Source organism: Sulfobacillus thermotolerans (assembly GCF_039623705.1).
Lineage (GTDB): Bacteria > Bacillota > Sulfobacillia > Sulfobacillales > Sulfobacillaceae > Sulfobacillus > Sulfobacillus thermotolerans.
The window spans coordinates 747,596-805,266 of the sequence record NZ_CP133983.1 but is presented as its reverse complement, the minus strand read 5'-3'; the positions used below and the strand labels follow the sequence as shown (position 1 = coordinate 805,266).

The window sequence follows — 57,671 nt, the reverse complement described above, 5'->3', positions numbered from 1 at the left end:
TGCGCACGGTCTACGTCGCGCCCAGCGAAAATCCGGTCCACATCATAGACATGACTTCCCATCGATACCCGGTATCCCCGCTGCTGCAACCAAGCTGCCGTGCGGTCCACGGCGGCTTGGTTGCAGATAGAAGCTGGCGCTACAACGCGGATATGAGCCCCATCGCGCAACCGCTTAGGTTTTTGCATAGTCTGCTATCACGCCTTTAAGAATCGCATTGACCATGTCTGGTTTGGCTTGACCTTTGGTTTGCTTCATGACTTGTCCAACCAAAAATCCTAGCGCCTTTTCCTTGCCATTGAGATAATCTTGAACAACATGAGGGTTGTCCGCCACTACTTGCTGCACAACCGCTTGGATGGCGCCATGGTCCGTAATTTGACTCACACCCATGGCTTCAACGGTCTGTGCAGCCGTTGCACCACTTTCATACATCCGGTCCAAAACCTCTTTAGCCATACGTCCCGATAAGGTGCCGTTCGCAATCAACCGTAACAAATCCGCCAATGCCGCCGGCGTGACGCGAGGCGTCAACCAGGTATCACCATGGGCGTTGAGAAGGCGAGACAAATCGGACAAAATCCAGTTCGTAACTTGGCGTTTGTCCTCATAATGCGTAGTAGCTTCCCGCCAATATTCCCAAAGGGCGCGGTCCCCCACAATGATTTCTGCCTCTTTGGCCGTCACCCCGGCTCGCTGTAACTCCTCGCGCAACACAGTCGGTGCCGGCGGCAAGCTGCGGGCCACCCGCTCAATCGCCTCTTGGGTCAGCACTAAAGGCGGCAGATCGGGCTCGGGAAAGTACCGGTAGTCGTTCGCTTCCTCTTTACTGCGCTGACTGTAGGTGCGACCATTTTGATCGTCAAATCCCCGGGTTTCTTTCACAATCCGTTCGCCTCGCGCGAGCAATTCGGCTTGCCTGGCCACCTCATATTCAATGCCTCTTTGCACATTGCGAATCGAATTGACGTTTTTAATTTCTACCCGCGGCAAGTCTTCCAGCGAACCGACGTAATCATGTGGGCGCAGTGAGACATTCGCATCACAGCGCATGGAGCCCTCCTCCATCCGCAAATCGGAGATGTCGAGATAACTTAGCACGTTGCGCAGCTCCGTTAAGTATAACCGCGCTTCATCAGCCGAGCGCATATCCGGTTCCGACACAATTTCAATTAAGGGCACGCCCGCACGATTAAGGTCCACCAACGACCCCTTGGAATCCCCCAGACGTATTCCCAAATGGTTGAGCTTCCCCGCGTCTTCTTCCATGTGAATACGGCGTACCGTCACCTCTTTCACCACATGCCCATCCACAATAATAGGCACAGCACCATACTCCGCTAAAGGTTGATCATATTGCGAAATTTGGTAGGCTTTAGGAAGGTCAGGATAGAAGTACTGCTTGCGGTCAAATTTTGAAAAGGGATGCACCGTACACCGTAAAGCCAGAGCGGCCTTAACAGCGTAGGCTACCGCCTCTTCGTTGAGCACCGGCAAGACCCCAGGCATCCCTAAGCATACCGGACAGGTATGGGTATTGGGTTCGGCCCCAAAAGACGCCGAACAAGAACAAAATAGCTTAGACTGGGTTTTCAGCTCGACATGTACTTCCAGTCCAATAATCACATCATACCCGCTATTCATGCCTCGCCTCCTAAACCTGGCCACGTTGAAGATGGCCACAACTCTTCAAAGCCGCGCGCAACCTGCAACAGGCGGTCCTCTCCCATCACCGGCCCCAACCACTGAATCCCCACCGGCAGTCCATCAGCCAACCCCGCTGGAGTAGATATGGCCGGAATTCCCGCCAAGTTGGCGGTTACGGTGTAGACGTCTGATAAATACATTTGCAAAGGATCGCTGCTCTTTTCGCCAAAGCGAAAGGCAACGTCTGGCGTTGTAGGCGTGAGAATAACGTCCACCAAGGCAAAAGCTTGCTCGAAGTCTTTCCGAATCAACGTCCGGACTTTCTGCGCTTTAAGATAATAGGCATCATAATATCCCGCAGACAGCGCGTGCGTACCTAAAAGAATGCGGCGTTTAACTTCCGGTCCAAAGCCCTGGGCTCGAGTGTTTTCATACATCTCTAGTAAATCGGCCCCTGATGCCCGGTAGCCATAGCGTACCCCATCAAAGCGCGAGAGATTGCTCGACGCCTCAGCGGGCGCGATCAAATAATAGGTGGCAATCGCATACGCTGTATGCGGCAACGATACTTCGACCACAGAAGCCCCTTGGGCCTCCAATTGCGTGATGACGTCTTGCAGGCGTTGGGCCACCACGCCGCCAAGGTCAGCCGAGAGATATTCTTTGGGAACTCCCACACGAAGCCCCTTCCAATCCACCGGACCCTCTGATACCCGCGCTGTTTCAGCACGCATGGAGGTGGCGTCCAACGGATCATATCCCGCAATAATATCGTAGAGCAATGCGACATCGTCCACACTCCGGGCCAAAGGACCGATCTGGTCGAGGCTCGATGCATAGGCGATCAGTCCATATCGCGACACCCGCCCATAACTCGGTTTCAGCCCCGTCACGCCACAGTAACTCGCCGGCTGGCGAATCGAGCCCCCCGTATCCGAACCCAAGGCGATAGGCACCATCCGTGCCGCAACAGCCGCGGCCGAACCACCACTCGAACCGCCGGGCACGCGACTTAAATCCCATGGATTATGGGTCAGTTGATACGCGGAATGCTCTGTGGAAGACCCCATGGCAAACTCATCCATATTGGTCTTGCCCACAATAATGGCGCCTGCCGCCTTCAAACGGTTAACCACAGTGGCATTATAAGGTGCCATAAATCCTTCTAAAATCTTCGAAGCTGCCGTGGTGGGCATGTCCATTGTGGTCATATTGTCTTTCACCGCTACCGGCACTCCCGCCAGCGGCATCTGTTGCCGTTCGTCGTCGGAGAGCGCATCAATTGCTCGCGCTTGGTTCAGGGCTCCTTGCACGTCAAGATGCAAAAAAGCTCCTACTAGGGGTTCCAATGCCGTAATGCGGTCGGCAACTTCCCTGACACATTCAGTGGCCGACATTTCTTTGCGATGGACCCTTTGGGAAATTTCCGTAGCCGTCATGTCATAAGCCCGCATTAGGCGTCGCCTCCATCCATAATCCGCGGTACACCAAACATATGATCGCGGGGATCGGGCGCATTCTTTAACGCAGCATCTACTGGCAAAGATGGCTTGACCTCATCGGCCCTCAAAGGCATAGCCAATCCCATAACGTGCATCGTCGGCTCAACAGTGTCCGTATCCAATTGGCTCAACTGTGCCACATACTCCAACACCCGGTCTAAATCTTGGGTTATTTGGGCAATCTCGTCCGATTCTACGCGCAAGCGCGCAAGGCGTGCAACATGTTTGACTTGTATTTCCGACAAAGCCACAGCATATCCCTCCATAACCTCCAAAGTATACCATGCTTGGAATGAGAGTAAAAAGCTTGACGAGATAAGGGCCCCGTTGCGATTTTCCACGCCCAACCCCCGCGTTATAATGAAGACCATGAGGTACCCCGCAGGAATAACTTGAGCACCTTATAAAGAAAAAAAGGAGCCGATCTTGATGCGCCAAAGGGCGTTGCCCTTCGTTATCGCCGGATTGTGCGTGGCCGTCTTCTTTTACTTTTTTCCACGCCGAACAGAATCTTTAACCCTAACTCGGACCGGCCCCGTCACCCACTTAGGCGAGAGTTTCGATGCAGGCTTTATTGAAATTACCGTGGACTCCGTCACCTTTGAAGATCCTCAAACGTCTTCAAGCGTCGTGCCTTCTGTGGCGCTTCCCGCGGCATTACGCGTAGGAGACACGGTAACCGCAATGGGCCAATGGACGGCCAATATGCCGTGGTGGCAAACGCACCCTGCACCGCCGGAAGTTGTCACGCTAATCGCCATTCGCCGCGCAACATCCCGCTAGCTCTTGACTCGCGATAAAGAAACCCGGACCTCTTCCTTTCAGAAGACGTCCGGGCTTGTAACGCTTTTCCTTAACGAAAATGACAAGCGACCCAATGATCGGGTTCCGATTCTTTAAGGACCGGCCGCTCCACGCGACACTTTTCTTGCGCGATGGGGCACCGTGTATGAAACCGGCATCCAGACGGTGGATTCACAGGGCTTGGCACATCCCCTTGTAAAATGATGCGCTCCCGTTTGATATCGGGATTGGGAATGGGAATGGCAGAAAACAACGCCTCGGTATAGGGATGAAGCGGTTTACGGTAGATATCTTCAGAACTAGCAATTTCCGCCATAGCTCCTAAATACATTACACCGACCCGGTCGGAAATATGCCGAATAACGTTCAAACCATGGGCGATAAACAGGTACGTTAGCCCAAATTCCGCCTGCAAGTCTTCCAACAAGTTGAGAATCTGAGACTGAATGGACACATCCAACGCCGATACAGGTTCGTCCGCCACAATCAGCTTAGGATTTAGTGCCAATGCCCGGGCGATCCCAATACGCTGACGCTGGCCCCCAGAAAACTCATGCGGATACCGACGCATATGATAAGACGCCAATCCGACCACATCCAGCAATTCCCGCACCCGCGCTTCGCGTTCTTTGCGGTTGCCCATGTGGTGAATCACCAACGGTTCTTCAATGATTTGTTCCACCGACATGCGCGGGTTTAAGGAGCCAAAGGGATCTTGAAAGATAATTTGCATCTGCCGACGCAAAGCCCGCATTTGCTGCTTGTTGTAATGCGTAATGTCTTGCCCTTCAAACTTTATTGTGCCCGATGTGGGTTCAATAAGACGCAATACCGCCCGGCCAGTGGTCGTTTTTCCACAACCGGATTCTCCCACTAACCCCAATGTCTCACCGCGACGCAAATCAAAACTAACGCCATCCACCGCTTTGACATGGCCCACCACCCGCGAAAACAATCCTCCCGTAATGGGAAAATATTTCGTCAGATCACGAACTTCCATTAAGACTTCATGCGGCTGGTTTTCCATCACAGCACTCATGAGGCTACCTCCTTACCCGAGCCATCCGTCGGGGGATCGACATGTTGGGGATCCACATGCATCCAGCAGCTCACCTTACGTCCCTCCGACACCGCCGTGAGTGTTGGCGCCTTCTCGCGGCATACATCCATGGCTTTGGGACACCGCGGCGCAAATGTACACCCTTTCGGCAAGTGCAACGGATTTGGCACGGTCCCATCGATGACGTGAAGTTTCTCACTTGTGGGCTGATCCAAACGCGGGATCGATTCTAACAGACCTTGCGTATAAGGATGCAAAGGCTCTCGAAAGAGATCCACCGTAGGACTTTCTTCTACAATCTTCCCGGCATACATCACGACGACACGGTCAGCCATTTCCGCAACCACACCCAGATCGTGCGTAATCAGCATAATCGCCGTGTGAAATTCACGTTTCAACTTGCGCATGAGGTCCAAAATCTGCGCCTGAATGGTCACATCCAATGCCGTGGTAGGCTCGTCCGCGATAAGCAAGGAGGGATTACAAGACATAGCCATCGCAATCATCACCCGCTGCCGCATTCCCCCTGACATCTGGTGCGGATATTCATGCGCCCTTTTTTCCGGTGAAGGAATACCCACTTCCCGCAACATCTCGACAGCTCGTTCCCATGCTTTCCGCTTGTCAAGCTTTTGATGCAATATCACGGCTTCTGCAATCTGATCGCCTATGGTGTAAACGGGATTGAGCGACGTCATGGGCTCTTGAAAGATCATGGCAATCTGGTTGCCACGAATTTTGCGCATTTCATCCGGACTCTTCTTTAAAAGATCCTCGCCTTGAAAAAGAATTTCGCCGCCCACGATCTTACCGGGAGGTGAGGGAATTAATTGCATAATAGATAGCGATGTCACGCTTTTGCCGCAACCTGACTCTCCGACCACAGCGAGCGTTTCTTCTGAATCGATATAAAAGCTCACCTGATCCACGGACTTAACCGGACCGTCTTCCGTGAAAAAGTAGGTGCTTAAATTCTTTACGTCCAGTACCCTATGCGGCACACCGCTCTCTCCTTCCCACTGGCCCCTGCTATAAAAACCCTGACAGAATCCGACAACTTAACGACCCTATTATACGGGCTGCTTTTATCACCTGCAATGGTCTTGCCTTCCTGCCTTAACCGTTAACGGCCGTCGTCTGATCCGGTCAACGGACTGCCTGATTTCGCCATCCACTCCAAAAATTCCTGCTCACTCATAATCGGCACAGATAATTCCAATGCCTTCGCCACTTTCGATCCGGGTTTGTCGCCCGCAATCACTAGGGCCGTGCGCCTCGATACCGATGATGCCACTTTGCCACCAGCTTGGGTAATCCACGCTTCTAATTGTTTTCTGGGCATTTGCCCAAATGTTCCCGTCACGACAATGGTTTTCCCGGTCACTGGGGTTTCTTTCATCACGGCCTGCTGCTCAGTCATGTTCACCCCTAGCTGCCGGAGATTCGCAATGACCTCCCGGTTAAGGGGTTGGGCAAAGAAATGCACAACGCTATTGGCAATCGTCTCCCCAATTTCAGATACGGCTATCAGGTCTTCAGCGGATGCAGACGCTAACTTGTCCATAGTGTGAAAATGGCTTGCCAAGAGGGTCGCTACACGCTGTCCCACAAAGCGCATCCCCAAAGCAAAAATTAAACGGTGAAGCGGCTGGCTCTTGCTGTCTTCGATGCTGCGCAATAAATTCGTAGCAGACATCTCGCCAAATCGCGGCAACGCCGTAAGATCTGCCCGTGACAAACGATAGAGATCGTCCACGCGGCGCACCAGGCCCGCGGATAGGAGCAAGTCTACCGTTTTGTCGCCTAACCCCTCAATATCCATCGCATCACGGGAACCAAAATGAATCAGGCTTTCGCGCAATTGAGCAGGACACGCCATTCCTCCAGTGCATCGGTAGGCCGATTCGCCAGGAAGCCGTACCACTTCCGACCCGCACACGGGACATACCTGCGGAAACACAAACGGTACCGCATCTTTAGGCCGCAGTGTCTTTTCAACGCGAACAACCTCCGGGATAATTTCCCCCGCTTTACGGACGTAAACCGAGTCTCCTACCCGAATATCCCGCTCCCGGATGATATCTTCGTTGTGCAATGAGGCCCGACTGACTGTGGTCTGGGCCACCGTAACCGGCTGCAAAATAGCCGTCGGTGTGAGCACCCCCGTGCGACCGACGGATATTTCAATGTCTTTGACTACCGTCAGGACTTCTTCCGGCGGAAACTTGTAAGCGACGGCCCACCGTGGCGCCTTTTGCGTTTCTCCTAATTGATCTTGCAGCGCTAAATCATCGAGTTTGATAACCAAACCATCTGTGTCATAATTCAGCGGCTGTCTGGCCGTCGACCAGTGCTGGACATACGAAATAATCTGATCCACGCTGTCACAGCGCTGAAAATGCGGTTCAACCGGAAGTCCGGCCTCCCGTAAAAATTCCAAGGCTGCATGTTGTGTAGCAATCACGGGATGTGGGGCATCGGCTACCCACTGCCGAATTTGATAAAAAAACGCGGCAAGTTCACGTTCCGCTGTAACTTGGGGATCAAGCTGACGCAACGAGCCCGCCGCCGCATTGCGGGGATTGGCAAAAAGCGGCTGTCCTTCTTCTTCGCGCCGATTGTTCAGTGCTTCAAACGCTGTCCGCGGCATATAGACCTCTCCGCGGATTTCCATACTGACCGGGGTAGCAAGGGTCTGTGGAATGGCATGGATCATGCGCACGTTGGCGGTAACATCTTCCCCCGTGCTCCCATCTCCGCGGGTCGCCGCCTGAATCAAATGACCGTCTTGATACGTCACGACGACGCTTAATCCATCAATTTTTAATTCAGCGGTAAAAGCTGGATCCGCCAGGCCTAAAGAGGACGCAACTCGGAGATAAAAATCTCGGAGTTCTTCTTCGCTATGCACATTGTTAAGGCTAAGCACACGGGGGGAAAAATGAACCACACCCAGCTGAGGGTTCGCTGAGCCGCCCACTTGCCTAGTTACCGAGGTTTGTGAACGCCATTGGGGGTAATCGCGTTCCAACGCGGACAATTCCTGAACAAGACTGTCATATTCCGCATCCGTAATTTCCGGGGCATCCAGATCATAATAGCGATGATTGTGATAGGCAATCGCTTCTTGAAGTTGCCGGATGCGGTGCTCAATTGCGCTTGCGTCCGAAGCCATTAAACGCTTTCCGCTCCTTCACGGCTGAGTTGGGCGAACCGGGCAAGAAATGAGCGAACGCCTCCACCGGGAAATGCTATCGTCAATTCAAGGTTGTCCCCTTCACCCCGCATTGCCACAATGGTCCCCCAGCCAAAACGGGGATGCCGCACCTTTTCTCCAATCACTAATCCTGTCAATTGATGGTCTTTCTGCGTCATGGCCCGATCCGCAGGGGCAACGCGTTTGGGCATATCCACCAAGGATGAAGGAATTTCCGCAATGAACCGTGAGACTGGATTTTGTTGAGTCCGCCCAAGCATTGTTCGGGTTTTCGCGTACGACAAGTACAATTCGTCTTGAGCGCGGGTAATGCCTACATACATGAGTCGCCGTTCCTCTTCCAAATTGCCTTCGTCAATCGATCGCATGTGGGGGCATATACCTTCCTCCAATCCCCCAATAATCACAACAGGAAACTCCAACCCTTTTGCACTGTGCAACGTCATCAACCACACGCCGCCACTATCTTCTTGCGTTTGATCCCAGTCTGAGACCAACGCGACTTGGGCTAGAAATTCGCCGAGGTCATGGGTTCCTTGATCATCTTCAAACCGCTTAGCTTCGGATAGCAACTCCCCGATATTTTCCATGCGGTCTTGCGCTTCGCGGCTATGATCCATACGAAATAGAGCCATAATGCCACTTTCTTCTGCCACGCGCTGGGTCAAGTCTGCCAACGACCCCTCTAATCCTGATTGCCAGCTCTCGAAGAGCCGATGTAACTCGCGACAGGCTTTCTGCGCCTGTGATGACAACCCCGTCACCGAGGACGCTTCCCCCAATGCTTCATACAGAGACAGACCGTTGGCTTGCTGATAGGCTCGAATCTTTTCAATCGCAACGTCGCCAATTCCGCGACGAGGAAAATTGATAATGCGCGCTAACGAAAAGTCATCTTGGCGATTAAAAAGCACCTTTAGGTACGCCAATAAGTCTTTAACTTCTTTTCGTTCGTAAAACCGCTTCCCTCCCACTAACCGGTACGCAATGCCCGCCCGGGCCAACGCCATTTCATAGGCTCGAGACTGCGCGTTAGTTCGGTACAATACTGCACATTCGGACAAACTATGTCCACGGCGCACCGCTTCGTGAATCATTTCGGCGGCAAACCACGCCTCAGACTCCTCATCTGGGGCTTCGTAAAGCCGGATTTTGCGCCCCTCACCTTTTGTTGTCCATAATTTTTTCCCCAAACGCTCGGCATTATGTGCCACCACCGCATTGGCCGCATCTAAAATAGTTTGGGTCGAGCGGTAATTTTGTTCTAGGCGAATAATATGTGCCCCCGGAAAATCCCGTTGGAATTCCAAAATATTGCGCATATCGGCGCCACGCCACCCATAAATGGCTTGATCATCATCACCAACCGCACATAAATTCTGCCGGGCACGCGCTAAATGCTGAATCAATCGGTACTGGGCAAGGTTCGTATCTTGATATTCGTCGACAAAAACATAATGAAAACGCTTGTGATAGTGCTCTAACACATCCGGAAATTGGTCGAAGAGCTTCACCGTGAGATAGATAAGGTCATCGAAGTCTAATGCATTGAGCATCTTCAAACGCGTCTGATACTGCTTGTACACTTGTTGCACTTTCTCGTCCACAAATGTCGCCGACGGGTAGTTGTCCGGCGCGATAAAGCCATTTTTCGCACGACTGATGGCATGGACAAATTGCGCAGCGGGCCACTGCTTGTCATCCCAGCCCCATTCTTTAATAATGTCCTTAATCAAGCCTTTGGTATCATCCGTGTCATAAACCAAAAACTGCGGTCCGTATCCCAACCGTTGAATGTCTTGACGCAGAATACGAATCGCAATCGCATGGAAGGTCCCGACCCACATCGAACGGGCTTCTTCACCAACCAACTTGTCAATCCGTTCTTTCATTTCACGAGCGGCTTTATTCGTAAACGTAAAGGCTAATATCTGGCTTGGGTATACGTGGTGATTTTGTAAAAGGTGGGCAATACGATAAGTCAAGGTGCGTGTTTTTCCGCTGCCAGCTCCCGCAAGTAGCAGCAATGGTCCTTCAGTGATTTCACATGCTTCACGTTGTTGCTCATTCAATTCTTGCAGTAAATCCATGGCAGCCTCCCGTAACTTCCTCAACTGCCATTATAGCACGGATACTACGCGTCTAATGGAATGACGCATAATTGCTGCAGGCATAGGACAGACTGGAATCTTCGGGCGCAATCAACACTCGCCGCCTGGCGCAGTGGGCTTTGCTGGGGTTCCCTCCATTCAGAGGCGAGTTTAGCAACGTCCCTTGTATAGACGCGACCAACGCTGTCAGTTCATCCTCAGCCACTTTTGTATTCGGCAAGCAATACCAAATGTCTAAGGATTGTGTATCGTGCCAGGCATAGCCCTTAACCCGTCCATGCTCACTAAACCCGGCTTCTGCCAACAACACTTCCACCCGCATGACTACACCGCCTTACCACAGTAGTGTGTTAAAGTTTTAAGACAAAAAATTATCGGGCTTTCGCCAATCGGTCCAATACGAGACGATAGCCATCCGCGCCAAATGCCAGGGCTCTCTTGACTCGAGAAATCGTAGCCGACGAGGCACCTGTCAAACGAGCAATGTCTTCGTACGTCTGCCCCTGATCCAACAACTGCGCCACCGCAAGGCGCTGGGCAATGGACTGCAGTTCTTGAACGGTTAGCAAATCTTCAAAGAACGCCAAGCATTCCTCCTCGGCCTCCAGGGCCAAGAACGCTTGACACAACATGGCCGTTTCCTTGGTACGAAGCTTTGCATTCATAAAGGACACTCCTATCACCATTATCATGGTCCGTTGTCTTTTCACTATAGCCTATTTTTAGCCAGAGTCAACGACCTCGCATAAAGGAGCGTCACTTGGTGGTAGGCACAATCCGTACAAGCAATGTGCCAACCACATTTTACGCTATTGCACATGGTCACTCCCTCGCCTTCCTGCAGCAAGAGACATGGCAATTTCACGCAGCTTGCGCCTGATGCGTGGCGTCGTGATCGACGATTACCCACGCACACTGGTCGTAAGGTTTACTCATTTACCCGGTCCCCGCGAGCTGATACCTTTCTGACGCAACAAACGCCCCCAAACCACCTATCTAGAGTAAGGAGGTTTAAGCTGCTTGCTGTCAATCTATGAGGATCTCTGATAATATGTTATTAGGTGATTGTATTATGGATGAGCAGTTTGTCAGCATCGGCAAGGCGGCCAAGATGCTCGGTATGAGCATCGACGGACTCCGGAAGTGGGAACGCGAAGGGCGCCTGATTCCGGTGCGTACCGTGACGAATCATCGGCGCTATCGGGTCGCGGACTTACGCGCCCTGATGCACGAGGATGCGCCTGATGTTGCTAAGGATACTCGTTGTCTCCTCTATGCCCGCGGCTCGACCACAAAACAACAAGACGCGGGGAACTTGGATGGTCAACTCGGGCGGTTAACCGCGTTCGCTACGGAGCAGCGATGGACTGTGGTGGCGGCTCTTACCGATGTCGCGAGCGGCTTGAATGAAAAACGGCGGGGTCTCCATCGGTTGCTGGATCTTGCTCAGCAACACCAAGCGGGCATCGTGGCTGTGGAGTCCCAGGATCGATTGGCGCGCTTCGGGTTTACTTATCTGGAAAGTTACCTGCACGCCTTTGGCGTGCGTGTTGTCGTCATGGAACACACGGTGAAAGACGATCAGCAGGAACTCGTGGAGGACTTGATTGCCATTACCACGTCGTTCTCGGCCCGCATTTATGGCAAACGCGGAGGGAAAAAGATGGGGTCGACCGTGCGTCAAGCGATGGCGACCTTAGCTCAGGAAGGAGTCCCCGAATGAAGACGACCATTTTGGGTGTCTTGCTCGATGTCACGCCCGATCAGGACACGGCGTTACGCCGTTTGATGCGCAAATATGGGTTCATGCTACGGTTTGCCTTTCAACGCTTGGTTGGAGGACTACAAAACATCGGCGGTTTGGAACGTCACTGTGCCAGTGAAACGGAGTTGCCGCTGCGTTACGCCAAAGATGCGGTGCAAGAAGCGCAAGACCTCATTCGGGCCCGCCATCAAGCCATGAAAGACGGGGCGACTTTATGGACGCAACGCGTGAAAAAAACCCGAGAACGGTTGACCGCACTCCGGGCCTCCCCGCATCCGAATGCCCGCCGCATTGCGGGACAAGAACGTAAGCTCACGCATCAAGAAGCCCAGCAAGCGTTTTATCAACAGCATGTCGAGGCAGGCACCTTTCCTCCCGTGGTGTTTGGCACAAAAAAACGGTGGTTGGATCGGTTCAAGACTCTCGATGACCCCCTCGCCGAACAGGAACGCCAGCAGGCGTGGCGGGAAGAATGGGACGAGAGCCGGAATGGTCGGCTGTCAGCGCGTGGGGATCGAACCAAAAGAGGCAATCCCCTCCTGCGCGTCCGCGCAGGAACCGACCATTGGATCTTAGAAATCTCTCTCGATTGCCTCAAACCGGGCAACCCCGACGCCAAAGTCCCTCGGTATGAGAAACTGGAGATCCCTCTCTATATTGCGCGGAAGGTGTCCAAGAAAACCGGCCAAGTCCATGGCCGGGATTATGAGGGGCTGCTGCGTCGGGTGCTCGCCGCCGGCGACCCCTATCAAGTCGAAATTCTCCGACGTCAAGGACGGTATCAGGTCCGCGTGACCGTCGAAGAAGTCCCCGCGCCCATACAGACCGATCCGCGTCATGGCTGGGTGGGAGTGGATACCAACAGCACCTTTTTGGCGCTCTGTCACGTGTTGCCGAACGGCAACGCCTGCGCCTTCGCGACGATCGGGGACCCCCGTCTCTTCGATGTCCGATCGACCCAACGCGACGCGTTGGTGGGAGGTCTCGCGGTCGAGACCGTTCAGTGGGCTAAGGCTCGTGGAGCGGAACTGGTCGTGGAAGACTTGCAGTTCATCCATGATCGGGATGTGAGCGCCAAGTTTAACCGCGTGACGCACCAGTTTAATTACCGGGCCTTGCTGACAGCGGTCGAACGACAGGCCGCGCGGGAAGGCGTCGCCTTGCGGAAAGTCAAACCAGCTTATACCTCGATTATCGGGCGGTTCAAGTATCAGCCGCAATACGGGATAAGCGTGCATCACGCCGCGGCCCTCGTGATCGGACGACGAGGCGGACTGAAAGTCCGCCGAGAAAACGTCCCGAAAGCCTTGCGGCTCTGGATGCAAGACCGCGATCAATGGAACGACCCCACTTATCGGAAAAATGATTGGAGTGCATGGGCTCGGATTAAACGGATCATGACGAAGACGTTGGCATCGCACCATCAGTATTTGAGTGCCTGGTTAGGGTATCGCAAGACGTTATTCTCCGAATGACCCATATCGCATTCCCCCGTCGCCACCACGTGGCGAAAGGAGCGACGGGGCATCTTGATGAGGGCCCAGTAACACTGGGGCTCAGGGCACCACCGACGGGACACCGATGGGAGTTTCCTGCCATCCTTCTCCTGCCGGGATCTTGAGCGGTGCGTGGGGGGAAAACATCCCCACGCGATGGGGCGGAAGCCACCCCCGAGCAGACGAATCCTGTGAGGACTGCGGGTCCCGTTAGGGGCCGAGAAAAGCCCAAAAGAGATTATCGTAGGTTTTTTTAACCAGGACTGAGGACGTTCATGAATTTGGGATTCCATCCCTGTGGTACTAAAGAAAATTTTTATTTCCTTTTCCGTATGGAAACACCAGCCTGCCGTATCCTGGTTGCTGACGGGGTTCTGCCCGAACATGGGCTCGCGATATCGACCCCAGCCTTATTCGCTTCCCGACCCACTTTTTGTCGCAGAGGACCCCTGCCCCCCACTCATCGAAGAGGACGCCCCGCTGGACGTGGAGGAAGAACTCGTGCCGCCTGATGCATTACCTCCTGACGCACTGCTGGATGAACTCGTCGCCATCTTCATAAGACTCGCCTTTACTGCGGTATCAATAATCTGTGTCACCTTAGATGTACTCATGGCCTTTGTGACATCCATTTCCAAGGTCTTTTGAAACGTAGGACTATTGACCACCATGAGTAAGGCTTTCTCCATGGTGGACTGGCCAGCCGGCGTCATCAACGCTTGTTGCAACTGCGACGTGGAAACCGTTTCCGCTATCATTTTTTGCATTTTCGGTGTTTCCATCTCATCGCGAACAGCTTTTTGAATTTGCATAGAGGGTTCCGTCCCGCCTGAAGCCCCAGATGCTCCCCCCGAGCTCCCTGATGACGCACCGCTCGCAGACGAGGAACTGCCCGAGCTAGCAGTGCCCTCCGTTTGATTCGTTGAGGCTGTACTGCCATGTTCTGGGGCGGGAGCTCCCATGGTAAAGCTGCAGCCCGCAGCAGTCCACAGCAGCAATCCCGTAGCCGTTACCATGAAGGTCTTACGAAGCCCATTGTGCACTAGTGGCACCTCCGAACAGTTTCATGTGTTCAGAATGCCCCATTAACCTAAAATTTACTCTAACGCCTCAAGCGCAATATCGTGCCGCATGCAGCTGAAAGGAAAATCAATGGCGGTCACTTGCTGGTAACTGTGGCGCCGCGCCTCGGAAATGCTGGCTCCAAGTCCTACAACCGTCAATACCCGCCCACCATTCGCTTGAAGTTGTCCCTTCGGATCACGGCGAGTCGCCGCTTGGAAGACAATCGCCTCTTCTGTCGGCGTTATCGCGAGCGGCTGCCCACGCCGAGGGGTTTTCGGGTAGCCGTCAGAGGCTAGCACGACCGCGACGGCCGCACGGGCGGGTTCGGGCAATGTTTGAGCATGTAAGTGCCCTTGGCCCAATTCCCACCACCACTGAATCCAGTCCACATCCAAAATCGGAATAATAACCTCCGTTTCGGGATCGCCCATCCTCACATTAAACTCGAGCACCATGGGACCTTGCGCCGTCATCATAATACCGACGTACAACACACCGCGGTAAAGTAAATGGTCTTTTTGGATTGCTTGCATCAAGGGGTCGAGCACGGCGGTTTGAATCGCCTTTCGGTCTGCATCCGTCAGCCACGTGACGGGCGCATACGCCCCCATGCCGCCGGTATTGGGACTCTGCGGATCTTCGCTTAAGCGCTTATAATCTTGGGCTAATGGCATCCATACATAGTCTTGGCCATTCGTCAAAATATGCACCGAGACCTCACGTCCGACAAGACAAGCTTCGGCAATCACCCCATCGTCATAAACCGTCGGATCCTCCGACCACTCCGCAATAGCTTTTTTGGCCACTGTCTCGTCAGCCGCTACCACGACCCCCTTGCCTTGCGCCAAGCGGCTTTGCTTAAGTACCAAGGGCCACTCAGCATATTGCGCAGTGTAGGCGGCCAACGCGCTAGGTTCATGAAATAATGTCCAACGAGCAGTTGGAATGTGATGACGGTCCATAAACTCTTTAGCAAACGCCTTGCTGCTCTCCAGTCTGGCTGCTTCTTTGGAAGGCCCCACCACAACATGGCCTTGAGCTCGCAAGTGGTCCGACAAGCCTTCGGCTAAAGGGCCTTCCGGTCCAATGATGACCAACAACGGCCCGGACTGCTGACTTGCCCACTGCACAATATCGGCTACGGTGTCCAATCCGAGGCATGAAGCCCACTGTTCCATACCCGGGTTCCCGGGAGCTGCATACAACGGCACCTGGGGCGCTTGTTGCGCTAACCCCCACAAAATCGCATGCTCGCGAGCGCCTGATCCGATCACCACAATCCCTTGCATATCGCGTAAAGCTAGCATGACCATCGCCTCCTGTTCCTTGCGCACTTTTTAATGCCGAAAATGGCGCTCTCCCGTAAAGAACAGGGGAATTCCATGGGCGTTAGCGGCGTCAATGGACTCGTTATCCCGCACCGAGCCACCTGGCTGAATTACAAGCCCAATGCGGTGCTTCGCGGCTTCTTCCATCACATCCCCAAACGGGAAAAAGGCATCGGATGCCAAAACGGCGCCATGGGCCTTATCACCCGCTTGAGCCAGTGCTTGCCTGGCCGCATCAATGCGGTTCGTTTGCCCTCCACCTATTCCCACGGTCATGCCCTCGTTCACAACAACAATCGCATTCGACTTCACAAATCCCACAGTTGCCCAAGCTAGCGTAATATCCTGTTCGTATTCTGCCAGTGATACCGCCGGTCCCGCCACTTGCTTTAGCGACTGCCACGGAACGGTAATACGGTCGCGCTCCTGGACCAAAAATCCACCGGTTACCGTGCGAATTTCCTCTGACTGCTCGGGCAACACAAAGGGCATCTCCAGTACTCGCACATTCTTTTTGGCGCTCAACACCTTTAAAGCCTCATCCGTAAATCCTTCCGCAATGATAACTTCCAAAAAAATCTCCGTGAGGCGGTTGGCCAATGGCGCATCCACGATGCCATTTAAGGCCACAATGCCTCCAAAGATCGATACCGGATCGGCCTGATACGCTTTCTCATATGCCTCAGCGAGGCTTTGCCCCACCCCCGCGCCGCAGGGCGTCTGATGCTTCACCGCCACCGCAGCCGGTGCCGTCAACGTCGCGGCTAGACGCCAAGCGGTGTCAGCATCCGCTAAATTGTTATAAGACAAGGCTTTCCCTTGATGAAGCTTTGCACTCTGAAATCCGACGTCCCGTGTCTGGGCATAAAACCCCGCGCGTTGATGAGGATTTTCTCCATAACGCAACATGCCCGATTTGCGGCCTGCCACGACGTATAGTTCCGGTAGCTCCGCTTGGTGGCCTTCCCAATCCCCAAAACTCTGCGCAATTAAAGCATCATAGTACGCAACATGGTTAAAGGCCTGATAGGCCCACCGCCGCCTCTCTTCCACTGTCACGGCATGAAGCGGCTTGGCCAGAACGGTGGCATATTGACTAGGATCAACCACCACGGCCACGTGCTGGAAGTTCTTGGCCGCAGCCCGAATCAAAGCGACGCCACCAATATCAATTTTTTCAATTAGGGTGGCTTGATCCGCCCCTTGGTTGAGAAATGCCTCAAAGGGATACAAGTTCACAACGACCGCCACCACATGGGGTGCGTCAACTTTTTGACGGTCGGTAACATCGTCAGGGGTTTCCCGTGATAAAATTCCCGCATAAATGCGCGGGTGCAGTGTTTTCACGCGGCCGCCTAATATCTCTGTAAAACCCGTCAGGTCTTCCAACGACTTGACGGTTAAGCCGTGATCTCGTAAGTATTGATAAGTTCCGCCACTCGCTAACAACCCAATGCCTTGATCCACAAACCCCTGGGCTAATTCCACGATACCCGTCTTATCACTAACGCTTAATAATGCCCATTGATCCACGATTTAGACTCCTCCCAGATTACATGTTCTCCTTCAAGATGAACGATCCCCTTGTCGACCGCCTCCACAATTCGAGGATACAGACGGTGCTCATGATGCTGAATACGTTCCCGCAAGTCGTCCAACGTATCTTCGCGGTACCGTGGTACCGCCGCCTGTGCGATGATTGGGCCCGTGTCATGGCCATCATCCACAAAATGGACTGTAACCCCGGTCCAAAACACGCCATGAGCAAAAGCTTGCTCGATGGCATTAAGACCCGGAAACGAAGGCAGCAAGGCGGGATGCAAGTTGACGGCCCGCCCCCTGTAGTGGGCGATGACTTCAGGGCCCAACCAACGCAAGTACCCTGCCAACGCCAATGCCTCAATGTTTTCTTTTTGCAAAACCGCTAACAAAGCTGCATCAAAAGCTTGTCGACTTTCATACGCTTTCGGAAGTAAAACAACCTGAGGCACGTGATATTTTTCGGCTACCTCGAGCGCCCGGACGTTGGCCTTATGCGAAATGACCAAATGCACCGCATTGCCATATTCCAACATGGCTTCTAAGTTGCTTCCATATCCCCCCACAAGTGCCGCCCATTTCATTCCCATACCACCCCTTGACCTTGACCTTGGGTAATCCGCCCAATGGGATAGGACGCCACTTGGTGCTGCGCGAGGATGGTCTGGGCTTGACCGACTCGGTCTGGCGCCACAACAACCGTAAAGCCGATACCCGCATTGAAGGTCCGATAAAACTCCTGATCCTCCAGGCAGCCCATTTCGGCCACGCGACTCATCAAGGGTAAAATCGGCCATGACTGTTTGCGAATAACGGCCGCGACCCCTTCGGGCAAGGTCCTAGGAAGATTGTCTACTAAACCGCCCCCCGTAATATGCGCCATAGCCTTGACGATGGCATGATCCCATAAGGCCCGAACGGCCTTCACATAGATGCGAGTTGGGGTTAAGAGCGCACTGCCCCATGAGACGCCGTTGTCCTCAAACAGAGGGGCGTTCAAATCGACGCCGTTGTCCGCAATGATGCGCCGGACCAATTGGTAACCGTTAGAATGAAAACCGCTGGAAGCTAAGCCCAAAACGACATCTCCCGGCTCAGGGAGAGCAGGCGGTACATAGCGCTGATGACCCACAGCAAAGCCCGCTAAATCAAAATGCCCTGGGGCATATAAATCCGGCAATTCAGCGGTTTCGCCTCCCAAAAGCGCACAGCCCGCTTCCAAACACCCCTGAGCGATGCCCGCCACCACCGTTTCAATTTCCTCGGGAATGACCCGGTGCGTAGCAATATAGTCGAGAAAGAATAACGGCTCACCCCCTTGGGCGAGAATATCGTTGACATTCATGGCCACCAAGTCTATGCCTATCGTATCTAGCTTGTTGAGCTGCTGGGCCAATAATAATTTCGAGCCCACCCCATCAGCCCCGGCTAACAGGACTCCAGCCTGATTCCACGCAAAGGCGCCCGCAAATCCTCCAACACCCGCTAACACTTCGGGACGCTGGGTTTTTTCCGCCCAGGGCCGGATTTTCTTTACCGCTTCGTTACCCTGGTCAATATCCACACCCGCGTCACGGTAATTCATGGGCCGCTTTGGCTCCGGCATCACTAATCTCCCTTCACCCCGATAGGTCGTTGCATCAGCGGCAAAACTGGCTGTTCCTCTAAAGGAACGGGATAGCCTGCCCCGAAACACGCCATGCACCAGCCCTGTTGCCCAAGACCGGTTTTTAGTCCCTGAAGCGACAAATAGGCCAAAGAATCGGCCCCTACCATCGTACGAATCTCTTCAATGTTCATATTGCGAGCGGCGAGTTCTGTAGCCCGGGACGTATCAATCCCATAGTGGCACGGATCGGTATAAGGCGGCGACGCAATCCGCATATGGACTTCCGTAGCTCCCGCTTGCCTCAGGAGTTGCACTAAGTGGCGAGATGTGGTACCTCGTACCAAACTGTCGTCCACCAAAATCACCCGTTTGCCAAATACCACATCACGAACCGCCGACAACTTCATTTGCACAGCCGATTCACGCAAGGCTTGACTGGGTGCAATAAACGTCCTTGCCACGTACCGGTTTTTGACCAACCCAAAATCAAAGGGTAACCCCGACGCTTGGGCATATCCCATGGCGGCAGGAATGCTAGAGTCCGGCACCCCTACGACGACATCGGCCCGGGCTGGGGCTTCTTGCGCCAAGATCTGTCCTAGGCGTCGCCTCACAACGTGCGTGCTTTGTCCTTCCATACGGGAATCCGGTCTGGCAAAATAAATCATTTCAAACGCACATAAGGCCCGTTCCGACTTTTTTTCGACGAAACGGTCCGTCTCTATCCCATCGTCATTAATACGCACCAGTTCCCCGGGTTCGATATCGCGCACGTAACGAGCCCCAACCACATCAAAAGCACACGACTCCGACGCCAAAATATAGGCCCCTTCTTTGGTCTGTCCCAGAGCCAAGGGCCGGATGCCGTGGACATCGCGCGCGCCATACAGGGCTTGTGGCGTTAACACGGTAAACGCAAAGCCTCCTTCTAACAGGCGCAATGACTCCTTTAGTGCATCATAAAAAGACGGCTCAGCACTCCTGGCAATCAAATGAGCCAACACTTCACTATCCGTTGTCCCTTGAAAGATCGCTCCTTGGCTTTCAAGACGTTCCCGCAAGGACTCCCCATTCACCAAGTTGCCATTTTGCCCCAATGCCAACAAACCAAATCGGGTCTTCATCAGCAACGGCTGGGCATTGACTAATGAAGATTCTCCCGTCGTGGAATAGCGCACATGGCCAATCGCCGCGTGGCCAATGCGCTGGCTTTCTTGCTCGACCTTTAGCGCCTCGGTGACCAATCCCATGCCCTTATTCACGGTAATGGCGTCCTCATGCAAGACGGCCAATCCTGCGCTTTCTTGGCCCCGATGCTGCAGGCTAAATGTCCCCCAATAGGACTTCAGCGCGGCTTGAGGATCGCCATAGATGCCAAACACGCCGCATTCATCGTGCAACTCCTGTGCCATGTCTACCCCCTATAACCCTGTGCAAACGTCCGTTCGAGTTCTTCCCGGCTATAGTGTAACGTCTTGTGCGCTCTGAATTGCAGTGCCCCATCTAGCGTGGTTTGACCAATAACCCGCACTGTAACCGACTTTGGGCTCTCCTCCAAAAGGCGTGCCGTTGACTCCGGCGTTGAAAAAATCAAAAACTGGCCAACCGCTTCAGAAAACAACCATTCTACTACAGGGTCGTCAGCTTTCACCGTGATCCCTAGCTTTTCCGGTGCCTTTATGAAGGCCCGACTCATCGCGACAAAAAGCCCCCCCTCTTCAATGGTTCGAAGCGCTATACCAGGTGCCGTGCGTGCCAGGCTTGTCACCCATGCCAATACCTCGGCAAGCTGGGTAAGATTCGCCCGCGGGTAGGGAGTCAGGCGCGGACTATATAGCGATTCAAAAATGCTACCGCCAAGCCCTAAATCCTCAGGACCAACCCACAAGATATCCATGCCCGCCGCCATAGGCGCATCGGGAACGGGTTCAAGAGGACAAGAATGGCGTCCTACCGCACCAATGACCGCCGTTGGCCAAATTGGATGACCACTGGTTTCGTTATGCAACGACACATTGCCTCCGGTTACCGGCACACCTAGGGCTTGACTCGCATCAGCAATCCCGGCCAACAAGGCCATAAGGTCTTGAAATACGTCCTCTCGATCTGGATTGCCCGCATTGATCCCATCGGTTAATCCAAGGGGCTGCGCGCCTTGCGTTGCGAGCAGCGATATAACGCGAGCCACGGCCGCCATCCCCCCGCTGTAGGGGTCGAGCGCTGCATAGCGTCCAGGGCCCCGGACTGCTATAGCCAACCCAGCGGTAGAGTCTTTCACCCGCAACACTGCCAAAGGATGGTCAGGCCCCCAAACGGTGTTTGTCAAGATCATGGAGTCATATCGCTGATAAATAGGCGCGCGGCTTTTACACTCTGGAGCGCCCAAAACGTTCAAACCCCATTCGCGCTCAAGTGTCAGCGGCTTAAAGGCTGGCATGGACGGCACAAGCTGGCGCCCTTTATCCCGCCCATTAGCCGGTACCGGCTTGAGCGGACAAGCGCCGGCCAGAATTTCTGGTGGCAAAACGGCTTGCCGAGGGTTGTCCCGCGTCCCAATCACTAACAAGGGTTCCTCCGTCACCTCGCCAATGACACGATGCGGCAACTCCCAGTGGTTCATAATGGCCTCGATGGCTTCCAAATGATGAGGAGCCACAATCAACAGCATGCGTTCTTGGGTTTCGGACAACATAATTTCATAAGGCGTCATATGCGGTTCACGACACGGCACGTCGTCGAGCCAAACTTGAGCTCCCACCTGCGACCTATAAACCAATTCCGCAATAGCTGACGTTAAGCCGGCCGCGCCCAGATCTTGCACAGCGTCCAACAAGCCTGTTTCCACAGCGGCCAAGGTGGCTTCCATAAGCAGCTTGCCCATAAACGGATCCCCCACTTGGACGGTAGGCCGCATGTGTTCTGTGCCTTCGCCAAAGTCCTGCGATGCTAAAAGACTGGCGCCATGAATACCGTCACGGCCCGTGGGCTGTCCTACTAACAGAAGATACGATCCCGGTCTTGCCCCGCGCGCACTAATCTTACGTTGAGCCGGCAATAATCCTACGGCCATCACATTCACTAAAGGATTTTTATCGTAGACCGCCCCATAGCCGACCTCACCCGTCACGGTGGGAATTCCGATAGCATTGCCGTAGGCCCCCACCCCTTCGACCACCGCGTGTTGCAAGTGCTGGGATGGGTCATCGGTACCAAAGCGCAAGGAATCCGCCAACGCTACCGGCCTTGCCCCCATGGCCACAATATCGCGTAAGATGCCCCCAACCCCTGTCGCTGCCCCTTGGACTGGCTCCACGTACGAGGGATGGTTGTGGCTTTCGACCTTAAACGCCACATGAACTTTGTCGTCCAATTGCACCACACCCGCATTTTCTCCGGGGCCTTGGACAACAGCCGGGCCGTCATGTGGCAACCACGCCAGCAAATTTTTGGAACTTTTGTAACTGCAATGCTCCGACCACAATACGCCAAACAATCCCAACTCCAGGTCATTGGGCACGCGGCCCATCTGATCACAAATATGCGTGAACTCTTCGGCCGTCAGCCCTACCTCTTCGTACGTCATTGGTCTACCTCCCCAAGCCAGGCCTTTAAGAATCTACGGCCATCCACCGAGCCTAAATATTGGGCCATGGCCCGTTCGGGATGAGGCATTAGTCCCGTCACACTTCCTTGGCTAATCCCAGCAATATTGGCCACCGAGCCATTAGGATTAGTCAGGGCATGCACTTGTCCGTCGGGGTCGCTATACTGCAAAAAAACCTGTCCCTGATCAAAAAGTGTGGAAAGAAAACCGGGCTCCACCGCAAAGGCTCCCTCATGGTGGGCAATCGGCATCCGTAACAAATCCCCCGTTTTAAGACCCACAAACCCCTGGGGCACAGAGACGACTCGCAGCGTTTCCCATGTGCAAAGAAATTCTCCAGACACGTTAGGACGCAATGCGCCTGGCAAGAGTCCTCGTTCACATAAAATCTGAAACCCGTTACAAATGCCTAAAACCGGCATCGCCTGTGTGGCGATGGCCTGCTCCACACTGGCCATGATCGGGGCTTGCGCTGCTAAGGCGCCACTGCGCAAATAGTCGCCATAAGAAAAGCCTCCAGGTAAAATCAGACGGTCAACCGGGGGCAATTCCGTCTGCTGGTACCATAACGGCACGCCCTCCACCCCAAGCGCAGCCAAAGCGTTCAACGTATCATCATCGCAATTCGAGCCAGGAAACGAAATGACACCGACTCTCATGCTTCCACCACCTGCACGGTATACGTCTCCATAACAGGATTGGCGAGCAATCGTTTCGCCATCTCGCGCCCAGCTTCTAAGGCCCTGTCCTGGTCTTGGGCTTCGACTTGCAATCTGATTTGTTTGCCAATCCGCACGTTGTCTACGGCATACCCCATTTGTTGGAGCACTTTCGTCGTCGATTGCCCGGCCGGATCTAAGATTTCCTCTTTCCAGGCCACATTGACTATGAGATCAAACGTCATGACATCACCCTTTTCAAGACTTCCTGGTACGCATCTTCCACGCCACCTAAGTCGCGGCGAAACCGATCTTTGTCCATTTTTTGCAACGTTTCTTTGTCCCAGAGCCGGCAGGTATCGGGAGAGATCTCATCGCCCAGGACCAAAGCATGCTCTTGGATGCCGAACTCCAGTTTAAAGTCCACAAGAATTAGGCCGCGCTCTTCGAAAAAATTCTGCAGTAACCGATTAATGTCGCGGGCTTGCTGCTTGAGTTGGGTAACCACGGCAGGTGACGCCGCCTGTAAAACCCGAATGTGGTCGTCATTCAACAAAGGATCTCCTAAAGCATCATTCTTGTAATACAATTCGATTACGGGTTCATCCAAAACCGTGCCTTCCGCCAGGCCCAACCGTTTCTCAAGTGAACCCGCCACCCGGTTGCGTACCACGACTTCTAAAGGCACCATTTGCAAATGGGACACGACAAGCCGCCGTGCATCTAGTTGCTCGCGAAAGTGCGTTGGAATGCCATGCGCTTCTAAATATGTCATTAATCGGGTGGTAATCGCCGCATTGACTTCGCCTTTACCGGCAATTTGGCCCTTTTTTTCGCCATTAAAGGCTGTCGCATCATCCTTAAAATCTACAATCACCACACGGGGATCGGTTGTCGCATACACTTTCTTGGCTTTGCCTTCATAAAGCAGTTCTGTTGCCGTCAACATCGCATGTCCTCCTTGAATAACTCGAATACCGCTTAGGCTTGGGTAAGTCCCAGACGCTCATAAATGGCGTCGACTTCCTTGAGATAAGGGTCAACTGAAAACAAGCTGGCAATGTGTTCAGGAGTCAAGTAGCTAGCAATCACAGAATCTGCAAGGACCCGTTCGCGAAAGCTGACCGCCGGATCTGCGGACGCTTCCATGGCGTGGTGCTGCACTCGTTTATAAGCCTCTTCGCGCGTCATCCCCGCCTCGACCAGCGCCAACAACAGTTTCTGGGAAAACACCAAACCGCCCGTCATATCGATGTTTTGTCGCATCCTACGGGTATTCACGGTCAAGTTTTCCATAATGCGGCCCATCACATCGAGCAGGTAGTCCGCCAAGGTTGTCGCATCGGGCAAGATGACCCGCTCCACCGACGAATGCGATATATCGCGCTCATGCCACAATGCCATATCTTCCAAAGCCGGCACCACATAACCACGCAACACGCGCGCCAGTCCTGACACTTGCTCGGCCATCACCGGGTTTCGCTTGTGCGGCATGGCCGATGATCCCCGTTGGCCTTCGCCAAAGGGTTCGGCCAATTCCCCCACTTCGGTGCGCTGCATATGGCGAATTTCCGTAGCCATTTTATCCAACGTCCCCGCTAAAATCGCTAAAGCCGTGATGACTTCGGCATGGCGGTCCCGCTGCAGAACTTGGGTCGACAATGGCGCCGGTTTCATCCCCATTTTTTCTGCCACTTGGGCCTCAATGACCGGAGGAATATTGGCATAATTGCCAACCGCCCCCGATATTTTTATCACGCTGATATTCTCTGTGGCATGCACAATGCGTTCTCTATCCCGTTCAAGTTCCAACCACCATAACGCAAGTTTGAGACCAAAGCTGGTGGGTTCAGCATGAATCCCGTGGGTGCGCCCCATCACCGGCGTGTGGCGATGTTCAAGCGCCAGCTTTCGCACGGCCTGCGACAATCGTGACACGCCCTCTTGGACAATCATAAGCGCATCGCGCGTTAAGGATGCCAACGCCGTGTCGACCACATCCGTAGACGTCAAACCAAAATGAATGTATTTCGCGTCTTCAGGATCTACGGTTTCACCTGCTGCATTAATAAAAGCAATCATGTCGTGATGAAATGTCTTTTCATACTCATCCACCCGTTTGGGATCGACGGTAGCCTTAGAAAGTCTTGCCGCCACACCATGGGGAATCTTTCCCAGTGTCTCCCATGCTTCTACGACATAGCGTTCCACATCCAGCCAGCGGTCATAGCGATTTTGATCCGACCACAACTCCTGCATCACGGGCCGCGCATACCGATTAATCACCTTGGGATCCCCTCTCTCACAGTAACCGAACATTACACGGTAATCTTATATAAATTGTTCGGAAATGTCGACCCTTCCCGTCCGCCTTTCCAAAAAAAAGTGGCCATAGCTAATGTCCTCTATGGCCACTGTCCTTATTCCTCATCCTTTAGGACTTATTCCCATTCAATGGTCCCCGGGGGCTTTGAGGTCACATCGTAGACCACCCGGTTTACATTCGGCACTTCTCCAATAATCCGGTGCGCTAACGTTTCCAGCAAGTCCGGATCCAAGCGCACCCAATCCGCCGTCATCCCGTCATCGCTTTGCACCGCGCGCACAACAATCGGATAGCCATAAGTCCTTTGGTCGCCCATAACCCCCACCGACCGCACGTCCAACAACACGGCAAACGCCTGCCAAATCGCGCGCTGCAGTCCACGCGCCTCAATCTCTTGACGCACAATCGCGTCCGCTTGACGCACAATCTCCACTTTTTCCCGGGTGACTTCGCCCACGATTCTCACCGCCAAACCCGGTCCCGGAAATGGCTGACGCCAGACAATACTCTCCGGCATCCCTAAGGCTAATCCGACATTGCGTACCTCATCTTTAAATAGCCAGCGCAAGGGTTCAACGATGGTGAAACCCACCTCTTCCGGTAGTCCTCCAACATTGTGATGGGATTTAATCGTCCGTGCATTTTTCCCTCCGGACTCAATAACGTCGGGATAGACAGTGCCTTGAATCAACACGTCAGCATGTCCGGCAGTGCGCTTGGCGTATTCAAACGCCGCAATAAATTCGCGTCCAATGATTTTCCTTTTGGCTTCCGGATCTGTGACACCCTTGAGCGCGTCAAAAAATACATCCGCACGGTTGATGACATGTAAGTCCAAGGTTGGAAAAGCACGCACCACTTCTTCAATCTCACCCGCGCGCATCAGGCCGTGATCAATCAAAATGGCGCTTAATCGCGGGCCTAGCGCTTCATGTGCTAAAGCCGCCGCCACAGCCGAATCCACGCCGCCGGACAATGCAATGAGCGCACGTCCCGCGCCCACCTCCCGTTGAATTTGCGCAATCGCTTCCGGAATGAATTGAGCAGGCTCCCAAGAAGGGGTTAAGTGAGCTACGTCAAATAAAAAGTTCTCTAGCATTTGAAATCCGCCCTCTGTATGGCGAACTTCGGGATGATATTGTACGGCCCATAAGTTCCGTGCTGGATCGGCCATCGCTGCGATAGGCGTCGTCGCGGTATGTGCTAACACACGAAACCCGGGAGGAGCACGAAATACATGATCTCCATGACTCATCCAAACCGTCGATTGGGCGGGAATATGCGTAAACAGTGGGCTAGAGTCGACGTCCAGCTCCATCATCGTGCGACCATATTCTCGTTGAGCTGCCGGCTCAACTCCGCCCTCCAACAGCTTGGCCATCAATTGCATGCCGTAACAAATGCCTAACGTGGGAATCCCCAAGGACAAAATACGCGGATCCATGGTCGGGGCCCCTGGTTCAAAAACACTCGCGGGCCCGCCCGACAAAATAATCGCCTGCGGTTGCTTGGCTTTTAACTCGTCCAAGGCAATGTCTCCAGGCACGACTTCACAAAAGACATGGGCTTCGCGTACCCGCCGCGCAATAAGTTGATTATATTGCGCTCCAAAATCTAACACTAACACTCCAGAGTTCATGCGTCTGTCCTCACCAACTTACAGACATCGGGCAAATTACGGTAGCGCTCGCCCACATCAAGTCCGTATCCCACAACAAACTCGTCGGGGATTTCAAATCCTTTGTAATGTAAGGGCACCGCCACCTGCCGTCTATCCGGCTTGTCTAGCAATGAGCAGATTTTCACGCTGAGAGCGCCGCGCGATTTCACATGGCCGTAAATATAGTTCAGCGTAAGACCTGTATCCACAATATCTTCCACGACTAACACGTGGTGGCCTTCAATGCTGTGATCAAGATCTTTGATAATGCGTACAACTCCACTAGATTTGGTTGAACTGCCGTAGGAAGACAGCGCCATAAAATCCACAGAAATGGGCAAATCAATATAGCGGACGAGGTCGGCCAAAAAGATAAAAGAGCCCTTTAAAATCCCAATTAAAATCAACGGCTTGTTTTGATAATCCAGCGTAATCCGCTTGCCGAGGTTCTGAACTCGGCTAGCGATCTGCTGAGCCGATAACAACACTTCTAATCGTTCTCCTTGCGCGGCTTGCAATGCTTAATGGTCTCCCTTCGTATCTCCCTGCCCGTCCTTGTGCTCACGAGCCAAACGGCGCATAATGTCTTGGCGATTAATCAACGGGTACAGCGAATCGCGGTGGACATCGGCCCGCCGCGCAATCAGCTTCCCCTGAAAGTAACTCTCCGCATCCCGTTCCACCTCGTCAAAGTCGTGGCGGTACGTGGCCGTATCTTCCTGTTGCAGTTGAGCACGCACCTCTTTCAAGGTGACCCCGTGATCAAGCAACGCTTTAATATATTTGAGGCGGTCAATATCCCCCTGGCTATAAAGACGCTGATTACCCTGAGTACGTCCCGGCGCTAACATCCCCAGCGTCTCATAATAGCGGATGCGTCTTTCTGTCAAGCCGGTCGCCTCTTTGACAACCCCAATAGAGAAAGATGGCTGGTCGGAATGGCTGCCACTTTTCATAAAACATCTCCTCGTGATAAAACCCCTGTGTTCCTGTCAATATCTTACCGAACTTTAACAACAAACTAAACCCGTTGACGAGAATTTGGCAGGGGTCCAAAACCCCTGCCATCATTTTCGACTTTCTATAATCGTTTTACGCCTGTTCAAGTCGGGTTTCTGTTCGTTCTTTGAGGATACGTTCCAATCGCTCAATTTGTTGATGCGATTGCCCGAGTTTATACGACAACTCCTGCATCTCCCGTGCCTGACGGTCGACACGGTCCTGCCGACGCCGCATCTCTTCCGTAAAGACATCCAACAATTGATTCATCATCGATTGCTGAGACTCCATAATCTTCATGAAAGGCGGCCAAATTTCTTCCCCAATGCGGCGAGAATGCGACACGCCAGCGCTTCCTTTATCCGATTTGGTCCGGATAATTTCCCGACCGGCTTCTAAATCCTGGGCTAACTGACGAAATCCTTCGCGGTCCGATTGTAACAGCGCATGGGTATCCACGAGGTAGGGACGACCGGCCACCCCTTCTTGCCGTTTCGCCGGCAGCTTTCCTCGCCGAATATCGGTGCGCAACGCGACAGCCAATTCTGGAGCCGCTTCAATAAGCTGAGATAATGTCACTTCCACTGGTTAGGCCTCCTTAACAGCGATTCGTCTATCTTCAGCCTTCCCATTTTTACCCATTTCAATCCATTGCCATACTTTCCTAAAAAATTTTTATCGACCGAAACGGGGTTCCTTCCCCTGAATCAAGCGCTCCCAATTCTTGCGGTGGGCCCATAACGCCAAAATCACCGTGGGAACGGCAAAATACCAGAGATCCACGAAACGGCCAGCCGCCCATAGCGTCACCAGGGCAGCAATCATGCCCATCAATGACGCAACGGAGACAATGCGAAAGATCAGGACAACCCCTGCAAAGACCAAGGCCGCCCCCAATGCCGCAGGCCAAAATAAACTGATGACAACGCCCAAGCCGCACGCAATGCCCTTTCCGCCTTTAAATCGCATAAACGGGGAAAACACATGGCCCAAAACAGCAAAAAACCCTGCCAATGCCGCCCATGCCGGATGCGCAGGCGTGACCCAATAGGCCAGTTGCACGGCTAGAATTCCCTTTAAGGCGTCCAAGCCCAACACGATGAGTCCTGTACTCAGTCCAAAAGTCCGCGCCACATTGGTCGCACCGATATTCTGACTGCCATGTTGGCGAATGTCCGTTTGAAAACGGAGACGTGCGAGGAGGTACCCAAAAGGTATGGCTCCCAAGAAAAATGCCACGATGACGATGCCAATAGCTAATGCCCCCATTTCATTCCCTCCTACGTCGCTCCTCATCATCTTGTGCTCTCTATTATTCCTGTCCGAGCCGCAAAAAGAAAGAGGAGAGCCTCAAGGCTCCCCTCTTTTGTTGAGCAAGAACGACTTACATCATCATGTCGCCCATGCCGCCCATACCGCCCATGCCACCCATACCGCCAGGGGCTCCAGCCGCGTCTTTCTTCTCGGGCTTGTCAGCCACTAACGCTTCAGTGGTCAACAACATCGCCGCAATGGAGGCTGCATTTTGCAACGTCGACCGCGTGACTTTAGCGGGGTCAACAATCCCTGTCTTGACCATGTCAACCACTCGGTTGTGAGCCGCATCATAACCCATGTTGCCCTTTTCCTTCTTAATGGCGTCAACAATGACGGAACCTTCCAAACCGGCGTTGTGAGCAATCTGACGCACGGGTTCTTCTAACGCACGGCGAACAATGTTGACTCCAATGCGCTCGTCACCCGATGCCTCAATGGCGTCTACTGCGGGAATGGCGCGCAACAAGGTGGTGCCACCGCCAGCTACAATACCTTCCTCAACAGCGGCCCGGGTTGCGGACAGCGCGTCTTCGATACGCAGTTTCTTTTCTTTTAGTTCTACTTCGGTGGCTGCTCCCACTTGAATGACCGCTACTCCACCAGACAATTTGGCCAAGCGCTCTTGCAACTTCTCACGGTCATAATCAGAGGTCGTGTCTTCAATTTGCTTGCGAATCACTGCGACCCGCTTCTTAATGTCTTCCGCAGAGCCATGACCTTCGACAATCGTGGTCTCTTCTTTAGCAATCTTGATTTGACGTGCCTGACCGAGCATCTCTGGCGTCACATTTTCCAATTTCAACCCGATGTCCTCAGAAATGACCTGACCTCCGGTCAAGATGGCAATGTCTTCGAGCATCGCCTTGCGGCGGTCACCAAATCCCGGAGCTTTCACGGCAACGGCCGTCAATGTTCCACGCAGCTTGTTGACGACCAACGTCGCAAGCGCTTCCCCTTCAACGTCCTCGGCAATAATAACCAAGGGCTTGCCACGCTGAACGATCTTCTCTAACACAGGCAGCAAGTCTTGAATAGCAGAAATCTTGCGGTCAGTAATCAAAATGTACGGATCGGACAAGACGGCTTCCATTTTCTCCGTGTCTGTGACCATTGATCATGGCTGACCTAACACGGTTGTCAACACCCCGCTCTAAAGCGCGACGGGCTTCCTCTTCATAAATGATTTGCTTCGCCATTAACTGTTACCCTCCTAAGCGTTTATGGTGCATGTGGTTAGGCGTGAACCATTGCCGGCACGATTACTGCCAGAACATCTTGTTCCCGCAGCAACCAGTAATCATGATTGTTCACTCTAACTTTCTTTGCTGCTTCCAAGTCGAACAGCACGACATCTTCGGGTCCGACCTCCAAAGGTGCCCGGGTACCATCATTCAAGAGTCGGCCAGGGCCAACCGCTCGAACACGTCCCCGCTGCGGATTCTCCTTCGCGGTGTCGGGCAACACAATCCCCGAAGGCAGTGAATCGTCGTCTGTCATTTCCACTACCAAGTGGTCTGCCAGAGGACGAAGCTCCACAGATGTTCCCTCCTCAGTAATAGCTAACTATGTTTTTTGTTAGCACTCACGCTCAGCGAGTGCTAACGTACCCATAGAGCAGTTTACTCAAAAGGCCGAAACACGTCAAATAATTCTCTTCCCGGCAGAAACCGGAAATATGGCCCTTTACGGCCACCAATCTCGTAAAATCTTTTTAGTTCTACCCTAAACATCATTTTTCATGAGTGGTTTGCCCATGAATGAGGTGCATCGCATGGTCTAAAACAGGAAAAATGACTGGCAAGAGTTCCTCAATCGCACGAGGAGAGCCGGGAAGATTGATGATGAGCGTCATCTTGGCCTGGCCCGCTATCCCTCGAGACAGCATGCCCATGGGGGTGTGGCGCATCGACTCTTGTCGCAGGGCCTCCGCGATACCCGAAATATCGCGGTCGATGACTCGTCTTGTAGCCTCGGGCGTCACGTCCCTGGGCCCTAACCCGGTGCCCCCTGTGGTCAGAATCAGATCAATGCCTTGGTCTATCCACTTCTGCATCTGCTGAGCTAACAGCTCTTCTTCATCGGGCAGAATCTTGCGTTCGACAACTTTGCCAACTTGTTCCAAATGGGTCGCCAAAATTGCCCCCGATTCGTCTGCGCGCTTCCCCGTAGCGCCTTGATCACTACTGGTGAGAATCGCTATGGTCCACATGAGAAGCTCCTTCCCGAAGAAAATGCCCGGAACGGCCTCCGGCCTTTTCCAACAAGACAATGTGCCCAATCTCCAGGGTTCGGTCCATCCCTTTAAGCATGTCATAAAGCGTGAGAAGGCTCGCTGATACCGCGGTTAGCGCTTCCATTTCCACGCCCGTCGGAGCCGTTGTTTCCACCACCGCTTCCACCCGAAAAGCTTCTGATTCAATTTCAATCTGGACGTCTATATGAGTTAATGGCAAAGGATGACACAATGGAATGATGTCACTGGTCTTTTTGGCCGCCATAATTCCCGCCACGCGGGAGACGGCCAAAACGTCACCCTTAGGGATCTGGCCGTTCTTAACCGCTTGGCAAATATCCGGGCGCGCCGATAAATACCCAACGGCACGCGCTAGGCGCCGGGTTGCCGGCTTCTCGCCCACTTCCACCATATGTACTTCTCCACGTTCATTAAGATGGTTTGGTTGGGTACCCACGTATGACCCTCCTACAAATGCATCGCAATCGCCGCAAACGCCTGGGCACCTGTTCGCAATGCGCGCTCATCGGGATTAAACGCTGCCGAATGAATTCCTGTGACGAAATCCGGGCCCACGACGCCAACATGCACGTTTGTGGCGGGCACTCTTTGTGCGACATAGGCAAAATCCTCCGCACCCATCGATGGCCGTGGCAGTAAAACGACAGCAGCCTCTCCCAATTCCTGTGTCAAGACCTGCTGCACCAAACCCGTAAAGGCGGGATCAGCCACCAGCGGAGGATATCCTCGGTGCATAGAAATGACAGCTTCCGCGCGGTATGCTTGCGCGATTTGATGGACCAAATTGTCAAAGCGCTCAAGAGTCCCGTCGAGATTATTGGGTGACAAAATACGAATCGTACCCGTCATCTCTACCGTATCTGCAATCACATTTTCCCGGTAACCCCCACAAATTGTGCCAAACGTCACCACTAAAGGCTCGGTGGGATCTTCTTCGCGGCTCACTAATGTCTGACACGCTTGCACAATCGCCGTTGCCGCGATAATGGCATCCACCGTTTTATCCGGATGAGCCCCGTGCCCGCCCCGGCCTTTAACCGTTATCGAAAAATCATTCGGTGAGGCCATGGCGGGACCGCTGAACAGGCCAACAACTCCTGCGGCAAGATCGCTATCCACGTGCACCATTACGGCCCGACTCACCGGAGGATTGTCTAAAATGCCCGCTTCGATCATCGGCAAAGCGCCTCCCGGTCCTTCTTCTCCTGGTTGGAACATTAAAATAACCGGGTGGCTTAATTGCGCCTCGTGATGTTTTAAGTAATATGCGGCGCCCAATAGCATGGCCGTATGCATGTCATGACCACATGCATGCATGCGGCCAGAGATTTCTGAGCTAAAAGGCAGGCCGGTGGCCTCTAAAATCGGCAAAGCGTCCATGTCCGCGCGCAATAACATGGCAGGACCTTGTGCATGGGGGGCAATCACGCCCACCACCCCCGTGCCAATTAAGCGGTGATGCGAAATCTGCAAGAAATCTAACCACGACACGGACGTATACCGATCCCGTCGCCGGACCCGCTCCGTGGCCCCCCGCATCCCCGTCAGATCCTCCAGGACGAATAGCGTCTGGGCCCCAATAGCGGACCACGAGTGCCTTACTGACCTGATGGTTCACATCGGTCATCCAACGGTTTTCTCGTTGTCCTAAGCGTTTCAGGCGCCGCCGGGCGGACGGCGTCTGCCGGCGTTGCAGGGTCTGCCGGAGGATCTTGAAGTGGTCACGCCGCACTTTGACGGCGCGGCCGGGGAAAAAGGTAGTCTGCCCCTGGGAATCGTAGGCCGTCACCAGGACGTTGATGCCGAAGTCGAGCCCGACCACCTGACGAATCTCCGCCCAATCGGTCTCGGCCACGTCTTTCGTCATCGGTACAGGGAGAAACCAGCGCCCATGGCGGTGCACAAGAGGTGCCGTGCCACACTGCCAAGTCCCGTCGAAGACGCGTTCCATGCCCTGCCGGGCGAAGGGGATCGGCACGCGGCCTGCCAGCGTATTGAGAGAGAATGCGCCGGCCTTCAAGGAATCGTCGCGATTACAGACGAGATCGAAGGCCGGTTTGGTGAACGGCACCCGAGTCCAGGGATGCCCGTGGGCCAGCACACTGTTGTAGCGGGCCATCACGGTTTTGATCACCGATTGCGCCATTTGGGATCGCAAGCCAAACGGCGCCCACAAGGGCCGGTAGGTCTCGGTGTGGAGATCGGCTTGCTGAAGGCAGTGCGTGGTATCGACAACCCCGGAGACCCCGTGGCACCCCTGACGGTAGGCCTCGACGGTCTGCTGGAGCAACGTCGCCTGATCCGGGTTCGGATACCATGGCACTTTCGCGGTCAAGGTCAGTACCGTCGCAGACGCCCCCCAACATTCACGAGACCTATCATATCGCAATGTTAGTGAGACCACAACATGGGAAGAAGGGGGGGGTTCTCTGACGCGGCTCCTCCCCGGCCTGAAGGCCGAGGTCTCCGCCGCGCGGTATTTTGATGAAAAAGAAAAACGAGGCGGGAATCCGCCTCGTTTTTCCTACTTGTCATAGTGATAAAACCCTTGTCCGCTTTTCCGGCCCAAAAGCCCTGCATCCACCATTTTCCGTAGTAAGGGCGCTGGCCGATATTTGGAATCACTAAAACCTTGATAAAGCACTTCCATAATAGATAAACAGGTATCAAGTCCAATAAAATCTGCTAGCGTCAGAGGCCCCATGGGGTGATTCATGCCTAATTTCATCACCGTATCAATCGCCTCACGGCTCGCCACGCCTTCTTGCAACGCAAAGATCGCCTCGTTAATCATCGGCATCAAAATGCGGTTGGAGACAAAACCAGGGTAATCTTGCACTAGGACGGGCACCTTCCCCATGGCTTCGGCTGCCGCCATGACGTGCTGGGTGACATCGCTCTTTGTAAGAGCTCCCTCCACGACTTCAACCAAACGCATTACGGGAACCGGATTCATAAAATGCATGCCGATAACCCGTTCCGGATACCGGGTGTCACGGGCAATACGAGAAATCGAGATGGATGACGTATTGGAGGCCAGTATCGTGTCGGGACCGAAGTGCTCGCCCAGCTCACGAAACACCCCCACTTTGACGGCCTCCGCTTCAACAATCGCTTCAATACAAAGATCAACGGAAGAAACACTCTGGGCCGTGGGCACGGCATGAATGCGAGACAAAATATCCCTTTGTTGATCGGCGGTCAATTTACCCGTCTCAACCGCACGGCTCAGTCGCGCTTGCATGCCACCGAGGGCTTTTTGCACTTTTTCCGGGGCATTGTCCGTCAACCACACCTCAAAGCCCTGAGTCGCCGCAGTCTGCGCAATGCCGGCTCCCATTTGTCCAGCCCCTACGACTAACAGGCGCTGATTTTCCATCATATTGACCCCCTACCCGACTTTGACCAGCGTCGCTTCCCCCTGGCCACCTCCGCTGCAGATCGCGGCCACACCGTAACCGCCGCCCCGTTCTTGCAGTTCGACAATTAACGTCATCAAAATGCGTGCCCCCGACGCGCCGATCGGATGTCCTAACGCGACAGCACCCCCATTGACATTGACAATTTCGGGATTAAATTCTCCAACTTTAATACTCGTCAACGTCACCGCCGCAAAGGCCTCATTAATTTCGATGAGTTTGAGTTGGGATTTGTCAATCCCCGCTTTTGCCAAAGCCATTTCAGCCGCATAAGCGGGCACGGTATGCAAGTATTTAGGAGCGCGCGACACGAATCCCGAACTCACGATCGTCGCTAATATCGGCAACCCCAAATTTTCTGCTTGTGTGCGCTCCATCAAGACCAATACGGCGGCTCCGTCTGTCAACCCAGGCGCATTTCCCGCCGTCACAGTCCCGTCGGCGACGAACACTGGTTTAAGGGCCCGCATTTTCTCCAGTGATGTATCACGCCGGGGGCCTAAATCGTGATCAATGACCGACTGCTCACCGCGACGCCCCGTCAATGTCAATGGCGCAATTTCTTTGGCAAATCGCCCTGAATCCGTCGCTAGAATCGCCCTTACGTGACTGCGGTAGGCCCACTCATCTTGTTCTTCACGGCTAATGCCAAATTCCTTCGCAACTTCGCTGCCATAAACGCCCATATGACACTGGCCAAAACTACACCACAATCCGTCGTGCACCGCGGCATCGACAAGAGCCCCATCTCCCATCCGCAAACCAAAGCGAGCCCCATCCACCAAATATGGCGCCCGGCTCATCGATTCCATCCCCCCGGCAACAGCCGATTGAATTTCGCCCGCCCTGATGGCCATATCTGCTAAATTCACGGCTCTAAGACTCGAGGCACAGACTTTGTTTATCGTATCCGATGGCACCGTCTCCGGCATTCCCGCTCCCATCGAGGCTTGTCGCGAGGGAATCTGTCCGGCTCCCGCCTGAAGGACCTGGCCCATAAAAACATAGTCGATGGCGTCGCCTGGTATCATGGCCCGTTTTAGCGCCTCACGAATAGCATGGGCTCCTAGATCCGTTGCTTTGACGTCTTTGAGTGCGCCCCCAAAGGGCGTGAAGGGTGTCCGTGCTAGACTCACTACCACGGTTTCTGGCATTGCTCCTCATCTCCTCATCCTTCCCGGATAATCCGGGCCCCTAACCTGCTTAGTTTATATTCCAAGGCATGATAACCCCGGTCTATATATTCCAGACCGTCGACGACGGTAGTGCCTAACGCTCCCAACCCTGCCAAAACCAGCGCAGCTCCACCTCTAATATCTTGAGCTTGCACGGGGGCCCCCGTCAACTGGTCAACACCCCGGACAATCGCCGTTTCCCGGTCCAATTTAATATCAGCCCCTAAGCGCACAAGGTCGTTGGTATAGCCAAAGCGATTCTCAAACACCGTCTCCTGGACGACAGAAACCCCTTCAGATAGGCTCAAAACGCTGACCATTTGAGGGTGGAGGTCGGTCGGAAAACCGGGGTACGGTAGGGTCTCAATATCGACCGCACGTAAACGTCCCTCGACGCTAATACGAATCCAGTCCATATCTTCTTCGATGCCCCAACCAATTGATACACCGTATCCGCTGTGGATCCGCGGTAAGGCACACGCCCTTCAATCCCCTCCGGCACCAGTTTATCCACGTCTTGATCGTCCTGAAAATAACGGTCGCGCGAGCCTTCTTTCATGGCCGCCAAAGACCCCATGCCCCGGTAAACTTTAAACGACCTGCCCTTAAATATTTCCATCTCGCCTGGACTCTCTTCCGTCCCTGCAAACAAAGAGCCAATCATGACCGTTGATGCTCCGGCGGCTAGGGCCTTCACGATATCGCCAGACCAACGAATACCACCATCGGCGATAATAGGCACCCCATGAGACTGTGCCACCTGCGCAGCCCCGAAGACCGCAGTCACCTGCGGCACGCCGATTCCGGCTACCACACGGGTTGTACAAATGGACCCAGGACCCACCCCGACTTTGACCGCATCCGCCCCTGCTTCAATAAGCGCTAAGGTTCCTTCCGGTGTCGCCACGTTACCGCCCACGACATCTACATGAGGAAACAGTTGTTTAATTTGACGCACGGTGTCAATAACCCCTTGCGAATGACCATGCGCCGTATCCACGACAATGACGTCCACCCGTGCCGCGACGAGCGCTTCGACGCGCGCTATGGTTTCCGGCCCCACTGAAACAGCTGCCGCGACCAGCAACCGTCCATTCTGATCCTTCGCGGAATGGGGAAACTTTTTGGCTTTCTCAATGTCCTTAATCGTGATCAAGCCACGCAACCGACCCATGCGATCGACCAAGGGAAGTTTTTCAATGCGGTGGCGGCCTAATATGGCTTTGGCCTCTTCCAACGTGGTTCCTTCAGGCGCCGTGACTAAACTATCTTTCGTCATCACTTCATGAATCGGCCGACCGAAATCTGTCTCAAACCGCAAATCCCGGTTGGTGAGAATACCCACCAAATATCCGCCATCTCGGACAATCGGAACGCCCGAAATACGGTAGTGACGCATCATTTCCAAAGCGTCGCGCACAAAATTATCCGGACCCAAAAAGATTGGGTCAATAATGACCCCATGTTCAGACCGCTTAACTTTGTCCACCTCTGCGGCTTGGCGTTCAATCGACATGTTTTTATGAATCACGCCGATCCCGCCTTCCCGCGCCATTGCAATGGCCATTCGCGCTTCTGTGACGGTATCCATCCCGGCCGAAACCAAGGGAATATTGAGCGACACATTACGCGTAAAGCGCGTCGTCAAACTCACATCCTTAGGCAGAACGGTTGAATGTCCTGGGACTAACAAAACATCGTCGAAAGTCAAGGCCTCGGGCCCAAACTTTTCCTGAAACTCCACTTCTAATCTCTCCTTCGTATTGACTCACCACCCCGGGGCATCCAGGGAATTTCTCATCAGTCTATCACAACCCTGAGCCCGCGACATCGCTTGCCTCTAATTTCTTCGCAAGTTCTCGTCCGACCATATAGACATTCCCAGCTCCCATGGTGATAAATGTATCGCCCGGAACCATGCGCCCCAAGACGTCCTCCACAACAGAAAACATATCCGGACGAAAATGTACGGTTTTCCCTTGGTCGGCAATCGCTTGGGCCAATCGTTCTCCTGATACGCCCGCAATGGGCGCTTCTCCCGGAGGTGCATAAATCTCGGTCAAATAGAGCTCATCGGCATCATCAAAAGCGTGGGTAAACTCCGTCCACAAGTTCTTGGTTCGAATATACCTTTGCGGTTGAAATAAAGCAAAAATGCGCCCTGGTGTGCGCTGCCGGCAGGCTTGGAGGGTCGAGCGAATCTCGGTAGGATGATGCGCATAATCATCGACAATCATGACAGGGGTATCCACAATAACCTGAAACCGGCGTTGAGCATTAGAAAATGTGGCCAAAGATTGTAAGGCATCATCCCACGCAATCCCCGTATGGTGGGCTACCGCCAGCGCCGCTAAGCTATTGACCACGTTATGCACCCCCGGCACCGCGAGCGTCGCGGTTCCCACCGGCTGGTTTTGCCACATTACCGTGTACCGCGTTAAAGCGGGCGTCAATTGGATATTGGTTGCCCTAAGCATCGCCTCTTCCGTCAGGCCATACGTGACGAAAGGTACTGCCAGAGTCTGACTGATAGTCCGTAACACAGGATTGTCTACACCAATGACCGCTAAGCCCGTATCCGGCACTTTATTTAAATAGACCGCAAATGCTTGCTGCAGCGCGTCAAAAGACCCCTCATAATGATCGAGATGCTCGGGCTCCACATTGGTTGCCACCGCAACCCACGGATGATATCGCAAGAACGTGCCGTCACTTTCATCGGCTTCTGCCACGGCATAACGGCCATGACCGACGCGCACATTCCCCTCAAATTGCGCAACCTCTCCCCCCACTAAGACCGCCGGATCTGCCCCCGCATCTTGCAAAATAGTGCCAATCATGGTGGTCGTGGTGGTTTTGCCATGCGTGCCGCTCACCGTTATGGCCTCAAACCCTTCAAGCACCCGGGCTAAAATTTCCGACCGATGATACAGGGGTATCCCCAACCGCACCGCTTCAGCCCGCTCCGGATTGTCCTCCGCCACGTCCGTGTTATATACCACCCAATCTGCTCCCGCCACATTTTCTGGCCGATGGACATATTGCACCGTGATGCCTTGACGTTCGACGCGCTCCGTTCGGCTTGATGGATTGACATCGGAGCCCGTGACCTCATATCCTTGATGCTTTAGCAACAGCGCCAGACCACTCATGCTGTATCCGCCAATTCCTATAAAATGCACATGCGTCACATTTGTCCCTCCAGCCATTTATGGGTAGGATTTGCCAAGCACAGCCGTTTCATCCTCTATTTATTAACGAAACTGCCATCCCTGTTCCACCCATAGTGCGCGGTAGTGCAGGGCTGCTGACCGAATTTGTTCATGTTCCTCGGGCCGCAACTCACGAACAATGCGGGCGGGCGATCCCATCACTAAAACACCCGCAGGAATTTCCATGCCTTGGGGAACCAAGCAACCCGCCGCGATGATGGTGCCGGGGTGAATATGGGATCCGTTCATAATGATAGCTCCCATCCCAATTAACACATCATCGTCCACCTGCGCTCCATGAACAATGGCCCCATGACCAATCGTGACCCCCGCACCAATCATGCAAGGAAACCCAGGGTCTGCATGCAGTGTGGCATTATCTTGGACATTGGATCCCTCGCCCAAGGTAATAGGCGCGCTATCAGCGCGAATCACGGCATTAAACCATACCGAGCTATAATCCCCAAGCGTCACTTGGCCAATCAGATAAGAACCCGGGGCCACAAACACCGGATGGCCAACTTGAGGATAAAAGTCTCCAAATTTGAGCAGCAATACTTATTCTCCCTCCCGTTGTCCGAGCGGAAAAAGCACTTTGGGCCCTTCAAAAGCCCCCATGGTCTCTCCCGCTTGCCATTGGTAATATCCCAAACTTGCGACCATCGCCGCATTATCTGTGCAGTAAGACACCGGGGGTATGTGGATCCTTATGCCCAGCTCCGCGCCAAGATGCAAAAACGCTTCGCGAATGGCTTCATTGGCTGTCACTCCACCCGCAAGATAGAGATCGCCCACCGGATAACGTGCAAGGGCCCTCTTGACGGTTTGGACCAATGCGCGCACGACCGCCTCTTGCAATGCATAAGCCACTTCTTCCGGTTCGTCAGGATGCTCGCGATATAACGCGGCGGTCGCTGTCTTCACCCCGCTAAAGCTAAAGTCCAACCGGCCATGCATATCGGCCACGGGTAGCTTGAACGACTTCTTACGCGCTTGGCGCGCTAACCGTTCAATTTGCGGTCCTCCCGGATAGGTCATGTGAAGAATACGTGCCGCTTTATCAAAGGCTTCCCCAGCCGCATCATCTTGCGTTTCTCCCAGAAGCCGCAAATCCCGATGGCCTTGCCAGTAAAAAAGACTAGTATGCCCGCCAGAGACAAGCAAAGCCAAGGCGGGAAACTCAATGGGAGCCATGAGCGCATTAGCATACAAATGCGCCTCCAGATGATGAACTCCGATTACCGGCACATGCAAACTCGCTCCCAACGTTTTGGCAAAAGTCACCCCGACCAGCAAGGAGCCCAACAAGCCAGGTCCTTGCGTCACCGCCACCGCATCAATGTCCGCTAAGTCCAGCCCTGCCTCTTTTAAAACCCAATCGACGACTGGCAAAATGGCCATCGCATGCTCCCTGGCCGCCACTTCCGGCACCACGCCTCCGTATTGGGCCTGAATGGCCGCAGATGATACCAAACTGGTCGCTAAAAGACGTGTGCCATCTTCAACAACAGCGGCCGCCGTTTCATCACAAGATGATTCGATTCCGAGGATTTTCGTAGGCTATGCTCCTCTCCTTGGTTGCGCGAAATATCTTTGGCCGATCTGGGAAAACTACTCCCATGACTGTTAGGGAGGGTTTGTTATGGGGTGGATTATAATACTCTATGGGATGGTCTTGTTAATTGTTTTTGCGGGCCCCTCAAGTTTGGCCCTTTCTCCAACCACATATCCGTTGATGACGCTGGGGCATCTATTCACCTTTTTAGCCAGTGTTGTCCTTTTTGTCCTCTTAGGACGCACGATAAAACGCCATGGGCGACGGCCTTTTTGGCCAGTCGCTGTTATCGGCGCTGTAACCGCTTTTGCCGGCACCCTCATCAGTCAGTATGTGATCCGGTTGCCCGCCGCCGAACAAGCCTTCATTGCGCAGTTGCATGGGGTACCCGTAGCAGCCGCTCGCACCATGCTACACCTGCACGTCGTATCCAGCGCCCTTATTACGGGAGGGTTCGCCGCCGTGTTCTATGGCGTCTTGGGAGGCTTCGCCGCATGGTGGGGCGGACGCACCGTGCCCAAACTCCCGCCCCCCGAAGCGCCTGCCCGCCAAGATCCCAAGGCCAGTTAATTCCTACATGGGATCTTTCCACATAATAAACGCATCTTCGTGAGTATCGGTGTAGTAGCCCCGCCGTACACCTAGTTGAACAAACCCTAACTTGTTGTATAAATTTTGCGCGACGATATTACCTCGCCGCACTTCCAAGGTCATGCGCACGACACCCAAGGCCTTGGCGCGAGCCATTAATCCTGTCATAATCGTTTCGCCTAAATGATGGCCCCGAAAGTCTGGATGAACAGCGATATTCGTTACATGGGCTTCGTCTAAAATGACCCACATTCCACCATAGGCCACCACTTGCCCGTGGAACTCAACCACTAAATAGGTCGCAAATGTGTTTTCCAGCAATTCTGTTTGAAACGCATTGCGTGACCATGGTGTGGGAAAGGAATGGGCTTCAATCCCCATGACCGCATCCAAATCGGCCATATACATATCCCGCACGACAACCTCTGGCGACCCATCCGGTCCGGCTTTGGCTTTGTCATCGCTCACTGCCACGGCTGCTCTCTTCCTTTCCATGCACCACGGCCGACGCTTGGCCCAGGTTTGAAATAGCTGGTGCTCGCAAATAGGCGGGCGACAGGTTTAACGCCCCCACCCCATCTCCATATTGTACTGTGAACTCAGCCAGTCTTGCTACTTGGCTCCCTAATAAGGGCAGATCCAAACGATAAGCTTCTGGGCTAATAGCCTTTAGCATCTCGCTGTCGCTTGCCAAAGGCCCTAACACCCCAACGGGGCCGGACCAAGGAAATTGTTCGGGCAAGGCGCCATTGGCAGCAAAATCTGGTACCAGCGGTTCGGGCACGCTTCCCCCACAATAATACAACCCCGCATAAAAGGCTGGACCGCGTCGTTCACTACTGACAAGGACCGGCCCTTGCAAATGCGGTGAATAGGCCCAAGCCTGCAAAGACGACACCCCAACAACGGGAACATGCAAGGCATAAGCTAAGGCCTTGGCCGCCGTCACAGCAATCCGGACGCCCGTAAAAGATCCCGGGCCAATTCCCACAGCGATGACGGTAGGCGTCCCAAATTCCTGAATGAGCATGTCAAGCCACGGGACTAAATGCGAGCCTGCCGATTTTGAGCGGCGCCACGACAAATCCGCGGCCACCTCTCCCTCTATCAGATACCCAGCCGACAAACCAGGTCCCGATGCATCAAATCCTAATACTTTATGACTCATGACCGCCTCTTTAAGGACTGCGACGTTCGCCACTGCTGCAATCGCTGTTGCGCCCCAGGGCCGTAAGCCGTCAGTTCTACTTGCCGGCATTTTTCCCCACAAGCCTCTAACGACAGTGCAAACCCTTCAGGATAAAGCGACCGCAGGGCTTCGCCCCATTCTGCAATAATGATACTATGCGCATCGTGCGGCGACGGCAAGTCTAAAATGTCCAACCCATCATCGCCCTGCAATCGGTATAAGTCTGCATGGTACACGGTAAAGGCCGGAAGCGGATAAACATGGACCAAGTCAAACGTTGGCGATTTTACCGATCCCTTATATCCCCAGGCTTTCAGCAGATCCTGCGTCAGCGTCGTTTTGCCGGACCCAAGGTCTCCCGACAGCATCACTAATCCCTTAGGGGCGAACAATCCCGCTAGTTCATTGGCAAGCTCGGCCGTCTCCTCGGGACTATGGCTAATCCGGGTCCACGGTGAAGTGATGATAGGATTTTCCTTCATCGACGGCTATCTCCTCTCCCGCGCGTATCACCCGAATGCCTAAGGTATCAGTTACGACGCCAATCTCGGTAATTGGCACCCCACACTGCAAACAGAGTTGTTCCGCCTGTTGGGCACGGGACGGCGGAATCGCCGCTAATAATTCGTAATCCTCACCACCGTACAATGCAAAATCCAACGCATCCTCACCGTACTCCTTGGCTACAGACCTCGTCGCCGCGTCAATAGGCATCTTATCGGCATCAATTTGGACACCAATCCCTCCAAAACGCGTCATGGTCCGAATTTCCGACAGCAATCCATCGGATATATCGGTCATAGCATGAGCGAGGGCCCCCAATTGCTTTCCCGCTTCTACGCGGGCTACCGGCGCCAAATGCGCTTGGAGTACACTGCGATGCTGAATCGAAGTACTCGGCCACCGCACGCCATGGGATAACAACGTATAGCCCGCATGAGCTGCACCCAGTCGTCCCGTCACGAAAAGCCGATCTCCGGGCTTTGCACCATTCAACAAGATAGGGCCGGTTACACTAGGCTGTCCAAACACCGCCACGTCCAGAGACATCTCACTCGGCGAATGCACCGTGTCTCCTCCCAGCAGCACGGCCCCATAACGGTCTAATGCCTTAGCCATGCCACGGTAGAGCCGTTCGACCCGCTCGACTTCAGTATCCGCTGGTAAGGCAATGCTGGTTAAAATAGCCTTGGGTACGCCCCCCATTGCCGCAATATCGCTAATATTGACCGCTACCGCTTTTTCTCCCAACTGTTCCGGCGTCATCCAATCCCAGCGGAAGTGCACTCCTTCTACCAGCATATCTTGACTTACTAACCATCCGAGATCCGATGGCGGAAGATATGCCGCATCATCTCCAATGCCCAAATAGCCCATTGGTACAATCGCTTGTAAGCGGTGTATCACTGAGATCAGCGCCCGTTCACCGACGTCGCTGACCTTCACCGCCTCCTGATCTTTACGCACGGTCGACGTCCGTATCATCTTCTGTTTCGTAACGTCCTTCCTTCCCTTGGCCTTCGGCCGCGACAAGTTTACAATAACGACAGCATACTTATTAGGAGGCGACAACCATTCCCACAGACATTATACGCCAGCATGGTACATGGCGTGGCAAGCAGTTTAGCTGGTTTGAATCCGGTCAAGGGTTCCCCATTATCCTCCTACACGGTGGCGGAGGCACTGGCAAAGCATGGTGGTACCAGTTAGAGTGTCTCAGTACCCATTTCCGCGTGATCGCCCCCGATATGCCCGGATTCGGGCAATCTGAAAAAGTGCCGGGAATTGAACGGGTGAGTGACATCGTCGTCGCTATCCAAGGCTGGCTGGGTGTGTGGAATATTGAGCGATTCGCCATTGGCGGCAACTCCATGGGTGGACGAGTTGCTCTTGGCGTTGCAGCCCAAATGCCCACGCAAGTGCGAGCCCTCATGTTATTAGATGCCGTGGGTGTGAATCTTAAAGATGTCCCCATTGTCAACCCGCTGACCCTGCCTCCTGACCAGTTTATGTCGGGGCTCGTCAAGCATCCCGACCGATATCGTAAACTGACGCCCTACCGAACACTGTCTGATGCCCAAGAATTAAATCATGGCCGCCATGTCTTTGCGCAATATTTAGGGAATGACGGCATTGCCTCGGATCCGTCCCTCGATTTAACCCGGGTCAACATGCCCACATTGTTGCTCTGGGGCCGTGACGATATCATCGTGCCGGTCGAGTACGGCCGCCAACTCGAAAAGGCTTTAGCTGATGCTGAGTTGCTCATCATTGATGATGTCGGTCATCTGCCGCACATCGAAGAACCGCAAATGACTTGCCGCACTATGGCCGACTTTTTATCACGCCATGCCAACCTGCTTGCTTAGCAACCTTTTCCCCTTCCTTCGGGAAGGGGATCCCTGCGAAAATCAGACAGATTGACCGATGTCATTCACGACCCGATCCCGGTCACCTTCTGGTGTAATCATATACACGGCCATAGCACCAGCTTCCCAACGCAATTCCACCATACAAATATCGCAATAAAACCATCCAGGCCCTCTAAGACGTCCCAGCCAGCGATTTCCGCACTGCGGGCAAATAGGATTTGACATCAACGCGCCCGCTGGAATCCTCGAACCCGAAAAGCCCCAGGAACGGAAACGGGCTTCCCTCCTTTCTTCATCTGATGACGTGCGGGCCCTTGTTCCTACGAATACGAGTCAAGTTTACCCTAAATAGGCTCTTACCACACAAAAAAACCACCTCATTCCCGGTCATGGTGACAAGAGCCGCATGCAAGGATGATAGCCAATTTAGGAAGAATTAAAAACTCTAGCATTTAGTCTACAAGCGGTTTTTACACTTGTCCACTTAAAAAACAAAGGAGCCCCGACCTGGACTCCTCAGTGCGACATCTATCGGCAACCGTCCGACAAAGGGCTTTCACCCCTTAGTGGAGTTAGTGGATAAGATCGGCTAACAATGATGCCTTCGTCATGTCCTCGAGAACCGTTTGAAAATCATATCCCGCATGATGAATGGCCAAGGACACTCGCGGTGACAACGCGAGCGCATTAATTTGATCGAGCGTAAAATTAAAAGTAAGATAGTGCACTGCGCTGGTCTTCTCTTCGGTGGATCGTCCTGCTTCGGCTTGCGCATGCACACGAAATCCCTCACCCACTAAAAAGACGTGTTCCTCGACGCCCGACAGTTGCTGTAAGACTTGCGCAATATCATCCTCTTGGGTCAAGGCAATCAGTAAGGTCGCGCCAATCGCGTGACCTAGGGGCAATAGCTCATTGTAGATGTCAATTTCTTGCTGGATCAAACGCGGATCTGTAATATGTTCAATGCGGCACATTTCTTGGATTTGAAATCGCATCGTCTCGCGATTTTCAAACACAATGGCGATGCGCGGTCCGACGTCAACACGACGAATCTTCTTAAGCGCAATCAGACGCTTCCGCAATGCATCGCGTTCTTTGGCAAATTGTTCAGCCGACGCGATGTCTGCCAAAGTCAATGGCTTCAATGGCTTTCCCTCCTATTCTTAGGATTAAACGCTTACTTCGCACAGACTGCTGCGTTGTACCACGTTAGTCATGGGCTTTGTGCAATCCATAGGCCTGAGCTAAAAGCTCGACAGGATGACGCGGTGGCTGATCGGTGACCGTTTCAATCTGCAATCCTGCCAAAGCACAATCTGAGCAAGCTTGGGTATCATGGGCTTTGTGAAAAGCCTGCGTTAACTTGGCGGCCACCTTCTGTGATTCATCATAAAATTCCGCTTTCAGCCCCCATGTTCCATCGATCCCGGCACAATGATCGACAACATTGACTGTCGTGCCGTCTACATAAGTGAGCAGATCCCGAGCTTGCCGCTTGAGCCCCTCAGCCTTTGTATGACATGATAAGTGGTAGGTGACTGTACCCAAGGCTTCCGCAAAATCCTTCTTTAATTCGCCTTTTCGCGCCATCTGGGCCAAATATTCCGTCACGTCCCACGTGTTACGGCTTACCAATTCCGCATCTTCGGTTCCGAGGAGCAGCGGGTATTCCTTCTTCAGAACGTATGCGCAGGTAGGCTGTAACGCTAAAATAGGCTTGCCGTCGCGGGCGAATTGTTTCAAGACCGCCACATTCTGGCGCGCACGCAAGGTGGCCCCGGCTATATCCCCACCATCTAAAGCAGGCATGCCACAACATTGTTGAAAAGCTGGCACTTCCGCTTGAATACCGTTATGCGCTAACACTTTAAGCGCTGCCTGCCCAATGCCTGGTTCATGATATTCCACTGTGCACGTCGAAAAGATTGCCACATCCGCCGTTTTGGTGCGCTCTTGGTGTTTTTCAATCCATTGTGAAAACCTCATAAGCGCAAACTTAGGCAAATGTCGGCGATGGTCAATGCCCACGGTTTTTTCCAAGAGTTGTCGCATCACCGGCTGAAGATTGCTCCAATTGGATAACGTAGGCGCTGCTGTGCCCAATCGCCCAATGCGCTCGGGGTCCCCTAAAAACCGATCGGCGGGTTTAATTCCGTGCTTTTTGGCGCGGACCGCTTTGGATCTGAGCATCAAACGGGGAAAATCCAAATCAAAACGATGCGGCGGAATGTATGGACACTTGAGATAGCATAATTTGCATTGATAACAGAGGTCTGCGGTCTTGGCCATTTCCTCATCTGTCAACAGATCGACGTCATCCTCATGAGACTCGACCACTCGAAAGAGTTCAGGAAAGGAAGGACAAAGGCTATAGCACAACCGACAGCCATTGCAAATATCAAAGGCTTTCTTCATATCTTCGGATAAGGCCGTCTCATCCCAATAACGCTCGTGATTAGGATTATATTCCATACAGGACACCCCTTTTCGCCTCATCGCCATCAAGGGGCCTTAAAGGCCCCTTGATGTGCGGTGACTTAATCGTCTAGTGCCGCCAAGCCTTTGGTAAATCGTCCTGCATGGCTCTTTTCAGCGCGTGCCAAGGTTTCGAACCATTCAGCAATGTCGTCGAAGCCCTCTTCACGGGCCACTTTAGCAAACCCAGGATACATTTGGGTGTATTCATACGTTTCGCCTTCAATAGCGCTTTTCAAGTTATCCTCGGTTGAGCCCACAGGTACCCCAGTCACGGGATCGCCCACTTCCTCTAAAAACTCAAAATGCCCAATTTGGCAACAAACCGGTGCGCTGTGGCCTCCGCTAAAGTGACTTCGAGACGTCCCGTTCCCGATACTAAATAGGGGTGAAGCCGCATTGCTTCCGCGATAAGGGTCGAGCCCACCTGCCAAGGCTCTTCCAGTCCCCGCGGGTCGACCAATCGTGCATAAGCGTACGCCATACGTGCCAAGGGGAGAAAAAATGTGGGCACGCTACAGCCGTCGATACCCGTCTGGAGCGCAGACTGGTCCACGCCGGTCATCTTTGCGATGCTCTCACGAATCTTTTGTTGCACAAGATGACTCGGATTTTCATAGCCCTCAAAGGGTACACCCAAGACTTTGGCTAAGGTCAACATTCCCGTATGCTTGCCACTACAATTGTTGTGGAGCGGACTGGGCGCTATCCCTTTGGCCTCGAGATCATGCGCTGCGGGCCCATAGCTTGGCGCATGCACGCCACAGGCTAAATCCTCCGGCGTTGCCCCGATACGAGACAGCAAACCTGCAACCGTCTTCACATGCTCGGGCTCTCCACCGTGTGACGCACAAATCATGGCCACCTCTTCCGTGGTGAAGTGGTATTGGCTTGTTCCCCCGGCCAACACCACTGGCAACGCTTGAAAGGGTTTGGCGCTAGAGCGCCAAAACGTGGGACGTTGTGGATCTCCGAGCCAATAGCGAATATGCCCAAGACTATCCACCACCGCCACGTCGGCATAGGCTCGACTTTCTACATGACCGCCCCGCGTAATTTCTACTGCCAGTTCAGACATTATGCCTCTCCTGTTCCATATATTGCCGTGCGGCATCAACAAAGTCCGCAAACAGTTTGCGGGCATGAGTCTCGGAATCGACAAGGTCCTCAGGATGCCACTGAACGCCAATGCCCCATGAGTTTCCCGGATATTCAATCGCTTCAACGAGTCCATCTTCTGCATGGGCGGCCACATTCCATCCACTGGGCACCTTGTCTAAAGCCTGATGGTGAAAGGAGTTAACCCGCAAATCCGTTGTTTCCGTAACATGGTGAAGTTTCGTACCCGGCAATACCGTGACACCGTGGGTGGCCTGTTGACGCGGCTGCGACTGATTATGGTGAATATCAGACGTAGGATACACACGAGGGATATCTTGAACCAACGTCCCCTCTTGAGCCACCGCAATCGCCTGCACACCGCGGCAAATGCCAAACACAGGCATTTTGTGTTGGAGGGCCGCGCGCACTAATGCGATTTCTGTACGGTCACGGTCTTTTGAGATACTAGCTTGGTTCGTTCCCGCATCCAGAGCCCCGTAGGCTGCGGGATCAAAATCGCCGCCTCCCGTTAACAATAGCCCATCGCACCGCAACAATGCTTCTTGACTTTCGGGAACATTGGGCAATAACACAGGAATGCCTCCCGCTTGAACAACGGCATGCAAATACGGCGCCCGTAAAAAGTCCCGATAGACATTATCCGGTCCTAACTCACGAGACATGGAAATCGCTATGAGGGGTTTGCTTTCCAATAAACTCTCGCTCCTTATTAAGACGAAAATACGTAATCAGCCTGTTTAGAGGTCAGTAAGCCCCAGGCTGATGACAATCGCTTGATTGACACGATTCATAATATCAGGATTCAAGTGCGCAATGCGCTCTTTCAGTCGTCTTTTGTCAATCGTCCGAATTTGTTCGAGAAGAATAACGGAATCCCGATCGAGGTTGGATTCGTGGGCCTTGACATCCACGTGGATGGGCAGGAGAGAGCATCTGCCCCGACGGTATCATCATCCGCGTAGCCAATGGGGACGGTGATAATTTTCATGGGACGGTCGGTCACAAATGTGCTCCCGTAGCCTACAGCAAACCCTTCGTCCACGTCTTTGACAAAGGTCACTGTACTGATCAACTCCATGACAGGCCGTAATCCCTTAGGCATCGGATGGTATGCTTCAAGACCATACATCGCAATCCCCACCCGCACCATGCTAAATTGCGTTCCTGGATATTTTAGTGCCGCAGCCGAATTAGCGGCATGCATCAGTAATGGCTCGATAGAGGCTTGTCGCAGACGTTCGGCAATATCCAAGAACACCGCCACTTGATGCTGGGTGAATAGCGGGTCAGACGCATCCGCATTCGCGAAATGCGTCATAAGGCCTGCCAATATCACGTGGGGCGAGCGCAGACGTTCAATCCACGCATCATCCAAGTGTGCGGGAAGCATACCAATGCGTCCCATCCCAGTATCCATCTTCAAGTGCACCCGTGCTGGCCTCTGACGCTTTTTGGCCGCCTCTTCGATTTGCGCAAATCGCTCAGGGTCAAAGACCACTAAATCCAGCTGATTGTCCAGCGCCTCCGTAACTTCTTGGGCGGCCGGTTGGCCCAGCACTAAAATAGGAGCGTCTATGCCAGCGTTACGCAAAGCCACGCCCTCTCCCACGAGAGCGACACCCAAATACGAAGCTCCCGCACTTAAGGCCGCTTGGGCCACCGGAACCGCTCCGTGGCCGTACCCGTCTGCCTTGACCACGGCCATCAGTTGTACATGCGGATTCAACCGGTTCAAAATCCATGACACGTTATGCTGCAAACGGTCTAAATAAATGCGCGCAATTGTTGGTCTCACTGGTGGTCCCCCTGTTCTCTTGGGCTATGAGGCTATATCCACTGCGGCAACTGTGGAGGCTCCTCTTCGGTTTCCACACTGTGCCACGCTTGCCCCAAGCACTCAATCAGGTCCGTTGCCACAACGCTACGGCCATGGTGGCGTGCGGCATGAATGCCACTCCACCCATGCACATACGTGGCCAGCGCCGCCGCTTGTGCACTAGACATTTGAGGTGCTGAGGCTAAAATCCCCGCCACAATACCGCTTAGCACGTCCCCGGACCCAGCCGTGGCTAACGCCGGCGTATTCGCCGTATTCACTAGGATCTGGGCATCCCCCGTGAGCGTATAAAGCCCTTTGAGCACCAACGTCGTCTGATACCGACGATAGGCTTGGTGAAATGCACTGACCCGATTATGATCGACCACCGCCGCACTGATCCCTAACAGCATGCCCATTTCCCCGCTATGTGGGGTTAACAACGACCGCGCGGGTAACCTCAAGTCCGGCCGTTTGGCAAGCCAGTATAGCCCATCCGCATCCACGATTAACGGCTTACCCAAGCCCACGACCTGTTCTAACGCTAAAACACCCGTCTCACGCCCCATACCCGGTCCAAAGATAATGACGTCGGCACGCATGAGTTGTTCTAAATCCTGGGTGGTCAATAATCCGCGTCCCGTCGACGGCCATACCATCAACGGCTCCGGTACGGCCATGCGTCGACGGGCTTTGTGCGGAACAATGAGTTGCACAAGACCTGCGCCCGCCCGCAAGGCCGCCATTCCCGCCATGACAGGAGCGCCCGTCATCGCCACCGAGCCTCCGACAACAGCCACTCGTCCACGCTGATACTTGTGAGCCCCCACGGCAAGCACAGGTCTGTGACCATACGCCCATTTGGGACTAATCCACCCGTCACCGTTTGTTGGCCACTCCAATCCAATATCCGCGATCGTCAATGGCCCCGTGTAGAGGGCACCCGGATACCCGAAGTGGCCCCATTTCGCACCGCCAAAGGTGACTGTACTCGCGATAGCCAATGGCGGCCCCTGATATGCCCCACTATCGGCATCAACGCCAGACAAGATGTCTAACACATACATCGCCGTACCGGCTGCGGACATTGCCTCAAAAATTTGCGCGACGGTTGGATCAAGATTCCCGTGAAAACCCGTGCCAAAAATTCCATCCACTACCCAGGCATAGTGCGCGACCGACGGTATGACGTCATCAACCTCCACCACCCTAGCACCATGCGCAATAGCCGCTTGTTTCAGACCCTTTGCTCCCGCAAACTGCGGCTCCGCCAAAGGAAAACAAACGTCGGTATCATGGTCGCGGGCTAGGTAGCGTGCTACAACTAACGCATCGCCGCCATTATGCCCAGGACCTGCTAGTACGAGTCCTCGACCTTTCGGTAGTTGCGTACCCCACCGTGCTGCGGCTTTGGCGCCCGCCACTTCCATTAAGGACAGAAACCCGACCCCAAAGTCTTGGGCCCGGCGGTCATAATGCCTGGCCTCTTCAACGCTCCATATCTGGTTGTGACGCATAGTCCTCCCTCTTCTCCAGCACCACCATGGCAATAGCATAAAGCCTTTCATGGGTAAAAGACATCCAGATGTGCAATTGGCGCTCTTGCAACCACACGCCTAAAGGACCTTTAACCCTCACCAAAGGCTCATGATGCTCTTGGCGCACGATTTCAATATCAGTCCAGCGGCTACCTCGAATCCCTCCGCAAGCCTTAATGAGCGCTTCTTTTGCCGCAAACCGAGCCGCCCAACGCCTAACCGCTTCGGGTCCGTCCCCAACGCTCAGTGATTCGGCGGGGGTAAAGATGCGCGGTAAAAAACGCGGGTTTTCCAATGCTTTCGCAATCCGTGCAATTTCCGTCGCATCGACGCCTATTCCGTGAATCATGCCCGCCCCGTTCTCCTCATGGCTTGTCAACCCGCCCCGCATCATCTATTTGTTCCATTAATTGCCATTCTAAAATCCGTTCTAAAGTTAAGTCGGGCTGTTGCAAGTAATACCGTGCCGTATCCAATAGAGCTTGGACGGGCATCAACCCCACCAATTCCGTGCGGGCCACACTAACGCCATACTGCTGCGCCTCTTGCCGGACCATTTCCACAGCCCGCGGCAAAGATGTCTTAGGATAATCGACCAAATTGAGCGATACCTGTACCTGTCCTTGCGAGACGGTATCCATGGCCAATGCCTTGACCCCTGCGAGCCCTCCGCTAGAATTACGCACTGCTTTAGCTACGGCCTGCGCGACTTGAATATCCGTCGTGTTTAAAAAAACATTAAAGGCAATCAACGGCCTGCGCGCCCCCACTGCTACCGCCCCCGCGCTCGGATGGGGAGACGAGGGGCCGTAGTCCGGCACATCACTGGACATTCGCGCTGCCAGACCCTCAAATTCTCCGCGCCGCACATCGGCCAAGTTACGCCTCTGTGGAATCGTCGCCGCGTGCTCATACAAATACACGGGAAGTCCAAGCTCACGCCCCAACCGCTCCCCCACCCTCTGCGCCGCCTGGACGGCATCCGCCATGTTCGTACCCTCTAAGGGAATGAAAGGAATGACATCGATAGCTCCCATCCGCGGATGAGTTCCCACGTGCCGACGCAAATCAATTTGCGACACCGCCACAAACGCCGCACGCAGTACGGCCTCTTCGACAGTCGCGGTCTCCCCGGCTAATGTCAACACCGACCGATTATGGTCATAATCCCCTTCCATTCCCAACACCCGAGCTCCCGCACTAGCGGCCGCCTCCGCGATGGCTTGCATGACGTCCAGACGCCGACCCTCTGAAAAATTGGGCACACATTCTATCCACATATCACTCGACCTCATTTTCCCAGGGAATTATCCTCACCCGCGTACTGTAAAACGTGGCCCCCCCACCAAAGTCTGACAGCGTTTGACTCGTCAACTGATTAATATTGACGCCTCCCCCGTCTTGGTTCCAACGTACGGCATAACTCAAGACGACGCCGGGTCGTGCCTGCTTGCTGCCGCGCAGCTGCAAAATTACATGGCCTGTCGGGCTTTCGACGCGTACGCGCTGCCCATCTTGCAATCCCAAGTGCTCTATATCCTCTTGATGCGCATAAATGGTGGGATTAGGCTCTCGAATAAGCAACCGGGGATTATTACCAAAACTCGACTTAATCGTATTTTGGCGCGAAGGCGTAATCAGAACAAGAGGATATTCTGCTGGCGTCTGAGGTGGAGTAAACGGCAACACAGGTAAAGGGTACAACCTAAAGAGAGGACCGTTGTGGTCCTTAGTATCTAAAAATGGACGGTCCGACACCTTAAGGTTGACTTTTTGCACCGGACGTTTTTGCAGACTTTCCCACGTAATGCCATGAAGCCACGGATGCTGTGTATCAAGGGCTTGCCGAATCAGATCTTCATCACTATCCTGACACCATGGAGCGTCCTTAAATCCACAGGCTCTAGCCAAACGCCGAAAAAATTCGGTATTCGATACCGCTTCGCCTGCCGGCAATACAGCTTGCGGGCTTAACTGAATATAACGGTGCCAATACGACGTATGGAGATCGAGGGTTTCAAAGGCCATCGCCGCGGGCAATATCCAATCCGCATACTGAGCCGTGTCCGTCAACATTTGCTCGTGCACGACCGTAAACAAATCCTCACGCCGTAGTCCCGCTAGAACCCGCCCTTGATCCGGCGCCGTCGCTGCGGGATTGCTGTTATACACAATCAAAGCTTTAATAGGGGGATCATCCAATTGGGTTAAGGCATCTCCCAACTGTACCATATTAATTGTGCGGGGATTTCCCGATCGCAATTCTGGGCGTGTTAATCGGTCCCAGTTAAGGGGAAAAGCATCGCCATTCCCTAGCAAGTGTCCGCCCCCCACATCCCGGTATGATCCGGTGATCACGGACAACGCAGAAATCGCCCAGACAGCTTCTCCCGCATGCTCCTGTCTTTGTACACCATACCCGGTACGCAAGAGCAAAGGACGCACGCTCGCCAGGCGCTCGCCTAAACGCTCTATGGTCGCCACAGGCACACCAGTAACCCGGGCTGTCTCATCCAAGGTCCACGGCCACGCGCGTTCGAGATAGGCGTCGAATCCTTGCGCATACTGGGCAACGAAGGATTTGTCATATTGTCCCGTGGCCACTAAATACCGACCGAGACCTAACGCTAAAGCAACATCGCTGCCAGGGTTAAGGTCGATATGGTGACCATAACGGGCGGCGGTGTCCGTGTAAAGCGGATCGACCACATAAATGTCAGCGCCTTGCGATTGCGCCTGATCTAACAAAGGAATTTCATGAACATTAGTCACAACCGGGTTGCTTCCCCACAAGAGGATTAATGCAGCCCGCCCAATGGTTTCTGGATCAGGCCCTAGCCTTTGCCCATACACCCAGCGCAAAGCCATATCCGCTGAGGCTGTACAGATCGTCCGCGCCAGTTGTGAGGCACCCAAGGCGTTAAAAAAGCGCCGATCCATGGACGCCTCGCTCAACACCCCCATGTTGCCTGAAAAACTATAAGGAAGAATGGCTTCGCCACCATATGTTTGAACGATATGCTGCATTTTTGTGCCAATCGCATCGAGGGCCTCATCCCACGAGGCACGCTGAAAATTCCCTGACCCCTTGGGGCCAGTGCGTTTCAAGGGAAACAGCACGCGATCTTGATGGTTCAGTCGTTCAAGATAGCGATTAACTTTTAAGCAGGCAAAACCTTGCGTGATAGGATGGTCTTTCGCCCCTGTGATGCGCATAATGCGCCCGTTCACGCGTTTGACATCGAGACCACACGTGTCATAACAGTCATGCGGGCAGACTTGATGCACGACCTCGTCGTGTGGCGTGTTCACAGCCGCAACGAGGGTTGGCCCGATGGTGTCACAACGAAATGAGCCCACATCCCTGATGATTCATGGCCTGGCACTAAGCTGGCCAAACGAAATGAGCCAGGTATGGTCGGCACAAAACTCAATGTTCGCCGTTGGCCCTGGGAAATTCCTTTCGCCAACGGCGGTGTTCCTGCACCGGGAAACAGCGCTTGTGTACTTTGCGGTCCCCGCACAACCGCCAATGAATTGGCAAGCCCACTATCATTCGTAAATTCAATCACCACATGCCAGCCTTCTGGCACTGTGACCCACATCGCGCCGTTGGCCGTACCATTAAGATTAAAGCCCTGACTGGCATACCCGGCAATCACCGTCAAATCCACGGTGTGTTGTGCCGCATTGGCGTGCATCCACACACTTTGGGAATGACTTGGTGACGGTATCACCATGGCAGGAACTTTTTGCTGAGGGGGACCTGCAAAGAGTCCGCACCCTGACATCGTACCTGCCAAGGCAATCCCTGCAACTAGGAATGACCATTTTCTCACGTGCTTGTCCTCTTTCGTTTCGTAGTCCAACCTCCAACCTTATCTCCTTCATCCTATGCGTTAGCTGACAAAATGACAAGAAAACGCCGCGGACAATTCCTGGAAGTTGGGGTTGGTATTGTCTCGCTCAAATTTATTTTGCCAAAACTCTTTACAGCTTCACGCTCCTGTGATTATAATTTCACAAACGGCCAATGAATGGGAAGAGCCGGGCGGTTCTCTAGAAAGTCGGTAGGATGGAACCCGATGTGCTGCCCGAACCCGATTCCACCCAGGAGGACATCAGCGATGAGTTGATCGCGGAGCTGCGTTAAAAGCCAAAGAGCGGGCAGAATCTATCGATCTGCCAAATAGGGTGGCACCGCGGTGACTACCGTCCCTAATAATTTAGGGGCGTTTTTTGTTTTGCGTGATAAAAATAAACCCCATAATCTTAAGGAGGAATCCCCAATGATGTATCCACCACAAATTCTTTTACCAGGCCCCACCCCTGTCCCCCCTAGTGTTAACCTCGCCATGCAACAAGCTATGTCAGATCACCGTGGCGCGGTCTTTACACGGGTCAAGAATCATGTCACCGCGCAGCTTCAAGACCTCTTTAAGGTCGGAGTAGATGGAGGCGTCGCGGTAATACCAACCACCGGCACGGGTGCGTTGGAAACCGCTGTCCAAAACTTTTTTAATCCCGGCGACCGTGTCATTGGCGTGAGCACAGGCGCCTTTGGTGAACGCTTTGTCGATATCGCCGAGAAAATGGGCGTCGAGGTGCGTCATATCCGCGTGCCCTATGGGCAAGCGTTTGACCCCCAGCATGTTATCGAAACGCTTGACGAAGAACACCACATCAAAGGGATCCTCGTGACGCATAATGAAACCTCGACGGGCGTGTTGAATCCCGTGACACAATTAGCCGAACTGCTCAAACACCACCCCAATCGCCCGTTATTAATTGTCGATAGCATCAGTGGTGTGCCATCGGTGCCCCTGACGATTGAGCAAGACGATGTGGACGTCATTGTCGCCGCCTCTCAAAAAGGCTTTATGTGCCCTCCCGGTCTCGGCATCTTAGCGCTCTCAGCTCGGGCTCGTGAGCACGTGTTAAAAGACCGGCCGGGTCGGCTATTCTTTGACCTGCAACCATATTTGGCCGGGCAATTCCCCTACACTCCCGCCGTCTCATTGTGGAACGGCCTCGAAGAGGCCCTTAATCTGCTCGAACAAGAAGGCGTCGAGGCCCGTCTCGCGCGGCACCGCCTTATGGCGCAGATGACCCATGCTTTTGGTGCGGCCGCTGGCATGGAGCCCGCCGTAGACCCCGCAGTCGCGTCTCCCACCGTGACAGCACTGCACGTTGCAGAAGGCTTTGAGCCTCAAGAATTCCGGAATCAGACAGCCGTATTAGG

General features: G+C 53.7%; 58 protein-coding genes and 3 pseudogenes (2 of these 61 running past the window's edge). 6 read left to right on the top strand and 55 right to left on the bottom strand.

The features are described from left to right. The 4 genes in view from ORD20_RS04040 to gatC are tightly spaced (each overlapping or abutting the next) and all read right to left on the bottom strand, a layout consistent with a single transcriptional unit that may run on beyond the window. Positions 1 to 188 carry the start of a S66 peptidase family protein gene (locus tag ORD20_RS04040; protein WP_103373828.1) on the bottom strand. It extends 718 nt beyond the left edge of the window, so 188 of the gene's 906 nt are visible here — the first part of the coding sequence; its start codon is at positions 186 to 188; its stop codon lies off the left edge, out of view. Further along, positions 175 to 1,644, bottom strand: coding sequence for an Asp-tRNA(Asn)/Glu-tRNA(Gln) amidotransferase subunit GatB (gene gatB, locus ORD20_RS04035; protein WP_103373827.1), 1,470 nt, complete (start codon positions 1,642 to 1,644; stop codon positions 175 to 177). The genes ORD20_RS04040 and gatB overlap by 14 nt, the downstream gene beginning before the upstream one ends. Then, positions 1,641 to 3,101, bottom strand: a complete 1,461-nt coding sequence (gene gatA / locus ORD20_RS04030) for an Asp-tRNA(Asn)/Glu-tRNA(Gln) amidotransferase subunit GatA (protein WP_103373826.1) — start codon at positions 3,099 to 3,101, stop codon at positions 1,641 to 1,643. The genes gatB and gatA overlap by 4 nt, the downstream gene beginning before the upstream one ends. Beyond that, on the bottom strand, positions 3,101 to 3,400 hold the full coding sequence (gene gatC / locus ORD20_RS04025; RefSeq protein WP_430626529.1) for an Asp-tRNA(Asn)/Glu-tRNA(Gln) amidotransferase subunit GatC: 300 nt from the start codon (positions 3,398 to 3,400) through the stop codon (positions 3,101 to 3,103). The genes gatA and gatC overlap by 1 nt, the downstream gene beginning before the upstream one ends. Before the next feature lie 178 nt (positions 3,401 to 3,578). On the opposite strand from gatC, the gene ORD20_RS04020 reads away from it, so the two are divergent. Then, complete coding sequence (locus ORD20_RS04020) at positions 3,579 to 3,932, top strand: hypothetical protein (RefSeq protein WP_103373825.1); 354 nt, start codon at positions 3,579 to 3,581, stop codon at positions 3,930 to 3,932. A 70-nt stretch (positions 3,933 to 4,002) separates the two neighbouring features. On the opposite strand, the gene ORD20_RS04015 is transcribed toward ORD20_RS04020, so the two are convergent. The 6 genes from ORD20_RS04015 to ORD20_RS03990 form a co-directional block, all read right to left on the bottom strand. Beyond that, the gene (locus ORD20_RS04015; protein WP_103373824.1) at positions 4,003 to 4,992 is read right to left on the bottom strand and encodes an ABC transporter ATP-binding protein; all 990 of its coding nucleotides are present in this window, start codon (positions 4,990 to 4,992) and stop codon (positions 4,003 to 4,005) included. Next, a complete protein-coding gene (locus tag ORD20_RS04010) occupies positions 4,989 to 6,014 on the bottom strand; it encodes an ABC transporter ATP-binding protein (RefSeq protein WP_103373823.1) in 1,026 nt (341 codons plus the stop codon). Before ORD20_RS04010 ends, ORD20_RS04015 begins: the two co-directional genes overlap by 4 nt. 122 nt (positions 6,015 to 6,136) lie before the next feature. Continuing rightward, positions 6,137 to 8,188: an NAD-dependent DNA ligase LigA gene (ligA, locus tag ORD20_RS04005; RefSeq protein WP_103373822.1), complete on the bottom strand. Its 2,052-nt coding sequence runs from the start codon at positions 8,186 to 8,188 to the stop codon at positions 6,137 to 6,139. Continuing rightward, positions 8,188 to 10,320, bottom strand: a complete 2,133-nt coding sequence (locus ORD20_RS04000; protein WP_103373821.1) for an ATP-dependent helicase — start codon at positions 10,318 to 10,320, stop codon at positions 8,188 to 8,190. The genes ligA and ORD20_RS04000 overlap by 1 nt, the downstream gene beginning before the upstream one ends. Before the next feature lie 52 nt (positions 10,321 to 10,372). Continuing rightward, on the bottom strand, positions 10,373 to 10,663 hold the full coding sequence (locus ORD20_RS03995) for a hypothetical protein (protein WP_103373820.1): 291 nt from the start codon (positions 10,661 to 10,663) through the stop codon (positions 10,373 to 10,375). Between the two features lie 49 nt (positions 10,664 to 10,712). Continuing rightward, on the bottom strand, positions 10,713 to 11,006 hold the full coding sequence (locus ORD20_RS03990; protein ID WP_103373819.1) for a YerC/YecD family TrpR-related protein: 294 nt from the start codon (positions 11,004 to 11,006) through the stop codon (positions 10,713 to 10,715). 407 nt (positions 11,007 to 11,413) lie between these two features. Between ORD20_RS03990 and ORD20_RS03985 the strand changes: the two genes are divergently transcribed. Further along, entirely contained in the window at positions 11,414 to 12,064 is a 651-nt protein-coding gene (locus tag ORD20_RS03985; RefSeq protein WP_430626528.1) for an IS607 family transposase, read from the top strand. After that, positions 12,061 to 13,581 carry an IS200/IS605 family accessory protein TnpB-related protein gene (locus ORD20_RS03980; protein WP_430626527.1) on the top strand — a complete coding sequence of 507 codons (1,521 nt, stop codon included), beginning with the start codon at positions 12,061 to 12,063 and terminating at the stop codon, positions 13,579 to 13,581. The genes ORD20_RS03985 and ORD20_RS03980 overlap by 4 nt, the downstream gene beginning before the upstream one ends. Before the next feature lie 431 nt (positions 13,582 to 14,012). On the opposite strand, the gene ORD20_RS03975 is transcribed toward ORD20_RS03980, so the two are convergent. The 29 genes and pseudogenes from ORD20_RS03975 to tsaD form a co-directional block, all read right to left on the bottom strand. Further along, a complete protein-coding gene (locus ORD20_RS03975) occupies positions 14,013 to 14,645 on the bottom strand; it encodes a hypothetical protein (RefSeq protein ID WP_242968207.1) in 633 nt (210 codons plus the stop codon). Between the two features lie 54 nt (positions 14,646 to 14,699). Continuing rightward, positions 14,700 to 15,974 carry a phosphoribosylamine--glycine ligase gene (gene purD, locus ORD20_RS03970; protein WP_242968210.1) on the bottom strand — a complete coding sequence of 425 codons (1,275 nt, stop codon included), beginning with the start codon at positions 15,972 to 15,974 and terminating at the stop codon, positions 14,700 to 14,702. Positions 15,975 to 16,004: 30 nt separating this feature from the next. After that, entirely contained in the window at positions 16,005 to 17,528 is a 1,524-nt protein-coding gene (purH, locus tag ORD20_RS03965; RefSeq protein ID WP_103374114.1) for a bifunctional phosphoribosylaminoimidazolecarboxamide formyltransferase/IMP cyclohydrolase, read from the bottom strand. After that, the gene (gene purN / locus ORD20_RS03960; RefSeq protein WP_103374115.1) at positions 17,507 to 18,118 is read right to left on the bottom strand and encodes a phosphoribosylglycinamide formyltransferase; all 612 of its coding nucleotides are present in this window, start codon (positions 18,116 to 18,118) and stop codon (positions 17,507 to 17,509) included. Before purN ends, purH begins: the two co-directional genes overlap by 22 nt. After that, positions 18,115 to 19,140, bottom strand: a complete 1,026-nt coding sequence (gene purM / locus ORD20_RS03955; protein ID WP_242968213.1) for a phosphoribosylformylglycinamidine cyclo-ligase — start codon at positions 19,138 to 19,140, stop codon at positions 18,115 to 18,117. Before purM ends, purN begins: the two co-directional genes overlap by 4 nt. Positions 19,141 to 19,142: 2 nt before the next feature. Beyond that, positions 19,143 to 20,555, bottom strand: coding sequence for an amidophosphoribosyltransferase (gene purF, locus ORD20_RS03950; RefSeq protein ID WP_103374116.1), 1,413 nt, complete (start codon positions 20,553 to 20,555; stop codon positions 19,143 to 19,145). 2 nt (positions 20,556 to 20,557) lie between these two features. Continuing rightward, positions 20,558 to 22,726, bottom strand: a complete 2,169-nt coding sequence (purL, locus tag ORD20_RS03945; protein WP_103374117.1) for a phosphoribosylformylglycinamidine synthase subunit PurL — start codon at positions 22,724 to 22,726, stop codon at positions 20,558 to 20,560. Next, positions 22,723 to 23,406, bottom strand: a complete 684-nt coding sequence (gene purQ, locus ORD20_RS03940; protein WP_103374118.1) for a phosphoribosylformylglycinamidine synthase I — start codon at positions 23,404 to 23,406, stop codon at positions 22,723 to 22,725. The genes purL and purQ overlap by 4 nt, the downstream gene beginning before the upstream one ends. After that, positions 23,403 to 23,651: a phosphoribosylformylglycinamidine synthase subunit PurS gene (gene purS, locus ORD20_RS03935; protein WP_103374119.1), complete on the bottom strand. Its 249-nt coding sequence runs from the start codon at positions 23,649 to 23,651 to the stop codon at positions 23,403 to 23,405. Before purS ends, purQ begins: the two co-directional genes overlap by 4 nt. Beyond that, a complete protein-coding gene (purC, locus tag ORD20_RS03930) occupies positions 23,648 to 24,352 on the bottom strand; it encodes a phosphoribosylaminoimidazolesuccinocarboxamide synthase (protein ID WP_146038955.1) in 705 nt (234 codons plus the stop codon). Before purC ends, purS begins: the two co-directional genes overlap by 4 nt. Positions 24,353 to 24,387: 35 nt before the next feature. After that, on the bottom strand, positions 24,388 to 25,692 hold the full coding sequence (gene purB, locus ORD20_RS03925) for an adenylosuccinate lyase (RefSeq protein WP_103374121.1): 1,305 nt from the start codon (positions 25,690 to 25,692) through the stop codon (positions 24,388 to 24,390). Between the two features lie 155 nt (positions 25,693 to 25,847). Then, on the bottom strand, positions 25,848 to 27,371 hold the full coding sequence (guaA, locus tag ORD20_RS03920) for a glutamine-hydrolyzing GMP synthase (protein ID WP_103374122.1): 1,524 nt from the start codon (positions 27,369 to 27,371) through the stop codon (positions 25,848 to 25,850). Then, the gene (gene hpt / locus ORD20_RS03915; protein WP_103374123.1) at positions 27,368 to 27,910 is read right to left on the bottom strand and encodes a hypoxanthine phosphoribosyltransferase; all 543 of its coding nucleotides are present in this window, start codon (positions 27,908 to 27,910) and stop codon (positions 27,368 to 27,370) included. The genes guaA and hpt overlap by 4 nt, the downstream gene beginning before the upstream one ends. 3 nt (positions 27,911 to 27,913) lie before the next feature. Further along, positions 27,914 to 28,348: a MerR family transcriptional regulator gene (locus ORD20_RS03910; RefSeq protein ID WP_103374124.1), complete on the bottom strand. Its 435-nt coding sequence runs from the start codon at positions 28,346 to 28,348 to the stop codon at positions 27,914 to 27,916. Positions 28,349 to 28,484: 136 nt separating this feature from the next. Beyond that, the gene (locus ORD20_RS03905; protein WP_103374125.1) at positions 28,485 to 28,976 is read right to left on the bottom strand and encodes a hypothetical protein; all 492 of its coding nucleotides are present in this window, start codon (positions 28,974 to 28,976) and stop codon (positions 28,485 to 28,487) included. 90 nt (positions 28,977 to 29,066) lie between these two features. Beyond that, on the bottom strand, positions 29,067 to 29,660 hold the full coding sequence (gene plsY, locus ORD20_RS03900) for a glycerol-3-phosphate 1-O-acyltransferase PlsY (RefSeq protein WP_158246125.1): 594 nt from the start codon (positions 29,658 to 29,660) through the stop codon (positions 29,067 to 29,069). Positions 29,661 to 29,775: 115 nt separating this feature from the next. Continuing rightward, positions 29,776 to 30,819 (bottom strand): annotated as a pseudogene (gene groEL / locus ORD20_RS03895) (chaperonin GroEL); the annotation flags it as partial. Positions 30,820 to 30,941: 122 nt separating this feature from the next. Then, positions 30,942 to 31,244, bottom strand: coding sequence for a co-chaperone GroES (locus ORD20_RS03890; RefSeq protein ID WP_103374128.1), 303 nt, complete (start codon positions 31,242 to 31,244; stop codon positions 30,942 to 30,944). A gap of 193 nt (positions 31,245 to 31,437) precedes the next feature. Then, the gene (locus ORD20_RS03885) at positions 31,438 to 31,917 is read right to left on the bottom strand and encodes a MogA/MoaB family molybdenum cofactor biosynthesis protein (protein ID WP_103374129.1); all 480 of its coding nucleotides are present in this window, start codon (positions 31,915 to 31,917) and stop codon (positions 31,438 to 31,440) included. Then, positions 31,889 to 32,398 carry a cyclic pyranopterin monophosphate synthase MoaC gene (gene moaC, locus ORD20_RS03880; protein WP_103374130.1) on the bottom strand — a complete coding sequence of 170 codons (510 nt, stop codon included), beginning with the start codon at positions 32,396 to 32,398 and terminating at the stop codon, positions 31,889 to 31,891. The genes ORD20_RS03885 and moaC overlap by 29 nt, the downstream gene beginning before the upstream one ends. A gap of 11 nt (positions 32,399 to 32,409) precedes the next feature. Then, positions 32,410 to 33,396 carry a M20 metallopeptidase family protein gene (locus ORD20_RS03875; protein WP_430626678.1) on the bottom strand — a complete coding sequence of 329 codons (987 nt, stop codon included), beginning with the start codon at positions 33,394 to 33,396 and terminating at the stop codon, positions 32,410 to 32,412. Beyond that, on the bottom strand, positions 33,299 to 34,297 hold the full coding sequence (locus ORD20_RS03870; protein WP_430626526.1) for a transposase: 999 nt from the start codon (positions 34,295 to 34,297) through the stop codon (positions 33,299 to 33,301). Before ORD20_RS03870 ends, ORD20_RS03875 begins: the two co-directional genes overlap by 98 nt. Before the next feature lie 189 nt (positions 34,298 to 34,486). Beyond that, a complete protein-coding gene (locus ORD20_RS03865; protein WP_173677055.1) occupies positions 34,487 to 35,341 on the bottom strand; it encodes a 3-hydroxyacyl-CoA dehydrogenase family protein in 855 nt (284 codons plus the stop codon). A gap of 12 nt (positions 35,342 to 35,353) precedes the next feature. Continuing rightward, complete coding sequence (locus ORD20_RS03860) at positions 35,354 to 36,535, bottom strand: acetyl-CoA C-acetyltransferase (RefSeq protein ID WP_103374133.1); 1,182 nt, start codon at positions 36,533 to 36,535, stop codon at positions 35,354 to 35,356. 14 nt (positions 36,536 to 36,549) lie between these two features. Beyond that, entirely contained in the window at positions 36,550 to 36,972 is a 423-nt protein-coding gene (locus tag ORD20_RS03855) for a hypothetical protein (RefSeq protein WP_430626525.1), read from the bottom strand. Next, positions 36,861 to 38,300 carry an IMP dehydrogenase gene (guaB, locus tag ORD20_RS03850; protein ID WP_430626524.1) on the bottom strand — a complete coding sequence of 480 codons (1,440 nt, stop codon included), beginning with the start codon at positions 38,298 to 38,300 and terminating at the stop codon, positions 36,861 to 36,863. The genes ORD20_RS03855 and guaB overlap by 112 nt, the downstream gene beginning before the upstream one ends. A 64-nt stretch (positions 38,301 to 38,364) precedes the next feature. After that, on the bottom strand, positions 38,365 to 39,747 hold the full coding sequence (murC, locus tag ORD20_RS03845) for a UDP-N-acetylmuramate--L-alanine ligase (protein ID WP_103374136.1): 1,383 nt from the start codon (positions 39,745 to 39,747) through the stop codon (positions 38,365 to 38,367). A gap of 63 nt (positions 39,748 to 39,810) precedes the next feature. Continuing rightward, positions 39,811 to 40,323: a gamma carbonic anhydrase family protein gene (locus ORD20_RS03840; RefSeq protein ID WP_103374137.1), complete on the bottom strand. Its 513-nt coding sequence runs from the start codon at positions 40,321 to 40,323 to the stop codon at positions 39,811 to 39,813. Positions 40,324 to 40,326: 3 nt separating this feature from the next. Further along, the gene (gene tsaD, locus ORD20_RS03835; RefSeq protein WP_430626677.1) at positions 40,327 to 41,310 is read right to left on the bottom strand and encodes a tRNA (adenosine(37)-N6)-threonylcarbamoyltransferase complex transferase subunit TsaD; all 984 of its coding nucleotides are present in this window, start codon (positions 41,308 to 41,310) and stop codon (positions 40,327 to 40,329) included. 100 nt (positions 41,311 to 41,410) lie between these two features. On the opposite strand from tsaD, the gene ORD20_RS03830 reads away from it, so the two are divergent. After that, the gene (locus ORD20_RS03830) at positions 41,411 to 41,893 is read left to right on the top strand and encodes a hypothetical protein (RefSeq protein WP_103374139.1); all 483 of its coding nucleotides are present in this window, start codon (positions 41,411 to 41,413) and stop codon (positions 41,891 to 41,893) included. A 3-nt stretch (positions 41,894 to 41,896) separates the two neighbouring features. Here ORD20_RS03830 and rimI read toward each other — a convergent pair whose 3' ends face one another. The 4 genes from rimI to thiL are packed head-to-tail and all read right to left on the bottom strand — an operon-like array spanning position 41,897 to position 44,588. Continuing rightward, positions 41,897 to 42,388, bottom strand: a complete 492-nt coding sequence (gene rimI / locus ORD20_RS03825) for a ribosomal protein S18-alanine N-acetyltransferase (protein WP_369825224.1) — start codon at positions 42,386 to 42,388, stop codon at positions 41,897 to 41,899. Further along, a complete protein-coding gene (gene tsaB, locus ORD20_RS03820; protein WP_103374141.1) occupies positions 42,372 to 43,082 on the bottom strand; it encodes a tRNA (adenosine(37)-N6)-threonylcarbamoyltransferase complex dimerization subunit type 1 TsaB in 711 nt (236 codons plus the stop codon). The genes rimI and tsaB overlap by 17 nt, the downstream gene beginning before the upstream one ends. Next, on the bottom strand, positions 43,079 to 43,585 hold the full coding sequence (gene tsaE, locus ORD20_RS03815) for a tRNA (adenosine(37)-N6)-threonylcarbamoyltransferase complex ATPase subunit type 1 TsaE (protein WP_103374142.1): 507 nt from the start codon (positions 43,583 to 43,585) through the stop codon (positions 43,079 to 43,081). The genes tsaB and tsaE overlap by 4 nt, the downstream gene beginning before the upstream one ends. Further along, complete coding sequence (thiL, locus tag ORD20_RS03810) at positions 43,542 to 44,588, bottom strand: thiamine-phosphate kinase (protein WP_242968216.1); 1,047 nt, start codon at positions 44,586 to 44,588, stop codon at positions 43,542 to 43,544. Before thiL ends, tsaE begins: the two co-directional genes overlap by 44 nt. A gap of 170 nt (positions 44,589 to 44,758) precedes the next feature. On the opposite strand from thiL, the gene ORD20_RS03805 reads away from it, so the two are divergent. Next, the gene (locus tag ORD20_RS03805) at positions 44,759 to 45,472 is read left to right on the top strand and encodes an alpha/beta fold hydrolase (RefSeq protein WP_430626676.1); all 714 of its coding nucleotides are present in this window, start codon (positions 44,759 to 44,761) and stop codon (positions 45,470 to 45,472) included. A 575-nt stretch (positions 45,473 to 46,047) separates the two neighbouring features. On the opposite strand, the gene ORD20_RS03800 is transcribed toward ORD20_RS03805, so the two are convergent. The 12 genes and pseudogenes from ORD20_RS03800 to ORD20_RS03745 all read right to left on the bottom strand — a co-directional run bounded on the left by ORD20_RS03800 (position 46,048) and on the right by ORD20_RS03745 (position 56,268). Then, the gene (locus ORD20_RS03800) at positions 46,048 to 46,623 is read right to left on the bottom strand and encodes a DUF3501 family protein (protein ID WP_103374144.1); all 576 of its coding nucleotides are present in this window, start codon (positions 46,621 to 46,623) and stop codon (positions 46,048 to 46,050) included. A 64-nt stretch (positions 46,624 to 46,687) separates the two neighbouring features. After that, complete coding sequence (locus tag ORD20_RS03795; RefSeq protein ID WP_103374145.1) at positions 46,688 to 47,950, bottom strand: heterodisulfide reductase-related iron-sulfur binding cluster; 1,263 nt, start codon at positions 47,948 to 47,950, stop codon at positions 46,688 to 46,690. Between the two features lie 65 nt (positions 47,951 to 48,015). Further along, positions 48,016 to 48,228: a rubrerythrin family protein gene (locus ORD20_RS03790; RefSeq protein WP_430626523.1), complete on the bottom strand. Its 213-nt coding sequence runs from the start codon at positions 48,226 to 48,228 to the stop codon at positions 48,016 to 48,018. 17 nt (positions 48,229 to 48,245) lie between these two features. Further along, positions 48,246 to 49,031 (bottom strand): asparaginase, encoded by a 786-nt coding sequence (locus tag ORD20_RS03785; protein WP_430626522.1) that lies wholly within the window; start codon positions 49,029 to 49,031, stop codon positions 48,246 to 48,248. Continuing rightward, positions 49,024 to 49,767, bottom strand: a complete 744-nt coding sequence (locus ORD20_RS03780; RefSeq protein WP_242968218.1) for a gamma-glutamyl-gamma-aminobutyrate hydrolase family protein — start codon at positions 49,765 to 49,767, stop codon at positions 49,024 to 49,026. Before ORD20_RS03780 ends, ORD20_RS03785 begins: the two co-directional genes overlap by 8 nt. A gap of 45 nt (positions 49,768 to 49,812) precedes the next feature. After that, positions 49,813 to 49,998: pseudogene (locus ORD20_RS03775) on the bottom strand (type II toxin-antitoxin system PemK/MazF family toxin); the annotation flags it as partial. Positions 49,999 to 50,039: 41 nt separating this feature from the next. Further along, a pseudogene (gene alr, locus ORD20_RS03770) lies at positions 50,040 to 50,870 on the bottom strand (alanine racemase); the annotation flags it as partial. Between the two features lie 32 nt (positions 50,871 to 50,902). After that, the gene (locus ORD20_RS03765; protein ID WP_158246126.1) at positions 50,903 to 52,408 is read right to left on the bottom strand and encodes an NAD(P)H-hydrate dehydratase; all 1,506 of its coding nucleotides are present in this window, start codon (positions 52,406 to 52,408) and stop codon (positions 50,903 to 50,905) included. After that, positions 52,380 to 52,778, bottom strand: a complete 399-nt coding sequence (gene acpS, locus ORD20_RS03760; RefSeq protein WP_158246127.1) for a holo-ACP synthase — start codon at positions 52,776 to 52,778, stop codon at positions 52,380 to 52,382. The genes ORD20_RS03765 and acpS overlap by 29 nt, the downstream gene beginning before the upstream one ends. 16 nt (positions 52,779 to 52,794) lie before the next feature. Further along, positions 52,795 to 53,709, bottom strand: coding sequence for a glutamate formimidoyltransferase (ftcD, locus tag ORD20_RS03755; RefSeq protein ID WP_103374152.1), 915 nt, complete (start codon positions 53,707 to 53,709; stop codon positions 52,795 to 52,797). 1 nt (position 53,710) lies between these two features. Then, the gene (locus ORD20_RS03750; RefSeq protein ID WP_430626521.1) at positions 53,711 to 55,717 is read right to left on the bottom strand and encodes a molybdopterin-containing oxidoreductase family protein; all 2,007 of its coding nucleotides are present in this window, start codon (positions 55,715 to 55,717) and stop codon (positions 53,711 to 53,713) included. A 20-nt stretch (positions 55,718 to 55,737) separates the two neighbouring features. After that, positions 55,738 to 56,268 carry a sulfocyanin-like copper-binding protein gene (locus ORD20_RS03745; protein ID WP_430626520.1) on the bottom strand — a complete coding sequence of 177 codons (531 nt, stop codon included), beginning with the start codon at positions 56,266 to 56,268 and terminating at the stop codon, positions 55,738 to 55,740. Between the two features lie 450 nt (positions 56,269 to 56,718). Here ORD20_RS03745 and ORD20_RS03740 point away from each other — a divergent pair, with 450 nt between their 5' ends. Beyond that, positions 56,719 to 57,671: the 5' portion of a pyridoxal-phosphate-dependent aminotransferase family protein gene (locus tag ORD20_RS03740; RefSeq protein ID WP_103374154.1), read on the top strand. It continues 199 nt past the right edge of the window; the window shows 953 of its 1,152 coding nt (coding positions 1-953); its start codon is at positions 56,719 to 56,721; the stop codon falls past the right edge of the window.

What these genes read in the sequence shown, in the direction of transcription:
- purN (WP_103374115.1), bottom strand. Translation starts at nt 18,118, where the DNA reads ATGAAATGGGCGGCACTTGTGGGGGGATATGGAAGCAACTTAGAAGCC.
- tsaE (WP_103374142.1), bottom strand. Translation starts at nt 43,585, where the DNA reads ATGAAGGAAAATCCTATCATCACTTCACCGTGGACCCGGATTAGCCAT.
- ORD20_RS03865 (WP_173677055.1), bottom strand. Translation starts at nt 35,341, where the DNA reads ATGGAAAATCAGCGCCTGTTAGTCGTAGGGGCTGGACAAATGGGAGCC.
- gatB (WP_103373827.1), bottom strand. Translation starts at nt 1,644, where the DNA reads ATGAATAGCGGGTATGATGTGATTATTGGACTGGAAGTACATGTCGAG.
- ORD20_RS04000 (WP_103373821.1), bottom strand. Translation starts at nt 10,320, where the DNA reads ATGGATTTACTGCAAGAATTGAATGAGCAACAACGTGAAGCATGTGAA.
- ligA (WP_103373822.1), bottom strand. Translation starts at nt 8,188, where the DNA reads ATGGCTTCGGACGCAAGCGCAATTGAGCACCGCATCCGGCAACTTCAA.
- ORD20_RS03830 (WP_103374139.1), top strand. Translation starts at nt 41,411, where the DNA reads ATGGGGTGGATTATAATACTCTATGGGATGGTCTTGTTAATTGTTTTT.
- ORD20_RS04020 (WP_103373825.1), top strand. Translation starts at nt 3,579, where the DNA reads ATGCGCCAAAGGGCGTTGCCCTTCGTTATCGCCGGATTGTGCGTGGCC.
- ORD20_RS04015 (WP_103373824.1), bottom strand. Translation starts at nt 4,992, where the DNA reads ATGAGTGCTGTGATGGAAAACCAGCCGCATGAAGTCTTAATGGAAGTT.
- ORD20_RS03765 (WP_158246126.1), bottom strand. Translation starts at nt 52,408, where the DNA reads ATGCGTCACAACCAGATATGGAGCGTTGAAGAGGCCAGGCATTATGAC.
- acpS (WP_158246127.1), bottom strand. Translation starts at nt 52,778, where the DNA reads ATGATTCACGGAATAGGCGTCGATGCGACGGAAATTGCACGGATTGCG.
- ORD20_RS03980 (WP_430626527.1), top strand. Translation starts at nt 12,061, where the DNA reads ATGAAGACGACCATTTTGGGTGTCTTGCTCGATGTCACGCCCGATCAG.
- ORD20_RS03885 (WP_103374129.1), bottom strand. Translation starts at nt 31,917, where the DNA reads ATGTGGACCATAGCGATTCTCACCAGTAGTGATCAAGGCGCTACGGGG.
- ftcD (WP_103374152.1), bottom strand. Translation starts at nt 53,709, where the DNA reads ATGTGGATAGAATGTGTGCCCAATTTTTCAGAGGGTCGGCGTCTGGAC.
- ORD20_RS03855 (WP_430626525.1), bottom strand. Translation starts at nt 36,972, where the DNA reads ATGGACTGGATTCGTATTAGCGTCGAGGGACGTTTACGTGCGGTCGAT.
- gatA (WP_103373826.1), bottom strand. Translation starts at nt 3,101, where the DNA reads ATGCGGGCTTATGACATGACGGCTACGGAAATTTCCCAAAGGGTCCAT.
- ORD20_RS03785 (WP_430626522.1), bottom strand. Translation starts at nt 49,031, where the DNA reads ATGTCTGAACTGGCAGTAGAAATTACGCGGGGCGGTCATGTAGAAAGT.
- purQ (WP_103374118.1), bottom strand. Translation starts at nt 23,406, where the DNA reads ATGAGAGTCGGTGTCATTTCGTTTCCTGGCTCGAATTGCGATGATGAT.
- purD (WP_242968210.1), bottom strand. Translation starts at nt 15,974, where the DNA reads ATGCTAGCTTTACGCGATATGCAAGGGATTGTGGTGATCGGATCAGGC.
- purM (WP_242968213.1), bottom strand. Translation starts at nt 19,140, where the DNA reads ATGCCGGAGCCAAAGCGGCCCATGAATTACCGTGACGCGGGTGTGGAT.
- ORD20_RS03995 (WP_103373820.1), bottom strand. Translation starts at nt 10,663, where the DNA reads ATGCGGGTGGAAGTGTTGTTGGCAGAAGCCGGGTTTAGTGAGCATGGA.
- ORD20_RS03795 (WP_103374145.1), bottom strand. Translation starts at nt 47,950, where the DNA reads ATGGAATATAATCCTAATCACGAGCGTTATTGGGATGAGACGGCCTTA.
- guaA (WP_103374122.1), bottom strand. Translation starts at nt 27,371, where the DNA reads ATGAACTCTGGAGTGTTAGTGTTAGATTTTGGAGCGCAATATAATCAA.
- purL (WP_103374117.1), bottom strand. Translation starts at nt 22,726, where the DNA reads ATGACGTACGAAGAGGTAGGGCTGACGGCCGAAGAGTTCACGCATATT.
- tsaB (WP_103374141.1), bottom strand. Translation starts at nt 43,082, where the DNA reads ATGAGTCATAAAGTATTAGGATTTGATGCATCGGGACCTGGTTTGTCG.
- ORD20_RS03990 (WP_103373819.1), bottom strand. Translation starts at nt 11,006, where the DNA reads ATGAATGCAAAGCTTCGTACCAAGGAAACGGCCATGTTGTGTCAAGCG.
- plsY (WP_158246125.1), bottom strand. Translation starts at nt 29,660, where the DNA reads ATGGGGGCATTAGCTATTGGCATCGTCATCGTGGCATTTTTCTTGGGA.
- purF (WP_103374116.1), bottom strand. Translation starts at nt 20,555, where the DNA reads ATGGCACAGGAGTTGCACGATGAATGCGGCGTGTTTGGCATCTATGGC.
- ORD20_RS03985 (WP_430626528.1), top strand. Translation starts at nt 11,414, where the DNA reads ATGGATGAGCAGTTTGTCAGCATCGGCAAGGCGGCCAAGATGCTCGGT.
- ORD20_RS03860 (WP_103374133.1), bottom strand. Translation starts at nt 36,535, where the DNA reads ATGCCAGAAACCGTGGTAGTGAGTCTAGCACGGACACCCTTCACGCCC.
- purS (WP_103374119.1), bottom strand. Translation starts at nt 23,651, where the DNA reads ATGACGTTTGATCTCATAGTCAATGTGGCCTGGAAAGAGGAAATCTTA.
- ORD20_RS03910 (WP_103374124.1), bottom strand. Translation starts at nt 28,348, where the DNA reads ATGAAAAGTGGCAGCCATTCCGACCAGCCATCTTTCTCTATTGGGGTT.
- thiL (WP_242968216.1), bottom strand. Translation starts at nt 44,588, where the DNA reads ATGATACGGACGTCGACCGTGCGTAAAGATCAGGAGGCGGTGAAGGTC.